The organism is Gammaproteobacteria bacterium, from assembly GCA_029884425.1.
GTDB lineage: Bacteria > Pseudomonadota > Gammaproteobacteria > S012-40 > S012-40 > JAOUHV01.
In genome coordinates this window covers 1-41,653 of record JAOUHV010000023.1, presented here as the reverse complement: position 1 = coordinate 41,653, position 41,653 = coordinate 1, and the positions used below count along the sequence as shown (strand labels likewise).

At 53.5% G+C, this 41,653-nt stretch carries 37 protein-coding genes; 11 read left to right on the top strand and 26 right to left on the bottom strand.

Annotation, left to right across the window (positions count from 1 at the left end; all coding sequences use genetic code 11):
- The 4 genes from OEW58_07985 to OEW58_07970 all read right to left on the bottom strand — a co-directional run.
- Positions 1–181 (bottom strand): hypothetical protein (locus tag OEW58_07985; protein MDH5301284.1); only part of this gene is annotated, 181 nt, incomplete at its 3' end.
- 298 nt (positions 182–479) lie between these two features.
- The gene (locus OEW58_07980) at positions 480–1,445 is read right to left on the bottom strand and encodes a hypothetical protein (GenBank protein MDH5301283.1); all 966 of its coding nucleotides are present in this window, start codon (positions 1,443–1,445) and stop codon (positions 480–482) included.
- Positions 1,421–2,620, bottom strand: a complete 1,200-nt coding sequence (locus OEW58_07975) for an Ig-like domain-containing protein (protein MDH5301282.1) — start codon at positions 2,618–2,620, stop codon at positions 1,421–1,423. Before OEW58_07975 ends, OEW58_07980 begins: the two co-directional genes overlap by 25 nt.
- 2 nt (positions 2,621–2,622) lie before the next feature.
- Positions 2,623–3,972 carry an outer membrane protein transport protein gene (locus tag OEW58_07970; protein MDH5301281.1) on the bottom strand — a complete coding sequence of 450 codons (1,350 nt, stop codon included), beginning with the start codon at positions 3,970–3,972 and terminating at the stop codon, positions 2,623–2,625.
- Between the two features lie 164 nt (positions 3,973–4,136).
- On the opposite strand from OEW58_07970, the gene OEW58_07965 reads away from it, so the two are divergent.
- On the top strand, positions 4,137–5,396 hold the full coding sequence (locus OEW58_07965; protein MDH5301280.1) for a hypothetical protein: 1,260 nt from the start codon (positions 4,137–4,139) through the stop codon (positions 5,394–5,396).
- A gap of 2 nt (positions 5,397–5,398) precedes the next feature.
- Here OEW58_07965 and OEW58_07960 read toward each other — a convergent pair whose 3' ends face one another.
- From OEW58_07960 to gspG, 11 genes are all read right to left on the bottom strand, one after another.
- The gene (locus OEW58_07960) at positions 5,399–8,248 is read right to left on the bottom strand and encodes a response regulator (GenBank protein MDH5301279.1); all 2,850 of its coding nucleotides are present in this window, start codon (positions 8,246–8,248) and stop codon (positions 5,399–5,401) included.
- A 105-nt stretch (positions 8,249–8,353) separates the two neighbouring features.
- Positions 8,354–11,455, bottom strand: coding sequence for an efflux RND transporter permease subunit (locus OEW58_07955; protein MDH5301278.1), 3,102 nt, complete (start codon positions 11,453–11,455; stop codon positions 8,354–8,356).
- A 6-nt stretch (positions 11,456–11,461) separates the two neighbouring features.
- Positions 11,462–12,469 (bottom strand): efflux RND transporter periplasmic adaptor subunit, encoded by a 1,008-nt coding sequence (locus OEW58_07950; protein ID MDH5301277.1) that lies wholly within the window; start codon positions 12,467–12,469, stop codon positions 11,462–11,464.
- 19 nt (positions 12,470–12,488) lie between these two features.
- The gene (locus OEW58_07945) at positions 12,489–13,301 is read right to left on the bottom strand and encodes a type II secretion system protein N (GenBank protein MDH5301276.1); all 813 of its coding nucleotides are present in this window, start codon (positions 13,299–13,301) and stop codon (positions 12,489–12,491) included.
- A complete protein-coding gene (locus OEW58_07940; GenBank protein MDH5301275.1) occupies positions 13,298–13,804 on the bottom strand; it encodes a type II secretion system protein M in 507 nt (168 codons plus the stop codon). Before OEW58_07940 ends, OEW58_07945 begins: the two co-directional genes overlap by 4 nt.
- Positions 13,801–15,006 carry a type II secretion system protein GspL gene (gspL, locus tag OEW58_07935; GenBank protein ID MDH5301274.1) on the bottom strand — a complete coding sequence of 402 codons (1,206 nt, stop codon included), beginning with the start codon at positions 15,004–15,006 and terminating at the stop codon, positions 13,801–13,803. Before gspL ends, OEW58_07940 begins: the two co-directional genes overlap by 4 nt.
- Before the next feature lies 1 nt (position 15,007).
- Positions 15,008–16,090 carry a type II secretion system minor pseudopilin GspK gene (gene gspK, locus OEW58_07930; protein MDH5301273.1) on the bottom strand — a complete coding sequence of 361 codons (1,083 nt, stop codon included), beginning with the start codon at positions 16,088–16,090 and terminating at the stop codon, positions 15,008–15,010.
- Positions 16,087–16,713 carry a type II secretion system minor pseudopilin GspJ gene (gene gspJ / locus OEW58_07925; protein MDH5301272.1) on the bottom strand — a complete coding sequence of 209 codons (627 nt, stop codon included), beginning with the start codon at positions 16,711–16,713 and terminating at the stop codon, positions 16,087–16,089. The genes gspK and gspJ overlap by 4 nt, the downstream gene beginning before the upstream one ends.
- The gene (gspI, locus tag OEW58_07920) at positions 16,713–17,084 is read right to left on the bottom strand and encodes a type II secretion system minor pseudopilin GspI (protein MDH5301271.1); all 372 of its coding nucleotides are present in this window, start codon (positions 17,082–17,084) and stop codon (positions 16,713–16,715) included. Before gspI ends, gspJ begins: the two co-directional genes overlap by 1 nt.
- Entirely contained in the window at positions 17,081–17,623 is a 543-nt protein-coding gene (gene gspH / locus OEW58_07915; protein ID MDH5301270.1) for a type II secretion system minor pseudopilin GspH, read from the bottom strand. Before gspH ends, gspI begins: the two co-directional genes overlap by 4 nt.
- Positions 17,624–17,640: 17 nt before the next feature.
- The gene (gene gspG, locus OEW58_07910) at positions 17,641–18,087 is read right to left on the bottom strand and encodes a type II secretion system major pseudopilin GspG (protein ID MDH5301269.1); all 447 of its coding nucleotides are present in this window, start codon (positions 18,085–18,087) and stop codon (positions 17,641–17,643) included.
- A gap of 170 nt (positions 18,088–18,257) precedes the next feature.
- On the opposite strand from gspG, the gene OEW58_07905 reads away from it, so the two are divergent.
- Positions 18,258–19,010 (top strand): pentapeptide repeat-containing protein, encoded by a 753-nt coding sequence (locus OEW58_07905; GenBank protein MDH5301268.1) that lies wholly within the window; start codon positions 18,258–18,260, stop codon positions 19,008–19,010.
- On the opposite strand, the gene OEW58_07900 is transcribed toward OEW58_07905, so the two are convergent.
- The 9 genes from OEW58_07900 to OEW58_07860 form a co-directional block, all read right to left on the bottom strand.
- The gene (locus OEW58_07900; protein ID MDH5301267.1) at positions 19,007–19,945 is read right to left on the bottom strand and encodes a PDC sensor domain-containing protein; all 939 of its coding nucleotides are present in this window, start codon (positions 19,943–19,945) and stop codon (positions 19,007–19,009) included. The two genes, OEW58_07905 and OEW58_07900, sit on opposite strands and share 4 nt — an antisense overlap.
- Before the next feature lie 178 nt (positions 19,946–20,123).
- Entirely contained in the window at positions 20,124–20,453 is a 330-nt protein-coding gene (locus OEW58_07895; GenBank protein ID MDH5301266.1) for a hypothetical protein, read from the bottom strand.
- A 188-nt stretch (positions 20,454–20,641) separates the two neighbouring features.
- Positions 20,642–21,856: a type II secretion system inner membrane protein GspF gene (gene gspF, locus OEW58_07890; GenBank protein ID MDH5301265.1), complete on the bottom strand. Its 1,215-nt coding sequence runs from the start codon at positions 21,854–21,856 to the stop codon at positions 20,642–20,644.
- A gap of 9 nt (positions 21,857–21,865) precedes the next feature.
- Positions 21,866–23,383 carry a type II secretion system ATPase GspE gene (gene gspE / locus OEW58_07885; protein MDH5301264.1) on the bottom strand — a complete coding sequence of 506 codons (1,518 nt, stop codon included), beginning with the start codon at positions 23,381–23,383 and terminating at the stop codon, positions 21,866–21,868.
- A gap of 11 nt (positions 23,384–23,394) precedes the next feature.
- Positions 23,395–25,458 carry a type II secretion system secretin GspD gene (gene gspD, locus OEW58_07880; protein ID MDH5301263.1) on the bottom strand — a complete coding sequence of 688 codons (2,064 nt, stop codon included), beginning with the start codon at positions 25,456–25,458 and terminating at the stop codon, positions 23,395–23,397.
- A 19-nt stretch (positions 25,459–25,477) separates the two neighbouring features.
- The gene (gspC, locus tag OEW58_07875; GenBank protein ID MDH5301262.1) at positions 25,478–26,419 is read right to left on the bottom strand and encodes a type II secretion system protein GspC; all 942 of its coding nucleotides are present in this window, start codon (positions 26,417–26,419) and stop codon (positions 25,478–25,480) included.
- A 170-nt stretch (positions 26,420–26,589) separates the two neighbouring features.
- A complete protein-coding gene (locus tag OEW58_07870; protein ID MDH5301261.1) occupies positions 26,590–28,452 on the bottom strand; it encodes a pre-peptidase C-terminal domain-containing protein in 1,863 nt (620 codons plus the stop codon).
- A gap of 50 nt (positions 28,453–28,502) precedes the next feature.
- Complete coding sequence (locus OEW58_07865; protein ID MDH5301260.1) at positions 28,503–30,353, bottom strand: pre-peptidase C-terminal domain-containing protein; 1,851 nt, start codon at positions 30,351–30,353, stop codon at positions 28,503–28,505.
- A complete protein-coding gene (locus OEW58_07860) occupies positions 30,353–30,814 on the bottom strand; it encodes a hypothetical protein (protein ID MDH5301259.1) in 462 nt (153 codons plus the stop codon). Before OEW58_07860 ends, OEW58_07865 begins: the two co-directional genes overlap by 1 nt.
- 161 nt (positions 30,815–30,975) lie before the next feature.
- On the opposite strand from OEW58_07860, the gene OEW58_07855 reads away from it, so the two are divergent.
- Positions 30,976–31,875, top strand: coding sequence for an ROK family protein (locus OEW58_07855; protein MDH5301258.1), 900 nt, complete (start codon positions 30,976–30,978; stop codon positions 31,873–31,875).
- Here OEW58_07855 and OEW58_07850 read toward each other — a convergent pair.
- Positions 31,872–32,291, bottom strand: coding sequence for a response regulator (locus OEW58_07850; protein ID MDH5301257.1), 420 nt, complete (start codon positions 32,289–32,291; stop codon positions 31,872–31,874). The two genes, OEW58_07855 and OEW58_07850, sit on opposite strands and share 4 nt — an antisense overlap.
- Positions 32,292–32,482: 191 nt before the next feature.
- Between OEW58_07850 and OEW58_07845 the strand changes: the two genes are divergently transcribed.
- From OEW58_07845 to OEW58_07810, 8 genes are all read left to right on the top strand, one after another.
- Positions 32,483–33,952 carry an FAD-binding protein gene (locus OEW58_07845; protein MDH5301256.1) on the top strand — a complete coding sequence of 490 codons (1,470 nt, stop codon included), beginning with the start codon at positions 32,483–32,485 and terminating at the stop codon, positions 33,950–33,952.
- Complete coding sequence (gene glcE, locus OEW58_07840) at positions 33,952–35,019, top strand: glycolate oxidase subunit GlcE (protein MDH5301255.1); 1,068 nt, start codon at positions 33,952–33,954, stop codon at positions 35,017–35,019. Before OEW58_07845 ends, glcE begins: the two co-directional genes overlap by 1 nt.
- On the top strand, positions 35,019–36,236 hold the full coding sequence (glcF, locus tag OEW58_07835; GenBank protein MDH5301254.1) for a glycolate oxidase subunit GlcF: 1,218 nt from the start codon (positions 35,019–35,021) through the stop codon (positions 36,234–36,236). Before glcE ends, glcF begins: the two co-directional genes overlap by 1 nt.
- Before the next feature lie 196 nt (positions 36,237–36,432).
- Positions 36,433–37,467 (top strand): hypothetical protein, encoded by a 1,035-nt coding sequence (locus OEW58_07830; protein MDH5301253.1) that lies wholly within the window; start codon positions 36,433–36,435, stop codon positions 37,465–37,467.
- A gap of 54 nt (positions 37,468–37,521) precedes the next feature.
- Positions 37,522–37,884, top strand: coding sequence for a hypothetical protein (locus OEW58_07825; protein MDH5301252.1), 363 nt, complete (start codon positions 37,522–37,524; stop codon positions 37,882–37,884).
- A gap of 394 nt (positions 37,885–38,278) precedes the next feature.
- A complete protein-coding gene (locus OEW58_07820) occupies positions 38,279–40,045 on the top strand; it encodes an SLC13 family permease (GenBank protein MDH5301251.1) in 1,767 nt (588 codons plus the stop codon).
- Between the two features lie 78 nt (positions 40,046–40,123).
- Positions 40,124–40,525, top strand: a complete 402-nt coding sequence (locus OEW58_07815) for a hypothetical protein (protein MDH5301250.1) — start codon at positions 40,124–40,126, stop codon at positions 40,523–40,525.
- 344 nt (positions 40,526–40,869) lie between these two features.
- Positions 40,870–41,382, top strand: coding sequence for a hypothetical protein (locus OEW58_07810; GenBank protein MDH5301249.1), 513 nt, complete (start codon positions 40,870–40,872; stop codon positions 41,380–41,382).
- 51 nt (positions 41,383–41,433) lie between these two features.
- Here the strand turns inward: OEW58_07810 and OEW58_07805 are convergent.
- Positions 41,434–41,653, bottom strand: a 220-nt coding sequence (locus tag OEW58_07805) for a hypothetical protein (GenBank protein ID MDH5301248.1), incomplete at its 5' end; no start/stop codon positions are given.

Here is a 41,653-nt window from a genome sequence, read left to right as displayed (position 1 = left end):
TATCCACACCCAACATAAATACATTTTGCAGCCTAACCAAGTCTTCTGACAGATCACTGATTGATTCTCGCTTTATTTTTTCTGTTTCTATATTCAATGAAAAAATGAATGTAACCCAACTGGCAAGCAGGGTAACAATGATCAATGCCAGCGGGATTAGAATGGAAATTCGCTGACGCATTACCCCTCCCCTCGACACATACGACCGAGCTGATTATCACCAAACATCAGGAGAATCAAAAAATTCATCACCCAAGCTCCACTCACCTAATCTCTGCCAACAAAAAAAACACACTTCTACTAATCATTTTTTGCACGGAATGGATGTATCCAGAATTTTATAGCGGCAGATACCACCACCCGGCTTCGACACAAATTTTATTTTGTACATTTATTTACAAAAATTTGACCTGATAAAATTTGGCCACAAAAAAAGGGCGCACACTGTGCGCCCTCGAAATTGCAATAAGCCTTTTTAACTAAGGATTAAGATCCATCAGTGCTGTATTATTCAGCGTGACTGCTTTACCATCTTTGCTGATGAATTCAGCCATTAACGATTGCATTTCCGCATACACCGCCGCAGAATCTGCATTGGCTTGATCATTCGCATCCGTTGGCGTTAACACCGAACCATGATGACCCTTGCCGAACTTCACCAGTTTTGTCAAATTCACGCCCGTATCTGTCACCGACGCTGTTGTCGCACTTAACCCCATCAATCCGGCCAACGGTTTGGTACCTGACAGCGGCGCATCTGCCACTTCATTGGGAATTACCGCATCGCCCAGCACTTCAAACATCAACACGCCACGTCCGGCGCTAACATCTGCGGCGACATTAATCGGATCAGAGCTATCCAGCACCGTTTGCGCTGCAATCATAAATGCGTCGTATTCTGCAGTTCCGGATTTCAAACCCGCCACACTCTCCAGACCAGCGCGAATTTCTGGACCAAATCGTGGCGATCCATCCAGCATTTTCAGAATACCGCCACCGGGCATAGCCAGCACGGCATCGCGTACCCGACTGTCATAGCGCAGGAACATTGAGCCAACAATGCCGCCCAGTGAGTGCCCCACAAAATAAATTTTGCTGGTATCAAAGTCACCGCCGACCACATTGTCATAGCTCATGTCAGTCAACGACGATGTCAGCGCAAACAAGTCCGCCACCGCCTGACGAGTATTGTCACGTGCGGTCAACAGCGAGGTAAAGTTGATATAGTGCCGGCCGGAACTGTCAACCACACCATCCGCCCCCGACGCAGCAATGCTGCCATCGGCATTTTGACTCACTAGATCCAACGCAAAATTTCGCTCAGCCGCCCCCTTGGTCAACAGCAGACCAACACCCGCATCCGTGCTCAAAATACCGTGCAACGGCAAATCAATCGCCACCACTGCAAAACCATCCAGTGCTAATTTATTGGCCACCGCCAGCATGTCAGCATGTCAGCACGTGAACGAGTAATGCCGTGCTGGAATATCACCACCGGCCAACCAGCCCCAGGTTTGGCGGTTTTGGGTACCGACAACAACAGCGGAATGGTTTGCGTAGTGGACTTGGGCACCACCGGATTCGCCCAATAAACTTCGCGTCCATCTGCGCTCTGCCAATGACCTGTGAGTGGTCCAATATGTGTTGGGGTAATTTCAGCATCCAGGTAATACGGAATGCTCAACGTCCCTTCATACACATTGGCTCCAGGAACCATGTCCGCCAACTCAGCAATCGCCGTTGAGGTAACCGAACTCACCGGTGTTGCGCTCACCGCCGCACTGTACACCGCATTCATCACGTCGGTAATGGATTGAGTGGTGAACGACCAGCTAAGCACAATGTCTGCCGCCAACAAGTCGGGAGTGCTCGTCACATCATTGGTCACGGTATATCCCTCAACCGCCGACTCTGCGAAATTGGTCAACTGCCGAACCGCTTCAAATTTTTGCGCGCTGATATCATCCAGTGCGGCCACCGTACTGTGGGTGCCATCAAACAGCGGCGAGGTACGCTTGGCCAATGCATAAGCAATCGAAGGTTTGGCCGCATCACCATTGCGTCCCATTAAGCCCTTGCTCACCGTCACCAGATACGACGTTTTGGGTTTCAACGGTTTCATCGGCACAATCGCCAGCGTTTTGTCTTTGGCTACCGTGGCAAATTCATCGTCCAGGAGCAGCTCACGATTTATTGCCACCACCGCACCACCGACGCCACTGAGCGTGACTTCAAACACGCGCACACTGCCAATCACACTCGCCGCATCAATGGTCGAATTGAACGTCGTTGTGATCGGCGCGGTGGTGGAAAATCCGTCCAGCGCGCTCAATGCTGCCTTTACGCTGGCATCATCATCCGTCGCTTTGTACGGCACGTTGACCGTGCCATCGGCCGCTTGCGCTACACTGCCATCGCTGCCACTTACTGCGGCAAACAACAAATTATTGGGAAACGGAATCACGCTATTGGCAGGATCAAACTCGGCAATAAACATCGAATCCGGATTCGAATCAGTGGCCAAGCGATCCTGCAAATGAGTACTACGAGAATCATCCCAACAGCCGCTGACCAGCAGCGTCAACAATGATACAGATAAAATAAGAAATTTGTTTTTCATCGTTAGAAGTTCCATGTGGCCTGGGCACTGACAATGTGTACATCGGTTTCAAAACTACCGCGAGCACGATGCGGCGTTGCCTGACTGACGAGCGCGTTATCCACCTTGCCGGTTGGCGCGGTGATATAGCCGTAGGCGAAATCCAGCCAGAAATCCGGCGAGAGATTGTAACGTCCACCGGCACTTAGCCAGTAAAAATCATTGGTTGGAATCCGCACCGTCCGATACTGATCCTGCTTCAGCGGAGTTTTGTCATACGCCGCCCCCACGCGCAATTGCAGATCATCCGCCAATCGGTAGCGTGCACCCAATGCATAACGCCAACTGTCGGCCCATTGGTGATATGTCACCGTATCTTCTTGCTCACTGTCATAGCTGATGCGTAGCTCCTGAAATGACGACCAGCGTGTGACGGTCACATCCGCCATCACCGCCAGACTCGGATTTACCGGTACAAACCACGATGCCGACAAACTGGCCGGCATGGTCACCTCGGAATGCGCGCCGGTATCCACCAGTTGCGTGCCACCAGCAGTCATAAATTGCGCATTGGCGGGAATGCTGAAATCGGCCTTGCCATCCACCGACTGTTTCACCGAGGAACGATATGCCAGCGAAAAACGCCGCCCTTCATGCTCCATCAACACGCCGGCATTCCAGCCATAGCCCCAGTTGTCTCCGGTGACTACGGCATAACCATCGTCTTGCATGGGCTGCAGACCGGCGCTATTACAGGTGGTTAAATCAAACGCGGCCACACACAAACTGCCCAAATCGATAGCGCTGGTTAATTTCACGTCAACGTACTGCATATTCACGCCAGCCCCCACGGACACCGAGGGACTTAGCTGAAATGAAAACGCGGGATTGACGTTTACCGCACGCATGGACGAATGCACGCCATGATAACGTCCGACCCAGTCATCATCGTATTCGGATGTCGAACCAAACGGCACGTTCACTCCCAGACCGGCGCGCATCCGTTCGCCCAGAGGCAACAGCAGATAGGCATTAGGCACCAGGGAATTGATGCCAGCGTCGCCATCGTTGCCGCCAATCGGACCAATGGCATTGGGGCCGATGTAGGCCGTCGAATTGTCATTACTGAAATCACTGCTCGGCACAATCAAATGCCCCGCCGCCACCAACTGTTTTTTCTGCAACACGGTCATGCTGGCGGGATTAAAAAACATCGTACTGGCATCCTCCGCCGCCGCACCGCCACTGGCAAACGAGCTACCCATGCCAGAGGCGGATTGCTCGCTCAAACCAAAGCCCCCCGCCAGCACCGGTAAACTGCATGTCTGCAGACAGATCCCCAACCACCAATAGCCCCGTTTATCAATGACCACTCTTTCCTCCTTAAACACAGTGATGACGCCAATTCATAGAAACAAGACTAGCGCTACTGAATGAACAACACCAGCGCCTTTCAGTTGAGAAAAACACCGGGCAAGGTATGATTAGCAACTCACGCCTTGTGGGCACGACATTTTCTCAAGCAAAGGTTGAAACAATGCAGAATCAAGACTGGGCCCTAGTTTGCCATTCCAACTACGGTTCCAAGGGAACCATCGCCGTAGTCCGCCCCGACAAAAACGGTTTTAGTGTTGCACAACTGCCCATGACGCAAGCCACTGGCAAAACGCCCGCTGCCCGTCCCTATTTTTTCGGCATCAACGGTGACGGTCAAGCCATCAGCATGGACCCGCAGAGCAAAACCGTCGTCCAAAGCAACGAATTACCTGCCGATGTATTTCCTGCCTACGCCTACCTTGACCCTGCGCACAATCGCATCTGGTTTGTCTATGACGGCGACGAAGACACCGGCAATGACCCGGTAAACTGTCCGAACGGTGGCTCCAGCGTTACTGTCGTCAATCGCAAAACCGGCAAAGTTCTGAAAACCCTGTGCGTTGGTCGCGGTCATCACATGACGGCGTTTAGCGCACCCAGCGCACAACATCCAGATGTTCCCAAGCTCGCTTTCGTTTCCGATCTGTTAGACGGCACCATGTGCATCGTTGGCAACGATGAAAGCAATCCAGATCAATTCCTGAAAATTCTGAAAGTCATCAACCTGTGCGAACCAGAAAAAGAAAACGGTGGCCAGGATTGCGTTCCCAACAATGCTTTCCCGCACGGCATTTTATACGCCACATCGCAAGGTAAAATTTTCAGTCTCAATAACGGCTACGGCACCATCGTCGTCATTGATCCACGTACGCTGGAAATTGAAAATCGTTACCAACTCAAACACTGCAGCAATTTGCTGGGCTCCGCTGAAGGCCGGTTTTTGGTCGGCAAGGGCGCTGATCGCAAATCCAACCCCGATCACGTGATTGGCAAACTGACTGTACTGGATGCCAGCAGCGGTGACACCGTCGCCCATTTGGATCTGCAGGATTTTTATCCCAGCGTCTATCGTTTCAGCCTTGATGGTAAAAAACTGTATTTAACCTCGGCCAGCACCGGCAAAGGTACGCAATTTAACAACCTGCAAAACACCAGCGTCCAGGTTTACGACACCAGCAAACTGCCGGCGATTCAATTACAAAAAACACTGCAAGTCGGCAAAGCCAGTTGTGGTCGTCGCCCTATCGCCTTTGCCCACCAGGGAACGCAAATCAGCCATGTTTTCATTCCCAACCCAACAGACGGCACGCTAAGCATTTTTGACGGCAACGATGTTCTGTTAGACACCGTCACCATTGGTGAACCCAACTGCGAAGAAGTGCTATTTTCATTCTGGGGTGACAACATCTACGGTGCCTGATATCACGCCGCATTTTGTTTTTGCGGCAACCAGTGCGCCAGTTTATCCTGCAAGTTTTTTTCGCGCAGCGGCTTGGTGAGATAATCATCCATGCCGGCTGCGCGACATTTTTCCTCGTCACCCTGCATCGCATTGGCAGTTAATGCGACGATAGGCACATGCCCACCTTTCGCCTGCTCCAGCTCACGAATTTTTCCGGTGGCCGTATAGCCGTCCATTTCGGGCATTTGGCAATCCATAAAAATCAGATCAACACCGCCATTCTCCCAGGCTTTGACCGCTTCCACACCATTGCCAACCATCTGCGCTTCAAACCCCGATTTTTTCAGCATGGCCGAAATAACCTTTTGGTTAATGCTATTGTCTTCAGCGACCAAAATTCGCTCGACTCGCACAACCTGTTTTGCCGAGCCTGCGGCCAGATCAAATATTTTGTCTGCCACATCTTGACTCGAGGTTTGCCCCCGCACCATTGAACACAATAATTCATACAACTGACGCTTGCGAACCGGTTTATTCAGACAATGGACAATATTGAGCGCATGGTACTCATCATCCTTGCGGCCAAAAAACATCGAACTGAGCAAAGCGAGCTGCGGTTGCACGATGGGCAAATCCCGAATCTTTTGCGCCAACTGCATGCCATTACATTCAGGCATTGCCATGTCCAGCAGCACAACCTGGAAATCCTGTTTGCCATCATGTGCCTGAGAAAGCTGTTGCAGCGCCTGCGCATGACCTTCAACGGGAACAACCTCCATCGACCATGCCGCCAGGGTTCGCTTAAATATCTCGCGATTGGTTTGATTGTCATCCACCACCAACACCCGCACGCCACGCAACGAAGCCACATCATATTCAGAACTGCGTGTACTCTCGACACTGCTTTCGCCCAACTCCAGCGTAAACCAGAAAACACTTCCTTTGTTCACTTCCGAGTCAACTCCAATCTCGCCATCCATTAGCTGGACCAACTGACGACTGATGGTCAATCCCAAGCCAGTGCCTCCAAAATTTCTCGTCGTGCTACCATCGGCCTGCGAAAATGATTCAAATATTTTTTGCCTAGCATTTTCAGGAATGCCAATTCCAGTATCACGAACTTCGACACGCAATCGATGACCGCCAGGTAGTTGTTCAAGATAATTAATTTGCAATGTCACCTCGCCAACCGATGTGAATTTGATGGCGTTACCAATCAGATTGGTCAGCACCTGACGAAGACGGGTAGGATCACCCACCACCATAGTCGGGACATTCTCGACAACAAAACTGCTGATTTCTATACCCTTGCTATGCGCCCGCTCCGCCAGCAACTCAACAACATCCTCAGCCACAGAACGAATGTCAAAATCAATTTTTTCCAGCGTCATTTTGCCGGCTTCAATTTTTGAAAAATCGAGAATATCATTCAGCAGCGTCAGCAATGTTTCAGCCGAGTTATACGCTGTACTGGCAAAGTCCGCCTGCTCGGCACTTAGTCCGCTGTCACGCAACAAACCGAGCATGCCCAGTACGCCGTTCATCGGCGTTCGAATTTCATGACTCATATTGGCCAAAAATTCCGACTTGGAACGCGTTGCATCCTGAGCCTGGGACAGCGCAGCATCAAGCTCGGTATTTTTCGCTTCCAGTTTTGCTGTTCGATCTTCGATGATTTGTTCGAGGTTTTCGTTGAGCTTGCGCAACTGCTCCTCGGCACTAAACTGCTCGGTAATATCATGAACAACCAGGGTAATGTAATAGGGTTTCTGGTTGACGCCGATTTCAACTTCGCCCTGCTGCAATACCACCCGAATTTCACCGTCTTTCCGCACAATGCGATGCACAATTTCACAGGTACGGCCAAACACCAACGCCGCAGTGATACCATCCACCACTTGATCTCTATCCTGGGGATGAACAAATCTGACAAACTGATCCATGTCGGGCGGAAAGGCGTCTGGCGTCAATCCAAAAATGCGATACATCTCATCTGTCCAGGAGTTTTCACCCGTCACCACATTCCAGCTCCAACTGCCAATGTGGGCAATACGTTGGGCGAAACTGAGCAATTTTTCCCGGCTGCGAAGTATACGCTCCGCTGCCTTTTGTTCGCTCACATCTCGAAATGCACCAACAAATACTTCCCTTCCACCAATATTGGCGACATTCACCCCCAGACTGATATCAATCGAACGCCCATCCTTGTGCTTGGCTACCAGTTCGCGCAACCCCTGACCAACAATGCTGCCGCCACCACCGCCTTGATATCTCTGCATATATTCATCGTGGCAAACAGCAATTTCATCACCCATCAGCATGGAAATATTTTTCCCCAACAACTCATCAGGCGTGTAGCCCAATAGATACTGGATGGATTCGTTGGCCGATTCAATGATGCCTTGTGAAGAAACAGTAATAATGCCATCTACAACATTATCAATCAGCGCATTGGTCGAACTACTCGAGACATTTTGCATCAGTGGCGCTGCCACTGTCAGTACACGATAAGCCTGACCATCGACATTGCGTTGCGCTATCCCACATTCACAAATCCAGCGATATCGACCATCGTCCGCACGCATTCGGTGGATACTGCGATACACAGGCGAGCCAGCGCTCAACAACAAATCCAATTGCGATTCCACTTCCGCCCGGTCATCAGGATGAATGCGTTGCAACCAGTTTTCGTGTAAAAATTCCAAAGAAAATATATCTGCGCCAATTAATTTCAGGTAGCCCTGATTAAAGCGCTGCGTCTTTGATCCAACCCCCCAATCCCAGCCACAAGCTTGTCCATGACTTCCGAATCGGCGAGCTAGATACTCCAGATAATTTTCAGTTCCAATAATTGGAAACGGCTGTGTCATTTCCTGCCTGCAATTGTGTTAATTAGGCCGGGCAACAGCTACCCACTCCCGCTCTCACAACGTCGTCAGCAGTGACATCAGTTTGAAGTAACTTTGTGTAAATAATTACGCTGCGGCTTTTTTCCTAAAAAAACCGCGCGATTTATGTCGCGGAGTCATAAAGAATCGATACAGCAAGGGAATGACAAACAAGGTTAAAATTGTGGAAAAAGTTAAACCCCACACAATTGCAGACGCCACCGGCCCCCATACCAAAGACTCGCCACCCAAGCCCAAGGCAAGCGACATCAAACCCGCCACCGTCGTCAGCGATGTAATCAAAATCGGCACGACCCGACGACGCGCAGCATACACAATCGCATGCAATGAACTCATACCCGCCGTCATTCGTGCATTGGCCGCATCAATCATCACAATTGCGGTATTCACTGCAATCCCTGTCAGAGCCACCACACCATACAACGTGAACAAGCTCAGCGGATTTCCTGATAACGCTAAACCATAGACCACGCCGATAAACGCCAGTGGCACCGTCGCCAAAATCATAAACGGTTGCCAATAGCTGCGGAATTGCGTGCCCAAAATCAGATAAATCAAACCAATCCCAAACAGGAACAGCATCAGCATGGCATCCAGACTTTCCTGAATATCATCAAGCTCGCCGGTGGTATCCAAATTTACACCAGGATAATTCAAACGAATGGTTTCCCAGGCAGCAAACAATTGCGCATTGGCTTCTGGCGTGTCCATTTGCTCTTTGTCCAAATCTGCCTGCAAGGTGATCGCGCGGCGGAAATCATGATGGCGAATCACTTCTTTGCTCAACGAAGTTTTTGCTTCCACCAATTGTCCAAGCGAGACATAGCCACCACCGGACAACGGCAGGGTTTGACGCAACAAGTCATCGACACTATCCAGTTGCGCTTCGCTACCCTGCACCCGCACTTCCAGTTTTTCACCACGATCCTGCATGCTGGTGACCACTTCACCATCAAACATCAATCGCACATTGCGCGCCACATCCGCTGCGTGCAATCCTGCGCGTTTGATCGCATTGGTATCCAGGCGCAACACCAGCTCCGGTGAACCTTCACTGTCATCATCGCTGATATCGCGCACTGCCGGCATGGACTCCAAAACCTTGCGCAGTGCCGCCGTGGCCGATCGCAGTTGGGTGTAATCATCGCCACGCACCTTAACGTTAATCGGCTTGGATGCCGGCGGCCCACCACTGAGAATCAGGAATGAAATTCTAGCTGCACCCACGGTATTGATCACATCCGCGCGCATGGCTTCCACCATTTGCTCAACGCTGCGCATGCCAGGCTGATCTGGCTGCAGGCTAATGGTCACTTGACCAAACTGATCGCCAAAAAATGGCGCAGTTTCGGTAAACATCTGTCCAGCCACCGCGACAGATTCACGCAACTCACCTTGGTGTAAATGCGCTCTGGCTTTTGATTCGACTTCCGCCACCACGCGCAAGGTTTCGGACAATGGCGTGCCTGAAGGCATTTCGACATTGACATAAAATACCCGCAGCGGATCAAATGCAAAGAATTTGGTTTTTACCCAGCCAGCCGCCAACATCGCAACAGCCCCCAGCACAACCAACACAAATATCACCGCAAATTTTCGCGGATTGCGAAATACCCAAATCAACCCACGACTGTAATTCAGCCGAACGCGATGAGTGAAATATTCGCGACGCTGCTGCATTCTGCTCTTGTTGTCAAAATTCACGTTCGCCGCTGCAATGTGTACCGGCAACATCCAGTAGGCTTCCAGCAAACTCACCAACAGCGCCACCGTTACCACAAACGGAATGACAAACATGAAATCGCCGACAATGCCTGGCAACAGCATCAGCGGCAAAAAAGCCGCAATCGTTGTCAGCACCGATGCAGTTACTGGTTTGAACACTTCAGCCAAGGATTCAATCGCCGCCTGCATCGCACGCGTTCCTCGCTGCAGACGATAGTAAATGGCCTCGACCACCACCACCGCGTCATCCACCAGCATCCCCAGCACAATCACCACGCCCAGCAGAACCGATTGATTCAGCGTCTGACCACTGACCGACAACAGCCAAAACGTTCCTGCCAACGTAAACGGAATGCCTATGCCAACAAAAAACGCGATGCGTGTCCCCAAAAACACCCATGTCACAAGCGCAACCAACAACAAACCCACAATCGCGTTATTTTGCATGACGCTGATCGCATTGCGTGTTGAGTAGGTCTGATCATCCAGCAGTAAAATTTCAATACCAAGTTTTCCCAGCACCTGATTTTGGCTGGCGATGTATTGGTTGACGCGCTCCATCAACTGCAGCGTGTTGTTATACGGTTTTTTGGTAACGGCCAATAGCACTGAAGGTTGGCCATGGTTATATACCAGTTGCTCTGCCTGCTTGCGCGCACGCGTCACATCCGCCACATGACGAATCGGCACTTCGCCACGCGCCGTCATAATATTCAAACTTTCCAAATAACCCGGAGCGGCATCCGTTCCCACCATGCGCACCAGCCAATCCTGACTACCCAGTTGTACTTTACCGGCGGACACATCGCGGAAATAGGCGCTGACCGTATCGGCCAACTGCGAAGGCGATACGCCGTAAGCCTGAAGTTTTTGTGGATCGTATTCGATGCGCAGCTCAGGACCGTGCAAACCCGCAGGCGTGACGCCGTCCACGCCCTTGATGCGTTCCAAATCTTCTTTTACCGCCAACGCAGTCTGACGCAGCACTTCATCATCGGCATGGCCGCGCACCACCAGCATCGCCGTTGGAAACGAATTGGCGGAGGTAATTTCCAGCACCATCGGATCATTGGCTGCCTGGGGCAACTCGGCATTGGCCTTGGATTGCACTTCGCGACGCAAATCATTCATGCGCTTGTCGAATTTTTCTGCCGAAATATCTTCAAAGCGCGCAGAAATATTGGAAATTCCCTGACGGGTAAAACTGGAGACGAACTTGACATCATCCACCTGGGCGATGGCGTCTTCGAGCGGATTAGTGACCAGTTTTTCCACGTCTTCAGCGGAGGCACCGGGCAAGGTAGTGATTACGCTAATCCAGTTAAAATTAATTTCCGGATCTTGCGCACGCGGCAACTGCATAAAACTCAACGTACCGACCAGCAACACCACCACAAAGGTGACGTTGGCCAACACATGATTTTCTAAAAATCGCTGCAGCATGATGAATTACTGCACGCTGACGGCAGAGCCATGCTGCAACAACAGCCTTCCCTGCGTAACAATCCGCGCATCGGCTGGCAAGGAGGATTTCACCGGACGCCCTTCGCGCGCACCGGGATGTTCGACAAACACGGCACGATTTTGCTGAATCACAAACACGCCCAGCTTGCCGTCACGACGCACCAGCATATCCGCCGGCAAATGCACCTGGGAAACACGCCAAATCAAATTCCCCGCCACACCGGGCAAAGCACGTTCGCCGCTAAACACAAACCGCGCTTCGCGGCTGCGCTCGACCGGATCAAATGCCTGGGTTAATGCGCGCAAACGCAGTGGGTAGCGTTTGCCTTGGGCAGAAAAATAAAATTGATCGGCGGATGATATTTGTTCAGCATCAGCGGCCTGCAACTTGGCAGAGACTTCAATCCGCGCACTATCCACCAGTTCAAACAATGGATTGCCGGGCATCGCCAACTCACCCAGTTTGGCAGCACGAGAGGTGATGACAGCTTTGAAGGGGGCTTTGATAACGCAGCGCTGCAAATCCAGCTTGGCCAGTTCGACTGCGGCCTGGGCACCGAGACGATCTGCGCGCAGCGCCTTTAACTCGCTCTGCCGCTGTCGCAAATTTTGCTGCGACACCGCATCGCTTTGCGAAAGAATGTGGGTACGTTCCAAATCTGATTCGGCCAATTCGATGCGCGCATCCAGCGAGGCCAAAACGGCTTCTGCGCGCTGCAGGGCAAACCGATAATTGGCATCATCGAACCGCAACAACACATCACCGACCTGCACCGAATCACCAACATCGGCTTCGAGCTTGTTGACCACCGCGCCCACCTGGGCGCTGATGACAGAGCGGTTTAGACTGAGACTATTGGCTGCAACCGAAATTTCGGGGTAAACCCCCAGAGTAGAAATATTGCTGACGTTAACCGGCTGAGGGGCCGCCGCAAAGGACGTCGCCGTAAAAAATAGCAGCGCACAACATGCCAACCGAACTCCTTTTGGCATAGGAAAAGCCTCTCATCGATTATCCACCCAGGCCCAATTCTGCCAGTTTTCCGTTGGATTTAACATCGACTTTTCCCTGAGAATTATACGACCCCAACATGCCAATGGTTCGTCCCAGCGACGATCCCACACCCTCACGGGCCGACAATTGAGCATCAAAACTGTACGCGCCATCGGGCTGTATCAACAACTGACCGCGCAACTCCAATGGACCACCTTTGTCACCCAGTGAAGCGCGCACACCGGCATCAACGGTTTCCACATCAATGGACAATTCACCCAAGTCCAGCTTCAGTGGGAACTGCATCCCGGCATGTGACCAAACCAATGTGCCCTCGGCACTCTGCAAACGCCCGTCACTCAGATCCAGGTGATCCATGTCCAACTTAAATTGGCCGTCGAGTTTTACCGCGGGCACTTGCGCCAGGGTCATCACTTCATTCGCACTTATCCGACCGCTGATATCATCCAGACTGATGCTACCGGTCAAACTGCGGTTGACGGTGGCGTGAATGCGCATGTTGTCGTTACCAACACTGACCGTCGCGCTGAGCTGGCCAATCAACAACGCCAGCGGATGCACATCCCATTCGACATTTTCGAACGCACGCCCCTGGTATTCCACCCGCTGCGCTGAGCCATCCCACAGCCCGCCTTCCAAACCGTAAATGCGAATGTTTTGCTGCTCAATCACATCTTTTGCCAGTGGATAAATCAGACTGATCGGTGTTTGTTGCAGCAGAAAAAAGCCATAGGCAAGTCCACCCAGCAACACATAACGACGCCAGGGACGCCAATTCAACTTCAGCGAAGACTTGAGTGCAATCATCATGAAGATGCTCCGCTAAACTCAAAGCGCGCATTCACAAAGCCGGTACCGCCTTCCATGCGATCAATCACCACCGAGGTTATTTGCACGCCATAGTTTCGCTGCAATTGATTCAGCCAGTGAATCAGTTCATCAAACGACGCCTGTTCCATCCACACCCGCACCCGATCGGAACCATCCGGTTCAACCCGCTTCATCGAATTGCCCAGACTGCTATTTTTAGCCGTGCTATCGATCAGGCCCAACAGTGAACCATTAAAACGTTGCGGGCCACTGCCGCGCAGAGCCTTCGCCTCTGCGGCACTCTGCCGCATCCAGCCAACCAGTTCCTGCTGTTGTTCGATGGAGTGTTTTAGCCGATTGGACTCGTTGAATACCGGCTCCCACAACAACAGATAAATCATCGTCAGCAACACCAACACGGCAGCGGCGATCAGACCCAAGCGCTCGCGAGGACGCAGCTGCGCCCAATACGCCACGAATTGTTGCATGTAGGTATTGATCATGACGTCGCCCCCTGTTTGATCTGAATACGTCCCTGGACCTTGTTGTCCTTGGCGGCGGCCGATTGAATCTCGACTTCCAGATGGGCGTTAGCTACCAGCGATTGCTTGAGTTGATCCAACGACTGCAGGCTAGGTGCTTCCAGTTCAATGTCCAGCACGCCACTCTTGTAGCGCAGGCTGCGCATGATGACGCCGGTATTGGCGGAAAACGAAGGACCGACAGCCAGCATCAAATCCAAAAATGATTGTCCGCCCCCTTGCCCGCCGGCACGCAGCTCTTTGAGCTTTTGCTCCATCTGCTGACGGGGATTGGGCACTTTGCGCGCATCAGGAAAGGCATCTTTGTAAATCGATACCACCTGCTCTTTAAGTTCGTCGTTCTGCGTGCTCAGTTCCGAGTTTTCAACCACGGTCACGCCCAGGTTCAGCAAAAACGCGATACCACCGACCACGGCAGCAAAACGCCAAGGCCGCCAGATTTTGCCCCATTGCTCGCGCCGGCTGTAATCACCCTGCTGCAGATTCAATAATTTTTCGGCCAAATCTCCCGATTTGAGCAGAGACAGCCAACCGTTTTCCAGCGACTGATGTTCAAACACCAAACCCGGCCATTCGATCACCTGCTCGGCCCAGACATCAATCGCTTCAATGCCGGCTTTTTCTGCTTCCGGCACCATCAGACCCAGGTAAAGATCGCGGTTGGCCGCATCAAACACATAGCCCTGCTGCTCGCCCGTGCGCAGCATAAACCGCTCGCCATCCTGCACCAGCACCCAACGATTTTCCCGCAGCGGCAGCGCCAGCACATCAGGCATCAGCACATCAGCCATCAAACCCGCGTCGCGCAGCCGCGCCTGCCACACGTCCATACAGCGACGCGAACACGCAGCCACATTGAGCATGCCGTCCGCGTCGCGCTCACCTGCGGCAAAATGCACGTCGTCCACATCGCCCACCACCTGCTCTTCCAGGGTGTAAGGCAATGCCTTGAGCATTTTTTGTCGATTGGTGGCCGGCAGACTGACCCGTGTCAGCACAACTTCCTCACCGGGCACCAACACAATCACCTGCGCACCCAAGGATTGGCGCACGGCTTCTTCCATACTGCCGCTTTGCAACAGCGGCTGCACTTTGTCCCCCAGCCTGATCCAGCGCACTGGCTGATCTGGACCTAACAGTTGAACGATAAACTGACTACGCATATTAGATTCCGTCTGTGCCCATAGACCGCGATAACGCCACCAGGCGATTGGCATTCGCCTTGGCGTCTCGATACAGCAAGCTGTTTAGTACCGTGGTGGTTTTGCCCAACTGCGCATGCGTGGTCACCAGATAATAGTGACTCTTCACATCCCACCCTGTGGCGTAATCTTTTTCAAACGCCTTTTGTCCCTTGTCATCGTTTTTCTTTTTCAGGTCTTCCAGTATATCGGTAATCGCCTGATGACCGGTAAATTCGCCCGTATCCTTGAAGGGAGCCACTGCCGGATCGCCGCGATGAGCCACCAGGGCATCAACCGCTGCATCAGTGAAGTAACTGGACATGGCCTTGATAACCTTTTTATCGGCGGTGTTTATGTTAATGGTTGTATCGGTCTGTGGCAAAGCTGCAACGTAACGCAACAACCCCGGCTCAAACTGGTCGTTGATGGTCTTGCCGTACAGCAGCTCGCGATCAAACCCCATCACCATGTTCAATTCACTGGCACTGGTCATCAACCGGTTAGCCGCGCGGTACTGGACGTCCGCCAACGACATGTAATCTCCGTCTTCCGCTCCGCCCATGGTGGCCTGCGAATCGGTATCCAGCCAATCCACCACCGCATTGGCCAAATCATCGGCAGAAACCCCGGAAAACTGCAGTTGTTGCATCACGTTGTCCAACAAACGCACAAAGCGCTCTCGCTGATCTGGATTAAGCACCCACTCACCGCTGCCGCCTGGCTTCACCAAACTATTGAGATTAAACCTGCCTTCCAGATCCGACAATTGTCCATTGACCATCGCGCCCTCCTGCTCAAACACGTAGGGCTTGTACATTTCGCCATCGGGATCGTCATAGGCATTGTTCTGGATGTACAACCCCAGCAGCTCCAGTGCGGTAGTTTCCACCGCCAAGCCGTACAGGTAGGTTTGATCGGCCGCCATCATGTTGCCGGTGCGCGCCACATCCACGTATTGGCGCGACATCAAACTGACCGCAATCACCGTCGCCATGGCAGTAATCAACAGCGCGGTGACCAACGCGACGCCTTGTTGCCGTTTTAACGAATGATGAGTCATCATGGCTTGCTCGCAGGGACACGGAACAGACGACGGATTTTGCCCAAATCCTTGAATTCCAGCTCGACCTCCACCGCCAGTGGCAAACGCGGCGCCGGCTGCAAAGTACCGGCAGAAGACACCGGCCAGCTATCCGTCCAACTGCCCACACCGGAAAGATAGCGAATGTTCACATTCTCCACGTTATCGACCAGTGGCCGGGCAATCGGGTCTGTTTCGTTCGCTCGGTCTAAGGTTACCCAACTGACCCGTGACAATACGCCCTCGTCAAACTGGTAGCCCACCCGCTGCATTTGGCTGCGCGGCCCGCCCAGGGGATTGCGCCAACCGGCACGGGTAAACTCCATCCGTCGCTGACCATAGGGCACGCCGACCAGTGCCTCTTGCGGCATGCCAAAGCCGTCGCGAATGCTGCGATCGATGATTTGTTCGATATCGCGTTCCATAAACATCATCGCAGTCTGCACACTGCTCAACCGCTTGGCCCGCTCTTCGGTGCCACCCTTGCTGTCGAGCACAATTTTCAAACCGCTGTAAGCCATCACTGACATGATGGAAAACACCGCCAAGGAGATGATCAATTCCAACAAGGTAAAGCCGCGCTGGCCAGCGGTCGAACGTCGCATCACGATTTACCCGCAATCGCCGTCAAACGCACCAGCGGCTGTTTGTCCTTGCGGTCACGGCGGACTTCAACCACGATCTGGTGCATGTTGGCCGACAGCGGCGATTCCGTGGTGATCATTTTCCACTGCCACTCGTGATTGCCCAGCTCTTGCTTGCCCTCGTCGGTGCCAGTGGACGGAAACTTGCGCAACACCTGCACTTCGGTAATCACGTTCATCGCCACCCAATGAGCAAAGGTTTTATCGCGCATGTAGCTGACGTTATCCGTGGCACGCGCCACGCTGGTGATAATCGCCCCCAGCGCAATGGCCAGAATTGCCACGGCGATCAGCACCTCAACCAGGGTAAAGCCCTGCTGACGACCGCTCACAACTCCACCTTCCCGACGTAATTCACCATCCCGCTGTATTCACCCTGCAGGCGATAACCAACTTTTTGTTCGTCCACCACGTCCAGCACAAACGGCGTCATCTCGCCACTGGACAACATGAACACCGCCGGCGGCTGTTGACCTTCCTGTGGCGCACCGGTCAACGCCACTTCGGTGCCATCAATTTCCAGGCGTAAATGAAACTGTTCAGGTAATTCGCGCGCCCGATAGGTGGTCTCTTCCTTGCCCACTGGCTGGCGCTGCCCCTTGGGATCGATTTCCATAAACCGGTAACCGCCCTTAAACACTTCCAGCACTAGTTCGCGGGAATTGAAAATGGCTTCCTCACCCCCCAGTCTCAACAGTGCCGTCAGCCGGCGCGCTTCTTCTTCCTGTTCCTGGCTGGCGCTTTGGCCCACCGACAATGACGCAAAGCTGATGATGATGCCGATAATCAGCACCACCACCATGACTTCAATCAGGGTAAAACCGCTCTGCTTGCGCCGAACACCGGCGGCAGAAAGACAGTTATTGGTCATGAACGGCCAAATAAGGGTTAGTGCTCATCCATGTTCCAGTTGCCAATATCCGCATCGGTGCCTTCGCCGCCATCTGCGCCATCCGCGCCCAGAGTATAAATATCAATCGCGCCATGCGACCCCGGATTCATGTACTGGTAGTCGTTACCCCAAGGATCCTTGGGCAAACGGTCAATGTAGCCGCCGTCTTTCCAATTGCGTGGCTCAGGGCTGCCGGAAGGCTTGCTCGCCAAAGCCTCCAGACCCTGATCGGTGCTGGGATATTGAAAGTTGTCCAATTTGTACAAATTCAGCGCGCCTTCCAGCGTGCGAATGTCTTGCTTGGCCTTGGTCGCACGCGCGGCATCGGGACGATCCATGATACGAGGCACCACCACGGCCGCCAAAATACCGAGAATCACGATGACCACCATTACTTCGATCAGGGTAAAACCTGCAGCACGAGAATATTTTTTTGAACTCATGGTATGGAAAACCTTCAAATGTAGATGCGTGGGAATAGTCAGGCAAAATGTGTTCCGCGAAACACCCGCCGACCCATGTGCCAATAATAACAAAGATCGCTTACCAAGAAATGTCGGCATCTGCCGAGCTTGTGTTAACATTCAACCAAAGTCGCAAAGGTTGTTGAATTATGCCCTCTATTTGTAAACCATTTCTGCTTGGCGCGTTGTTTTTTTTACCCTCTTTCGCCGCGTTCGCCGGTTGCGACTCGCCCGCCGAGGCCCGCGTTAACTGGTCTGGCTGCGATAAATCCAACGCCAACCTTAGCGGTGCAAAATTGACCGAAGCCGTATTGACCCGCACCAAGCTGCAAGGTGCCAATCTGGAAAAAGCCGACATCAACCACGCCGACCTTGCCTTCAGCAATCTGCAAAACGCCAATTTGAGTAAAATTCAGGGCCGTTCCTGCCGATTGATCGGCGCCAATCTGCAACAGGCTAATGGCCAGGGCGCGCACTTCAATGGCGCCCGACTGGAACGCGCCACCCTGGACAAAGCCAACTTCAGCCAGGCCCAGTTTGATAACGCAGTATTTTACAATGCGAGTCTGGTCGCCACGAATTTGTCCCAGGCCAGCATGATCCAGGCCCAACTGGAAGAAGTGAATTTGCGCGGTGCCAATTTACAGGGCGCGGATCTGAGTCAGGCCACGTTCAGCAAATCCAATTTGTCGGATTCCAATCTGCAGGGCACTAAATTGGTCAAAGCCAAACTGGCAGGCGCGGATCTGCGTAATGCAGATTTTCGTAATGCCAATCTGCAGGGCGCAGATTTGTCCAGCGCGTTGATTGAAGGTGCACAATGGGATGGCGCTGATCTGAGCAACGCCACCTGGAGTAATCGCAAACGCTGTCGCACCGGCTCGGTGGGCGCGTGTCTCTAGCGCTTTGCCGCTAGTAACACCGCCTCGGCCCGTGCACCCAGGTAAACGTAAATTCCCAAGCCCACCAGCAAGCCCACTGAGCATGCCAGCAGCCACGCGGCATGTATCAAATGCTCGCCGTCTCCCAGCACTGATTTGAACAACACCATCAATGCCTCGATAGAGACCGCAATCAAGATCGCGGCGATAAACCGGGTTATCGTCCGCCGGGTTGAACTGTGGCGGTAGATGTCTTTGTGCATGAGCACTTCTTCTTCAAAGATGGTTTTGCCCAAATCGAAAATCGCCAGCGCCAAGGTCGCAAAAATCACCACACTAAATGGCATCAAACTCGACGCATGTCCTGAGTCATCGTCACTGAGCAGCAACATCCAGAATTTTTCCACGCCGAAATACAGCAGCAATGCGGCAACAAAAAACAACACCACGGCAATCGTTGCGTACACCCATTTAAACAGCGGCTGAAATCGCCGCCGCGCGGTGTCGCCCATTAAAAATTCAACAATCTCGGCCAGATCGATATCAATCACCAGCACACGCTGCTCACTGCCCTCGCCGCGCCTTAACGCCGCCGAAATACACAAGGCACCGCTGGCTGATGACAAATAAGGTTCGGTCACCACCACGTCCGAGCTGTGAATGGCCAACTGATAATAACTACGCTGACTACGATCGCATCCCTTACCCGAGGGTGAATGCAAACGTTCACTGGCAATGTTCTCACTGATCTGTATGCCGTTGCCGTCCAGCACATAGAGCAAATCCACAAACGGATACTGCTGGCGAAGATTTTTTATCACTTGCCGCTGCCGCTCTACCTGCTGAAAAATTTGCGCCTCCAGCGCACCGGTAACAATAGACCCCATCAATTCATGGATTGCCGAACGGTATTCGTGATACCGCTCAATGACACTCAAATAGCTCATGCTGGACATAATCGTACTACCTAAAAAAAGGGCGCTTTACGCGCCCAAGAGGGGGAGGAACCACCTCTTTGTCCAGACATCTTTCATGCCAAAAAAATTATTGAAGAATATCAATGGATTAGAAAAATGAGTGAATGAAAAGCCTAGATCGATGCACCAATCATGGGCATAGCGCACAAAAATGCACTTAAAAGAAGATTCTGACCTGAGTCACGTGATGATGTTTTTTCAGACGAGCCACCAGCTTACTCATTTGCCCGTTTGGCAATGGTTTGGCCAGCTGTAACAGATGTTCGCCGCCAGAAGCAGGACGCATGTAGTGCAGCGGCGCTCCCACATAACTCGACAGTTCATCCATGAAATTACTGTCTTCTGGATTGACTACCTCACCGGAAAATTGCAGCTCCAACACCGGTCCCGGTGTTGATGCGATCAGCGGTGAAGATATCGCTAGAATCAGCAGCACTAACAACGCTGCGATCAAACGGATGGGGGATTTTTTGGAAGAGTTCTTCATCAACAACCATGTGCCTTTCGCGGAAAAAAGGCAGTCCCTTGCACTCGAACCCATGTTGTGAGCGATGAGTTACGCCCGTAATCTCGCCGCTCAGACAGGTTATCGTCCAGAAGTGTGACCGAGCCAGGATTCAAGTTGTGAACAGCTTCACACTACAAAAACCTGAAAAACAACGGAATATAGCGCGATTAATGCACCAAGGTATTCATATCCAGAATGGGGGTAATGATCGCCAGCACGATAATCAGCACAATCACGCCCATGGTCAGAATCATCAGCGGTTCAAAAATGCCCATCAATGCCGCGACAAATGTTTCGACTTCTTTTTCCTGGGTGTGCGCTGCACGCTCCAGCATTTGTTCCAGCTTGCCGCTGGATTCACCGCTACCAATCAGATGAATTGTCATCGGTGGAAAATAACCACCTGCCGCCAATGCAGTGGATATCGAAGTCCCTTCACGTACACGCCGAGCCGCATCCTGTACCGATTCACGCATGGGAATATTGATCATCACCTGAGCAGCAATGCGCATGGCTTCCAGCACGGGAACACCACTGGCAGTAAGAATGCTGAACGTACGCGCAAAACGTGCGGTGTTCATGCCACGTACCAACTTGCCTATCAGCGGCATTGTCAGCAAAAACGCATGCACTCGCCGACGAAAATGCTCAACCCGCATCATGTAACTGAACGCCAGCACACCCAGCAGAATCGCCAGCGCCACCAACAATCCATAGGAAGAGGTAAAAGCACTGACAGCGATCAGGCCGCGCGTCAGCAGTGGCAGCTCCTGGCCGATGTGATCAAACATCTGCACCACTTGCGGCACCACATACGTCACCAGCAACACCACAACCACCACCGCAACGATGGTAATCAGCACCGGATACAACAGCGCCAACATCAATTTATTGTTCATCGCCTGACGACTTTCGGTGTAATCCGCCAGACGTTCCAGCACCACGCTCAAATGACCGGAATGCTCACCGGCCTGAACCGTGCTGCGAAACAACTCGGAAAACACGTGCGGATAATCGCCCAGCGCAGTCGCCAGCGAATGACCTTCCAGCACGCGCGAGCGCACCCCCATCACCATGTTACGCAAACGGGGTTTGTGGGTCTGTTGTGAAACGGCCTGCAGCGATTCGGCCAGTGGCAAACCTGACTGTACCAAGGTCGCCAATTGGCGGGTGATCAATGCCAGATCCGCAGCGCTGATTCCTTGAAACAACGCGAATTGTTTTTGCTTGCGCACTTCGCGTTCGCGAACTTCTTCAACCGTCAGTGGCGTCAGCCCCTGCTCGCGCAGTGCAGCGCGCACCTGGCGTGCGGTATCAGCCTCTCTGACACCCTTGCGTTCCTTGCCCTGGGCATCCAACGCGGTATATTCAAACGCGCCCATGAGTTTTCGTTATCCTTCTCTGGTCACACGCAATACTTCTTCAAGCGACGTATCGCCACCCAGAACCCGGCGCATGCCATCGGCACGAATTCCCTGTGAACGGGTTCGCGCATAACTTTCCATCGAATGCTCGCTGTCACCATCGTGAATCATGCCGCGCAGGCGTTCGTCGATGGTCACAAATTCGTAAATACCGGTACGCCCCTGGTAACCCAAATGATTGCACTGTGCGCAACCTTCCGGATGATAAATGGTTGGAGCTTGTTCGGCAGACACGCCCAACAATTCACAATCGGCAGTGTTGGCAGTCACTGCCTTTTTGCAGTGTGGGCACAACAATCTCACCAGACGCTGCGCCATCACCGCGATCAAACTTGATGACAGCAAAAATGGTTCAACGCCCATGTCACGCAAACGAGTCACCGCGCCCACCGCAGTATTGGTGTGCAAAGTGGACAACACCAAGTGACCGGTCAAGCTCGCCTGAACCGCAATTTCTGCGGTTTCCAAATCACGAATCTCGCCCACCATCACCACGTCCGGGTCCTGACGCAAAATTGCGCGCAATCCACGGGCAAAAGTCATTTCAACTTTGGGATTGACGTTGGTCTGACCGATACCATCAAGGTAATATTCGATAGGATCTTCCACCGTCATGATGTTGCGGCGGCGGTCATTCAACTGGCTGAGCATGGCATACAGGCTGGTGGTTTTACCCGAACCAGTCGGACCGGTCACCAGAATAATGCCGTGCGGCTTGGCAATGGCTTTTTCCAAATCCTTGAGGCTGGCAGACTCCATCCCTAAATGCGTCATATCCAGACGCCCGGCCTGCTTGTCGAGCAGACGCATCACCACCCGCTCACCATGTCCAGACGGCAAGGTCGACACACGCACGTCAACCGCACGCCCTGCCAGACGCAGAGAAATACGACCATCCTGGGGAACGCGTTTTTCGGCAATGTCCAACTTGGCCATAACCTTGATCCGCGACACCACCAGCGGCGTGAGCACTTTTTTCTGTTCCAGCACCTGGCGCAACACGCCATCGACGCGCATGCGCACCACTAAACGGTTTTCAAACGGTTCGATGTGAATATCCGAGGCGTTGCTCTTGATGGCCTCGGTCAGCAGCGCATTGATCAGACGAATAATCGGCGCGTCATCCTGGGTTTCGAGCAAATCTTCCGGCTCACCCAGTTCTTGTGCAACCCGATTAAGATCCAGTTCCTCGCCGAGCTCATCGGCCATGGCCATGGCTTGGTTGGAGCCGCGCTCGTAAGTATCCCGCAGCAGCTTTTCAAACTGTTCCTGAGTCAGACTGCGCAAAACAATCGGCGCACCCAATGAGCGGCGCAGCTCGGTCAGCGTACGTCGCTGAACCCCGGGACCGTGATGAATCGTCACCCCGCTTTCCGCCGTTTCGCCCATCACCACGTGATTACGACGGGCAAACGCATAACTCAGCCTGGGTTCGTCACTCTTGGTCGCCTCTGTGGCGGGCAACTGTTCCGCTGACGTATTCATTTCTCACCGTCCTAGTTATTCAGAACATCCGACACATGCGGCGGTAGTTCTTTTTTCTCTGGCTCAGGCTCGGGCTGTCTGGCAGGTGCGGGCTTTTTCAAAATATCTTCCAGCGGCGGAGCCACGGGACGTTCATGACTGCGGAAGAAATTCCACTCGCGATCCTGCATCTGCTTTTCACGAATAAAGTTGTATTTGCCGTTGGAAACCAGCGAAGTGGTTGCCGTATCGCGCAAAATTTCTGGGCGCAAGAACACCAACAAATTGGTTTTGTCGTTGGATTCGTTTTTGTTGCGGAACAACCAGCCAATCAACGGCAAGTCACCGAAAAATGGCACCTTGGTCTCGCGGCGATTTTGATCGTCAGTAATCAAACCACCCAGCACAATGATCTGCCCATCATCCACCATGACGCTGGTTTTGATGGTCCGCTGCGAAGTCACCAGATTGGCGGTACCCGCATCACCCGAAGTAATCGCATCCACCGACTGATCGATATCGAGTTTGATCGCATCGCCTTCGTTAACCTGCGGCTTTACCTTCAGGCGAATACCCACCTGCTTGGATTTGAACGTAGTAAACGGACTGCTGATACCACTGGCCGAACCAGTACTGGACGACGTTGAACTGAACGAACCACTGGGGATGGAAACTTCCTTACCGACAAAGATCTCCGCTTCCTCATTGTCCAGCGTCAGAATATTCGGCGTGGACAACAAATTCGTTTCAACATCCGCCGCCAGAGCATTGATCAACGCACCAAAACTGTAATCACCCTTAATTATGCTGCCCACGCCCACGGTCAAGCCCTGACCAATCGGCACGCCGGTCACAGTCGCTGGCGCTTTGGTCGCGGCACGCGCCGCAGCAGCCACACCAACGATGGAGTTGCTGCCAAAACTGGTTACACCAATAGGCTTGTTGCCAGGATTTTCACTGCCAGCAAACCATTGCACACCCAATTCGGTAGTCTTGGTATTGGACACTTCGGCGATGATGGCTTCCACCAATACCTGCGCACGGCGCACGTCCAGCCGGCGAATCACGTTCTCCAGCGAGCGAAATACATCGGGTTCTGCGGTAATCACCAGTGCGTTGGAGCTGTCGTCGGCCTGGATATCAAAATTCTGGCCGCGATTACCACCACCAGCCGGGCCACCTTTTTTCGCATCCTCGGCGGCCATTTTACCCACGCCGGTCAGCACTTTGACCAAGTTCTCTGCCTTGGCATAACGCAGGTACACGACATTGGTATTTCCCGATGTCTGCGTCGGTGTATCCAGATGAACGATGATGGACTTGATCCGCAGCCGGTCATTCTTTTCACCACCAATCAACACACTGTTGGTGCGATCATCGGCCACCAAGGTAGGTGCATTCGCCTGCGCATCCCCCCCCTTACCGGCACCGGCTTTTTCCAAGGCACTGAGAATACGCACTACTTCGTTAGCAGAGGCGTTGCGCAACTGCACGATTTCAATGTCAGCCCCGCTGGGCTCATCCACTCGCTGCACAATTTGCATTAAACGATCGATATTGCCCGCCCGATCAGAAATGATCAGCGTATTGGTTTGTGCGTGCGCCGCCAGATGCCCCTGTGGTGGCACCAAGGGACGCAATATCGGCACTAGCTGCGCGGCGGAAACGTGTTTGACTTCAACCACCATGGTGATCATTTCCTCGCCCCTGCCAGACACGGGCGTGCCCGCACTTTTCGCATCGGCTTCAGGAATAATCTTGGTGACATTCGCTCCACCCGAGGGGATGGCGGCAAAGCCGTGCACATTCAGCACGGCGAGAAACACCTGATAGAGCTCGTCCTTGTTCAATTCCTTGGAAGAAATAATCGTAATCTTGCCTTTGACGCGCGGGTCAACAATGAAATTTCTTCCCGTCGCCTCGGACACTGTCTGAATTACCGCACCGATGTCCGCTTCTTTCAGGTTCAGCGTAATTCCGGCCGCCGACACCGACACGCTCGTGCACAGCAACACGCCTGCGATCGCCCCTTGAACTGCGCGTCCCCAATCCCGTTGCTTGAACATACTCAAAGGCTCGTTCCTGTTGTTTTTCATTCTCTGTCCAACCCTCGGTCTAATTCAGTGGCACCATGTAGGTCTGCGTTGCGCCATTGCGCAGAACATTCACGGACACCTGACCGCCACCGCCCTCAGTTACTGCTTTCATTATTTCCAGCCCCTTGGATGGACTGTCAAATTCAATTCCATTCACCGACGTTATAACATCCCCAGGCTGCAATCCGACGCGGTTAAGCAAGGTCCGGTCAGTACCAGGAAAAATTCGATACCCCGTCAGCTTTCCGCCTTGATGATAAGGTTCAGCTCTGACCACGTTTGCCAACGCCTGCGGATCAGACGCCAGTTTTTGCCGATAATCCTTCAATACTGCGGCAGCTTGTGGCGACACGGTCATAGCGCCTCCCGCATTCATCGGAGTGCCGAACGACCCTACCCGGCTCACTTGTCCCATGTCACTGGTCGGCAACGCATCCTCTGGCAGGCGCAACGTTTCGTGGCGATTATTTCGCCACAAAATAACCTTGTCCGCATGAATTTCTTTAATCTGCGCACCGCCGGGCACCTGGTCGCCAACGCGGTAGGTTTCCTCTGTCCCGGATGGATCACCAATAATCGCAAACGCTATGCGCAAATCCTTGGAGGCAATCACCCCACGCAAGGTCAACTGTAGGGTAGTATCAGGAACAACATCAGGCGTCTGGGCATCGCCCATGGCCGCCGCGTCCAACCGCACTTCACCAAACAGGTGCCAGTTGGAAATTTGATCATAATTCACATTTCGTTGCGGAACGGATATCGCCGCTTGCGGCATGCTCAACGGTGCCGGCGGCATTTCAGGCAGGGGGATCAACTTCCAGGTCAAAATAGCCACGACATTGGCCAATAGCAGCACCATCAGCACATTGGCTGCCGGTGGCAGGCGCATCAGCCAGCTTGCCCAGGGGAAGCGCTGCCCGCCTCGAACCAGCGGATCAAATCTGCTTAAAATTGAGTTCACTCAGTCCAACTTATTCGTGTTTTCCGACGGTTCTGAAGACTGCACAGGTAACGGTCAACGCACTGGCCAGCTTTAACCAGAGGGACCACTCGCCTGCGCGGGCTCATTATAACAGCCTTTACTGAGTGCAAAACCTATTCCGGTATAAACAAAAGGAAATTTGCGGGGAACTACTGCAGATCAATTTGATAGCTGCCATATTGGCCAGTGTAAAACTCGGCGAGTTGACTACTCGCCACTTTGACGTAATACGTACCCGTGGTGGGCGGAGTGTACTGCACTCGTGCAGCAAACCCGGTTAGCGTGTTGCCATACATCAGACCACACACATCCTGATTGTATGAGTGAGCATACACCGGTGGAATTCCAGCCGGTTCAGGATCATTGTTGTAGCCAACCTGATCCAGATTGCCCTGCGCATCCACTGCGTACAGCCACATTTCAGTGTCCGCGCCATTGCGCAGGTTGCTGGTGGTTACGGTAAATGGCACACCGGCCGTGGCGTTGATCGCATACCAGTCCTGATCGGCAACACCCGCCGCACCGTACAGCGTGTGGCTCTGGCTAACACCCGCCGTCAGCAGCATTGCTGCTTGCCGGCTGTCGTTGGGTTCGTAGGCGTCCTGCTGATAATCCACTCCTCGGGCGGAAAAAATGGGCAACAAACTGGCTTCGTTAATCGGCGCCACCCCGGCATCAGACATTCGACCAGTAGCAATATCCCAAAACAATTCAAGATTGGCGCGGCGTCCGGAATTACTCACCCAGGCCGACGAGCTCACCACCTGCCAGACAGTTGCAAAACCAAACTGCTGGGTCACATCCAACAGAATTTTTGCAATGGAGGTTTCATTGGTGGCAAAACGAAAATCGCCCAGCATCAAATCTGGGTCGGAAAAATCAACCCACATAGGTGCGCCGTTTTTCACGGTATCCACGTACATTCCCGGCAACGATTCCTGACTGGAGCGCAGCGCCAGCGGCAACGTGATTTTTACCGCCCCCTGAAAATAATTGCCCCAACCTTCGCTCCACGCCAATGGCATTTGCTGAAAGTTATCGCTAAAGGCATGACAGCCACCACTGCTGTCATCACGCGAAAACTGAAACGCGATGAAGTGACCATATTCATGCCACAGCACGTCATCGTCAAACTCATCGTTATCCTGCCAAGTGCTGGTTTGTTCGCTCAGCACATAGATACCGGGACCGTATTCACACTGCAATCCTGGCGTTGCCGGTTGATTATCGTTGCAGTAATAACTGGTTTCAAAATTACTGCCCGGCCGCCAGAACACATTCAGCGCTGGTAACGGTGTCGCCCCCAGGGAAGAGGACATAAACTGATGCGCGGTTAACATCACATCCAGAATATTAAACGCGCCGTAGTTGGCATTATTGGCTGACGCAACCACCACATCCTGCACATCAAAGCCCGCAACGATGGCCTGCACATGTTGATGCGGTTGCCCGCTCAAGTCTTTCACCTGAACTCTTTTACCGCTGTCATCCGCACTGGCAATCACTTGTAGCGAACCCTGCGACGGCAACCACTGCGCAAACGAATAACTACCGGTTTGCGTGTTTTGCGTCGCCATCAGTTTCCCTTGCTCATCCAGCAAGTTGATGGTGGCAAAACGAACGGGACGATTTACTGATTGCGGCAACAGTCCTTGCGTCGCATCGTATGGCCAGTCTTCATATTTCACCGATCCTGACAGCGGAACAATTCCGGTATCCACACGCAGTTGCGCCTGCGCCAGCAAGTGATCAACGCGCACAGTGATCATTGCAGTACCGGGCTGATGCGCCGTCACTACCCCGGTCGCGCTCACGTTCACAATCTGAGGTGCATCACTCTCCCAGCGAGGGACGCTCAATGGCGCAATAGGCGCGCCATACTGATCCAGCATCGACAGATTTAAACTGAGAGGCACCTCCAGCGCACGGATCACACTGTCAGCCGGTGATAGTTGTATTTTGGATAATGCCGGCGACTGGTCAGCCGGCGGCGAATCACAGCCAGAGAGCATCGCCAACAAGGCGATCACCAGGAGTATGATTGTTAGCCGACGCACCACGGTTAGGGCTGCGTAACAGTAATGCTATAGCTACCGTAACGCCCTGCGGATGGATGGGGCACCGGATCTTCAGTAGTACGCACTTTCGCGTAATACACGCCAGATTGACTGGGAGTGAAACTTATCTTCGACGCCAATGCATCGCCATTATTGGTAATGCGCGAGATGCGACAGCGTGAGTCATAAGCAACATAGGCAGGCGCATCCGCCGCATCATCGTTTTCTGCTAACACGGCACCGTCAGCATTCAGCAGACGCAAATGCGTATCTCCACCATTGCGGATTCCAAACGTTTTGATCTCGTAGGTTTTACCAGCCTGCAAATTCATCTTGACCACATCATTGTCCGTCTGCCCATCGCGACGATACAGATGATGCGTCTGAATCTTATTTAAATCAAGCAAGGATGAACTACCGATGCTGTCATCACTTTCATGTTCATCATGTTGATAATAAATTTTACGTGAACCTAGTATTGCCTCCAGGTTGTATAACTGATCCGAAGAAGGAGACTGATAAGCACGCCAACCATCCCAGAAGGCTTCAAGATTTGCCGGCGCCACGCTCGGCATGTAACCTTGCATCACCTCCCACACGGCCCTCATTCCATAGTTGGTCATAAACCGATACAACACATTGGCGGTAGCCACCTCACTGCCGGCATCCACATAGTGGGATGGAGCGGAAGCAATATCCAGAGAAATTAACGCAAAATTTCCAGACAAATCGATGTACGAGGTCGAGGCAGCATCCGTTGCCGACATGCGCTGTTTTAATTCAGGGCTGTTCTTCAGCCAATGCTTGACTGCAGCAGGAAAAAAGTCGCCCCAACCTTCACTCCAGGCTAAACGCAAATCCAGATTGGTGCTGCTCAACACATGGCAACCACCGGGAGAATCGTCGCGCGAATAATAGCGCGCCACGTAGTGACCAAATTCATGCCACAGCACATCATCATCAAACTCGTCGCTGTCGCCTGAAGCGCCACCCAAAACATAAACGCCTTCACCCAGCGTGCAATACACCGAATGGAAGCCACTGCAGAAATAAGTTGCCTGTCCCTTGCCGCTCTCCCAGTACACATCCAGCGACGGCAACGAACCTACATTCTGCTGCTGCATAAATTCGGATCCAACCATCATCACATCAAAAATATTGTAAACCGCAGAAAAACCTGACACATGTGAAATCACCAGCGTCGACGATGACGGATTGGTCAAATCCAGATTTTGGGTCACACCATACAGCAAACCCGAAAAGTCCCGCACCTCCAGCGCATAGGGCATTCCAATCGCGCTCTTGGCCAGCACTCGCACCACATATTTTTCCGAGGGCAACACCAGAATGGTGTACTGTCCTTCATCATCGGTTTGGGTGGACATCATCACGTTGCCGGTCAAATCCATCACATCCACAATCGCGTTACGAACCGGCTTGTAACTTTCATCGATCAATACACCTGATGTGGAATAACGCTTATCCTGGTACAAAACAGAACCCTGCACCTCAATCGCCCCAAAACTGACCACCACATCTGCCTTGCGCGAAATGCCATTGGCTGTCACCACAATTTGCGCCGCGCCTTCTCCTTGCGCCACGACCTTCCCGCTGTCATCTACCGTCACAATCGCTGGATTGCTGCTGCGCCAACTAAATACACCGTCAGACACCGACTCGCCATTATTGCGCAGGGTCGCATTTAACGAACTGCTGCTGCCGATCGCAGACAAAATCAACCGCCCGGGACTGACTTCCAGTTCGTATCCTTCGGTCGGTTCTTTGGGTTGCTCCGGATTGGTCGAAGGTAAACAGCCTGCCAGCAACACTGACAGCAGTAGCAGCAGAATCGGCATTACAGCGCCCTCTCCCGTACCATTTGCCCATGGCGTTCACGCACTGTATCCGGCTTACTGCGCTCCGCTTTTTTACTTGCACCTGGCATCACAAAGTATTCAGTTTGGACATATCGCTCGTTACCATCGATCAGACGCAACTGCGCCCCTACCGCCTGCGCCGGCCATGATGACAAATTCAGGATGAGTTCAAACCGCTGCGGCGCACCTGCGACCAGATCGACTGGCCACTCTGTCTGCGCGGAGGTGGTTACTCCAGGTGGAAGAATGAAGGCGAACGTCAGTCCTTTGAGATCCTGAAAAGACTGAATATTGGCAACAAAACGCACCGCAGCCGGCAGCACTGACTGCTCAACCGGCTCCAAATTAACGTCAAACGGAGGCAACGGCTTGGCCACCGCCATGGTTCCTGATAACAACAGCACTCCTGCCATGGCTAGTGCCAACGCCCACTTGGTCATGATTGATCTCCCATTCTTCGGGAGTTATCGACCGGACCGGGGACTTTTTTTAACTTGGACAGAGGCGAAGTACTTCACACGAAAACTTGGACATATTGCTGAAAATTCACCACAATGGATCAAATACTCAAAAAATTTCAACAGGATAGGCAATATTGACTATGCAGATAGGAATTGACCTGGGCGGCACAAAAATAGAGATAATTGCTCTGGACCATCATGGGCAAACTTTGCACCGTCAGCGCGTCCCCACGCCACAGGGCGACTATCAGGCGATTTTGCGCAGCATCACCCAGCTAGTCGAAGACGCCGAGGCTCAACTGGGCCTGCACGCCACCGTCGGCATTGGCACCCCGGGCAGTATTTCCCCCGCCACCGGACGACTGCAAAACTCCAATTCCACCTGCCTCAACGACCAGCCGCTGCTGCAGGACTTGCAGCACTGCCTGCAACGCCCGGTACAAATCGCCAACGATGCCAACTGCTTTGCCTTGTCCGAGGCCGCCGACGGCGCAGCCGCCGGAGCCAGCAACGTGTTTGGGGTCATTATCGGCACCGGCACTGGGGCAGGCATCGTCATCAACGGCAAGGTACTGCAAGGTGCCAACGGCATTGCCGGCGAATGGGGTCACAACCCCCTGCCCTGGCCACGCGAAGAAGAACTGCCCGGCCCCGCCTGCTACTGCGGCAAATCCGGCTGTCTGGAAACCTATTTGTCCGGGCCGGGCCTGGCCAAAAACCATCAACGCGCCTACGGGGAAAGCCTGACACCGGCAGAAATGGTGTTACGTGCCAGTGAGGGTGATCAACACTGCGAAGCTAGCCTGCGATATTTTGAGGATTGCCTGGCGCGCGGCCTGGCCCACGTGATCAATGTGCTGGATCCAGAGGTGATTGTGCTGGGAGGAGGACTGGGCAACATTGAGCGGATTTATCACAACGTTCCCAAAATCTGGTCAAAGTATATTTTTTCCAACAGCATTCAGACGCAACTGCGACGCCCGATGTTTGGCGATTCCAGTGGTGTTCGCGGTGCCGCCTGGTTGGGAAGCCGCGCCTAACCGACGCGTTTTTTCCGCGCGCTGTAGTCGCTATCCAGCCATTTACGCACCACCGGCTCCAGCGTCTCCAGCGTCACCGGCTTGGGTAGAAAGTCGTCCATGCCAGCATCCAGGCATTTTTCCCGGTCGCCTATCATCGCGTTAGCCGTCAGAGCAATAATCGGCAAGTCGGTAATTTTATTTTCGCCTGCCAAACGACGAATTTCAGCCGTGGCTTCATAGCCATCCATCACCGGCATCTGGCAATCCATAATGACGACCGCATACTGCTGGGCGCTCACCGCATTCACTGCGGCCTGACCGTCGCCCACCACGTCCACTTCCAGTTTAAGACGCGCCAACATCCCTTTGATTACTTTCTGATTTACCAGATTATCCTCGGCCACTAATACGCGAACTACGCTTTCCGACTGCATTGGTATGACTACTTCCCGTTGGCTTGATTGAAATGAATCGAAGACAGACCCTGCCCCAACCCAATAGCAAAATCGGATAATCAGCGGCTAACTTTAGTGCGCTGCGTAACTATGTCCACACGAAGCATGTTGTTGATATACGACGCGACAACAAGTAACGTCAGGATCAAAGCCAACGCAGTCATGCTGATATGCCCGATAATAAACATAATAAAAACTCGGTTGTTGCCGCGCTTTGCCGTTTTCTGCCCGCAGACGCCGTCCTGCACACGGAGGAAAGTTTGCGTCCATACGAATGCGACGGACTGTCCGCCTATCGCCGCCTGCCATGGATCGTGGTGTTACCCCAAACCACCGAACAGGTTCAGGCAGTGTTGCAACTGTGCCAGCAACAAAATATCCCCGTGGTCGCCCGTGGCGCCGGCACCGGTCTGTCCGGCGGCGCGCTGCCGCACGAGCAAGGTATTTTGCTCAGTCTGGCGCGATTTAACCGTATTCTCGACATTGATGCCGATGCCCGCGTCGCCCGTGTGCAACCGGGTGTCACCAACCTGGCCGTGTCCACGGCTGCCAAACCGTACGGTTTGTACTATGCCCCCGACCCGTCATCGCAAATCGCCTGCACCATTGGCGGCAACGTGGCGGAAAATTCCGGCGGCGTTCACTGCCTGAAATACGGCCTGACCGTGCACAACGTCCTCAAGCTCGAGATCATCACCATCGACGGTGAACGCCTCACTCTGGGCAGCGCCGCGCTGGACAGCCCCGGCTACGATCTGCTGGCGCTGATGTGCGGCTCCGAAGGCATGCTCGGTGTCATCGTCGAAGTCACCGTCAAATTGCTGCCCATTCCCGCCTCGGTGCGGGTGTTACTGGCCGCGTTTGACGATGTCAGCTGCGCCGGACAAGCCGTAGCCGACATCATTTCCGCCGGCATTGTTCCTTCCGGGCTAGAAATGATGGACCACCTGGCAATTGATGCGGTCGAAGATTTTGTTCACGCCGGTTACCCGCGCCAGGCGCAAGCCATCTTGTTGTGCGAACTCGATGGCATCCCGGAAGAAGTGGAGCAAGACAGCGAACGGGTCAGACAGGTGTTAACGCGCAACGCCGCTACCGAAATCCGTCAGGCCGATGACGAAGCCCAGCGACTGCTGATGTGGAAAGGCCGCAAGGCCGCCTTCCCCGCAGTCGGTCGGATTGCGCCAGACTACTACTGCATGGACGGCAGCATTCCGCGCCGCCACTTGCCAGCGGTACTGCGCGGTATCGCCGAGCTGGCGAGTGAATACCAACTGGCAGTTGCCAACGTGTTTCATGCCGGTGACGGCAATCTGCACCCGCTGATTTTGTACGATGCCAACGTCCCCGGCGAATTTGCAAAAGTCGAAGAGTTCGGTGGTCGGATTCTGGAACTCTGCGTTGCCATGGGCGGCAGCATCAGTGGCGAACACGGCGTTGGCACCGAAAAACTCAATCAGATGTGCGTGCAATTTGATGCGCCCACCCTGACACAGTTTCACGCCATCAAACAGGCCTTTGATCAACATCAGTTGCTCAACCCTGGCAAGGCCATTCCCACCCTGCACCGCTGCGCTGAATTTGGTGCCATGCACATTCATCACGGCCAATTGCCCCATCCGGAACTGGAGCGTTTTTAGTGCAGCAAAATCTGACGGAAATTTTTCGCGAACAAATCCGGCTCGCCGCTGAACAGCACCGTCCGCTGCGAATTGTCGGCAGTGACAGTAAACATTTTTTAGGAACGTGTGACGCCGAACGCCAGCTCAAAGCGGCCGGCCATCGCGGCATTACCGACTACGAACCCTCCGAGCTGGTCATTCGCGCCCGCGCCGGCACGCCCTTGGCGGAGATACAACAGGCCCTGCGCAAGCATCGCCAAAAACTGGCATTTGAACCGCCATCGTTTGGCCCGCAAGCCACCTTGGGCGGCACCATTGCCTGCAATCTTTCCGGCCCCGCCCGACCTTTCGCCGGTGCTGCCCGCGACCATGTTTTGGGTTGCCGCATCATCAACGGCAAAGGTGAGGTTTTGCGCTTTGGTGGCGAAGTCATCAAAAACGTCGCCGGCTATGATGCCTCGCGGCTGATGTGCGGCGCTTACGGCACCCTGGGATTGATGCTGGACATATCACTACGCGTCGTGCCGCTGGAAGAAGCGCAAATCACCCTGGTGCAATCCTGCGACAGCGACCTGGCCTTACAAAAAATGACCGAGCTAAGTCGTCGCTCCCTGCCCATCACCGGCCTGGTCCATCACCAGCAGCAGCTCTACATTCGCATTGCCGGCAACGAAAGCGGCGTCGTCAGCGCCCGTCAGCAACTCGGCGGCGACCGTCTGGCCGAAGGCGAACAATTCTGGCAACAATTGCGCGAACAGCAACTGGCGTTTTTCCACGCTGGAGAATCACCGCTGTGGCGTCTGTCGCTACCGTCCAACCGCCCTCCGCTGGAATTGCCGGGCGAGTGGCTGCTGGACTGGGGTGGTGCGCAGCGTTGGTTGCGCAGCGATGCAAGCGCGGATCAGATCCGCGCCTGCACAGCCCAACAGCTGGGCCACGCCACCCTGTGGCAAGGCTCACCATCGCCACAAACGCCCCGTTTCACACCGCTGCCGCCAGCGCTGCTGGCACTGCACCAGCGCTTGAAGCAGGCCTTTGACCCGAATGGAATTTTCAACCCTGGCAGGATGTACACGGAGCTGTAATGCAAACCAAACTCTCTCGCGGCCCTCTCCCCCAGCCCCTGCACGACGAGGCTGAAAGCATTTTGCGCAGTTGCGTCCACTGCGGCTTTTGCACCGCAACCTGTCCGACCTACCAACTGCTGGGCAACGAACTGGACAGCCCTCGTGGTCGCATTTACCTGATCAAACAAATGTTCGAAGGCCAGCCAGTCAGTCGCGAAACCCAAACCCATCTGGACCGCTGCCTGAGCTGCCGCAACTGCGAAACCACCTGTCCGTCGGGGGTGCAATACAGCCGTCTGCTGGACCTGGGCCGCGAACACATTGAGCACCACGTCCCCCGCCCTATGGGTCAGCGCCTGCAGCGTCATTTGTTGCGCCGCATTGTGCCGCACACTGAAAAATTCTCGCGGGCGCTGCGCATTGGCCGCCGCCTCGGGCCATTATTGCCTGCGCGGTTGCGGCAGAAACTTCCCGCCGAACAAAACAGCGGTGACTGGCCCAAGGCCACTCACCCGCGCCGCATGTTGTTGCTGTCTGGCTGCGTTCAACAAGCCACCCGCGACCAGACCAACCGGGCGATGGCGCGACTGCTCGATGCCCAGGGCATCTCCCTGCAAGCCCTGTCGAGCGGAGTCTGCTGTGGCGCGGTCAATCATCACGCCGGCGACACGGAACAGGCCAAAATCCAGGCCAAACACAACATCGATTTGATTTTCGCTCAACTGCAACAGGGTGCAGAGGCCGTCCTGGTCAGCGCCAGCGGCTGCGGCAGCATGATCAAGGAATATGGCCGCCTGCTGCAGTACGACAGCGACTACGTCGAAAAGGCCGCGATAGTCAGTGATCACTGCAAGGACTTGTGTCAGGTACTGGACATGACAAGCCTGGGCGACAAACTCGACCCCGGCGGGCAGCGCATCGCCTTCCAATCACCTTGCTCACTGCAACACGGCCAAAAGCTGGCCGGACGAGTGGAGCAACTGCTCAGCCAGGCTGGATTTATCTTGCTGCCGGTGGAAAATGGCCACACCTGCTGCGGTTCGGCCGGCAGTTACTCGCTGCTGCAACCCGAGCTTTCCCAGCAACTGCTGCACAACAAACTACAGTCACTGCAGCGCCCGCAACCCGAAGCCATCGTCACCGCCAACATCGGCTGTGAACTACACTTAGCCAGCCAGGCAACGATTCCGGTCATCCACTGGATCGACCTGCTGGCTAGGCAATTGCGGCCATAAACATTTCTAATGGGGCTCATTTGCCACTCCAGCTAACCAATTAATATTAATAACTAATTTTTAAAACCCAGGTCTCAATTCAGGCATAATCTGAGTCGGCAACCCCTAACCGATGGACGATAACCGAGATATACCCCCGGCTTCAGGCCGGGAATATGCTTGTGCAACATCGGTTAACATAGGCAAACAACGCTATATGACTCGACGACCACAGATATTATTTCCGTTACTGCTGCCTGGCCTGTTGTGGATCTGTCCGGCGTGCGCCGAAAAAGCCTATGCCGCCGGCTCGCAATACAGTCTGTTCAGTAAATCGCTGACGCTAGCCGACGAGACCCATTCGCTGCTGTCGAAAAAAGTCGTCGACATCTCCGACAGCATCGACTCTTTCCTGGGAAGTGAACGCTCCAGCGACGAACTGAACGGCTCATACATCAAGCTGCGCCAATCCAGCGTGTTTTTCGAAAACGGCTCGCGCGCCAACTATCTCACCACCCAGGGCAAACTGGACTTGCCGCGCACCAACCGCCGCTTGTCACTGGTTATCGAAAGCGAGCAAACCTCAACCAACGAAAGCGAACACGGCCATCCGCCACCGATCGCTGCGGAACAAACCGCCGAGCAGAAACCGGCGCTGATCACCCCCACCGTCCAGTACATCGTCAGTGCCACCCAAAAATGGCATATTCGCGCCAACCTGGGTGCGCAAATTACCAACATGGAACCCGACCCCACCGCCAACGTGCGTATCCGGCGTCTGTTCGAAGGTCAGAAATGGCTGTTTCGTGTCACCGAAAAACTGTTCTGGTACCAATCCATCGGCACCGGCGAATCAACCCAGTTCGACCTGGAGCGAGCCTTGTCGAACGTGCATTATTTTCGTATTACCAACTTGTCTACCTGGCTCAGGGAAACTGACAACATAGACATGGCCCAGACCTTCACCCTGTTTCACGATATTTCCTCGGGCAGACTGCTGTCCTACTACGCCGCCGCCTACGGTGCCAGTCGGCCCGAAAAGCAAATTACCGCCTACGCCCTGGGCATAGATTATCGACAAGACCTGCACCGCCACTGGTTGTTTCTGGATATTTCGCCGCAAGCGCTGTATCCGTTGCAAACCAACTTCAAGCTGGTTCCCAGCATCACTGTCAGCCTGGAAATGATCATCGGCAATACCGGTAAACCTGCAAACACATCCAGCCCCGAAGAAACCACGCCCAGCAACTAATGCTTGCCTCACCGCCTGCAGCGGGTAGAATGCTTTTCTTTTTTTGTCGTAACTATGTCGCACCAAGCCGAAGATATTCAGAATCTGCAGTTTCTCTGGAAGCAGCAGTTAATGCAGCGCAAGCGCTGGAAAATTGCCCTGTTGGTCATCGTTATCCTGTTCCCCATGGGCTATATTCCGTTCGCGCAAATTATTCCCAGCCCGTGGAATGTGATTGGACTGAGCATTGCCACACTGTGCGTGGGCGGTTTGGGCTTTCTTAATCGCATCAGCCTGATTCACATCAAAACGACGTTCGGCAAGCAACGCCATTTTGCTCGCCTGCTGGAGTTTGCTGAATCAGAGGATTACAAACTGCCGCCAGAAGAAGCGCTGGCGCAAATGGAATTTCGCCGCAAAGATGCCTGGCGCATGTAACCGCGCCACGGCAACCATCAAATCAACAATCCTGACAGCGATGCATTGTTGCGGAAGGGATTAGCAAAACTGCCATATTCAGCCCCGTCACATTCGCCATGCCGAGCAGGATTTTGCCGTGCGTTTCGTTGCTGCATTTCAAAAAACGACAGTTGCTGATTTGCGCGTCTGCACCATCACCCGGCTGGGTGAAAACAAAAATAATTACCCGCTGCCACCTCATCGTTATCGAGAAAGTGACATCCATTTACACGGCCAATATCTCAACTTGAATCAACGCAGCTTTTTAATTACGCGCACTTATACCGAAACCGTATATTGATCGCCGAATTTATTATTTATTCGTAACAAACGCTTCCTATACACTAACCGCTCCTGTTTTGTTGAGGTTGCTATGAGTTGGGAAGCCTGGGCCACGTTGTCGGTCATCGCCATTTGTTTTGCTGCGCTAAGTTTGACCCGCATCGCGACGGATGTCGTAATGCTCGGTGGACTGCTGCTGCTATTGCTCACGGGCATACTCACCCCCAGCGAAGCGCTGATCGGCATGTCCAACGAAGGCATGATCACCATCGGCATGTTGTACGTGGTTGCCAGTGGCTTGACCCAAACCGGCGCCATGACCTCGGTACTTCCCAAGTTGCTGGGACGCCCACAAAGCACGGGCATCGCCCAGTTGCGGCTGATGGCCCCCGTGGCCGCTGCCAGCGCGTTTCTCAACAACACGCCACTGGTCGCCATGCTGATTGGTTCGGTGAGTGACTGGGCCAAGAAAAATCAGGTCTCGCCGTCCAAATTGATGATTCCGCTCAGCTACGCAGCCATCATTGGCGGCACAACCACGCTGATCGGCACCAGCACCAATCTGGTCGTTAATGGTTTGCTGATCAAAGAAACCGGAAGCTCATTGGGCATGTTTGACATCGCGGTCGTCGGCGTGCCGCTGGCGATTGGCATTATCCTGTTCATTTTCCTCACCAGCCGCTGGCTGTTGCCGAATCGGGTTTCGGTATCGACCCAGCTTGAAAACTCTCGCTCCTACATCGTCGAAATGCTGGTTGATCCTAATGGTGCCCTGGTCGGCAAAACCATTGAACAAGCCGGCCTGCGTCATCTGCCGGGTTTGTATTTGATGGAAATCGAACGTGGCACCCACTCCTTGCCTGCCGTGTCGCCGCAGGAGCGCCTCGCTGCCAACGACCGATTAATCTTCACCGGCATTGTTGAGTCGGTCATCGATTTGCAAAAAATTCGCGGCCTGAGTCCGGCCACCAATCAGGTGTTCAAACTCGACACCCCGACCAATGACCGCTGCCTGATCGAGGCAGTGGTTTCCGACAGTTGCCCGCTGGTCGGCATGACGGTGCGTGAAGGCCGGTTTCGTACCACCTACAACGCTGCGGTTATTGCCGTGTCGCGCAATGGCGAACAACTGAAACAAAAAATTGGTGACATCGAACTGCGCGCCGGCGATGTGTTAATGCTGCTCGCCTCGCCCAGCTTTGCCGAGCAACGACGCAATTCGTCGGACTTTTATCTGGTCAGCGCCCTGGAAAATTCCCAGCCACCGCGCCACAAAAAAGCCGGCCTGGCATTGGCGATACTGTTTACCATGGTCGCGACCGTCACCTTTGAACTGACCAGCATGCTGATCGCCGCCATGGTTGCCGCTGCCGCCATGCTGGTGTTTCGCTGCACCTCGTCGCGCATTGCCCGCCAAAGCGTCGACTGGCAGGTTCTGATCACCATTGCCGCCTCATTTGGTGTTGGCTCGGCATTGGAAAAAACCGGCGCCGCCGAACACATTGCGCAGCAATTGACTGCGTTCAGTCCGGACAGCCCGCTGTTCAGCCTGATTGTGATTTATGTCGTCACCATGCTGTTCACCGAGCTGATCACCAACAACGCCGCCGCTGTGCTCATGTTCCCCATCGCCATGGCAACCGCCAATGCGCTGGGCGTCGATCACATGCCGTTTGTCATCGCCATATTGTTTGCGGCGTCGGCCAGCTTCTCCACGCCGATTGGCTATCAGACCAATTTGATGGTGATGGGCCCTGGCGGTTATCGCTTCAGCGACTATTTCCGCGCGGGCATACCGATGCAGATACTCGCCGCCGCAATTTCGTTGACACTTATTCCGCTGTTTTGGGACTTTTGACGACGGCGGACCGGGAACTTTTTCCGGTCCGCCGAATCCTATTGTCGATTTCGAGATTGGTCGCAATAGGACGTCGCCATGAACTCACGCACACGCAAACACATTTTCTCTTCTTTCGCCATTATCGGCGGATTGGCGCTGCTCATCTGGGCAGCATTTCCCGACAGCTTCAGCACCGATCTGGATCGCATCGGCAAGGGCAAACCTGCCATTGCGTTGATCTATGACATGGAAAACGAAGCCAGCGGCAAGCTGATGGAAGGCTATAACGCCATCCGTCACGAATACGAGCACGCGGTGGAGTTTTTGCTGGTCGACACCGCCAGCCCGCAGGGCCGGTCGTTCCTCAGGCAGCAACCGTCTGATGCGGGCACGGCGCTGTATTATTCCGCTGACGGCAAGCGGCTGATGGTATTGCACGGCCCACAGGAGCACCATGTGTTAGCCGATTCGATCAAGAGTACGTTTGGTTTAGATTAACCCCGCCCCTCGCAACAGCGTTCCAATTTTTCGGTGTATTTGTCGACAGACTTTACACCGAGTATTAATCTTTACTTCGCAAATTTTGCAAATCTTTCATTCTGCTATGAATATTTTTGTTGGCAAAAAATTTGCCTCGTTGCGCCATTAATAAATTTTCGAATAACCAACCATATCAGTTTGTAGACTGGATGAAGTGAAACGGAATCCGGGGAGGTCGCTCCCTGATTTCACTGTGTTGCATCAGGGCTACTTGCTTAATATCAAGATATGAAAGCGCATCTATCAGATTCACAATAAACGTTAGACTCAATCAGAAATTAATTACCACGTAGGAGTATTTAATGACCAAACTCAAAATCGCCAGAAGCACAGGCCTTTTCTTGGCATTCATCAGCCCTCTACTTGTATCCACGCCGACTACAGCTAATCCAACTACATATTCGATTTTACAGTCGGGTTGGTCAGGCGGCGGCAATATATCGGGTTTCTTCTCGGGCGAAGATTTGAACAGCGATGGCTACATTGATTTGGCGGGCGGCGAAGTAGGTGCCTATGAAATATCCTTCACCGGGGATATTTTTGTTCCCGACTTCACACATACTCTCGCTGACCTTGATTTCTTCACATACACCGTTGGATCGTCGGGATTTAGACCCAGCTTTCCCTTGTATAGCTTCGACTCAAGTTACTTCTACGATGCGGACGACCACTTGATTGGACTGCCAGACCTATCAGTCACCACTTTTACTACTCAAGACGCCTCAGTCAAGGCAGTTCCTGCGCCAACAACTGTTTCTATCATGGCAGCCGGCTTCTTTGCACTAGCATCAGTGTCGCGCCGTCGTCGTCTCTAGCCGGGCAATTGTCTTCAAAAATGCCGACCTCGTCCATCATATCGAACTAACTTACAGAGGCCGGCAATCTGGATGAGGTGATACGGAATCCGGGGAAATCAATGCTCCCGGATTTCTCTGCGTTGCATCCGGGCTACTTGCTGGGCAGCATTTCCCGACAGCTTCAGCACCGATCTGGATCGCATCGGCAAGGGCAAACCTGCCATTGCGTTGATCTATGACATGGAAAACGAAGCCAGCGGCAAGCTGATGAAGGCTATAACGCCATCCG

Excerpts from the sequence above, each read along its gene's own strand:
- OEW58_07980 (MDH5301283.1), bottom strand. The coding sequence starts at position 1,445 with ATGCTGGCGGTGGCCAATAAATTAGCACTGGATGGTTTTGCAGTGGTG.
- OEW58_07975 (MDH5301282.1), bottom strand. The coding sequence starts at position 2,620 with ATGAAAAACAAATTTCTTATTTTATCTGTATCATTGTTGACGCTGCTG.
- OEW58_07965 (MDH5301280.1), top strand. The coding sequence starts at position 4,137 with ATGCAGAATCAAGACTGGGCCCTAGTTTGCCATTCCAACTACGGTTCC.
- OEW58_07960 (MDH5301279.1), bottom strand. The coding sequence starts at position 8,248 with ATGACACAGCCGTTTCCAATTATTGGAACTGAAAATTATCTGGAGTAT.
- OEW58_07955 (MDH5301278.1), bottom strand. The coding sequence starts at position 11,455 with ATGCTGCAGCGATTTTTAGAAAATCATGTGTTGGCCAACGTCACCTTT.
- OEW58_07950 (MDH5301277.1), bottom strand. The coding sequence starts at position 12,469 with ATGCCAAAAGGAGTTCGGTTGGCATGTTGTGCGCTGCTATTTTTTACG.
- OEW58_07945 (MDH5301276.1), bottom strand. The coding sequence starts at position 13,301 with ATGATGATTGCACTCAAGTCTTCGCTGAAGTTGAATTGGCGTCCCTGG.
- OEW58_07940 (MDH5301275.1), bottom strand. The coding sequence starts at position 13,804 with ATGATCAATACCTACATGCAACAATTCGTGGCGTATTGGGCGCAGCTG.
- gspL (MDH5301274.1), bottom strand. The coding sequence starts at position 15,006 with ATGCGTAGTCAGTTTATCGTTCAACTGTTAGGTCCAGATCAGCCAGTG.
- gspK (MDH5301273.1), bottom strand. The coding sequence starts at position 16,090 with ATGATGACTCATCATTCGTTAAAACGGCAACAAGGCGTCGCGTTGGTC.
- gspJ (MDH5301272.1), bottom strand. The coding sequence starts at position 16,713 with ATGCGACGTTCGACCGCTGGCCAGCGCGGCTTTACCTTGTTGGAATTG.
- gspH (MDH5301270.1), bottom strand. The coding sequence starts at position 17,623 with ATGACCAATAACTGTCTTTCTGCCGCCGGTGTTCGGCGCAAGCAGAGC.
- gspG (MDH5301269.1), bottom strand. The coding sequence starts at position 18,087 with ATGAGTTCAAAAAAATATTCTCGTGCTGCAGGTTTTACCCTGATCGAA.
- OEW58_07905 (MDH5301268.1), top strand. The coding sequence starts at position 18,258 with ATGCCCTCTATTTGTAAACCATTTCTGCTTGGCGCGTTGTTTTTTTTA.
- OEW58_07900 (MDH5301267.1), bottom strand. The coding sequence starts at position 19,945 with ATGTCCAGCATGAGCTATTTGAGTGTCATTGAGCGGTATCACGAATAC.
- OEW58_07895 (MDH5301266.1), bottom strand. The coding sequence starts at position 20,453 with ATGAAGAACTCTTCCAAAAAATCCCCCATCCGTTTGATCGCAGCGTTG.
- gspF (MDH5301265.1), bottom strand. The coding sequence starts at position 21,856 with ATGGGCGCGTTTGAATATACCGCGTTGGATGCCCAGGGCAAGGAACGC.
- gspE (MDH5301264.1), bottom strand. The coding sequence starts at position 23,383 with ATGAATACGTCAGCGGAACAGTTGCCCGCCACAGAGGCGACCAAGAGT.
- gspD (MDH5301263.1), bottom strand. The coding sequence starts at position 25,458 with ATGAAAAACAACAGGAACGAGCCTTTGAGTATGTTCAAGCAACGGGAT.
- OEW58_07870 (MDH5301261.1), bottom strand. The coding sequence starts at position 28,452 with ATGCTCTCTGGCTGTGATTCGCCGCCGGCTGACCAGTCGCCGGCATTA.
- OEW58_07865 (MDH5301260.1), bottom strand. The coding sequence starts at position 30,353 with ATGCCGATTCTGCTGCTACTGCTGTCAGTGTTGCTGGCAGGCTGTTTA.
- OEW58_07860 (MDH5301259.1), bottom strand. The coding sequence starts at position 30,814 with ATGACCAAGTGGGCGTTGGCACTAGCCATGGCAGGAGTGCTGTTGTTA.
- OEW58_07855 (MDH5301258.1), top strand. The coding sequence starts at position 30,976 with ATGCAGATAGGAATTGACCTGGGCGGCACAAAAATAGAGATAATTGCT.
- OEW58_07850 (MDH5301257.1), bottom strand. The coding sequence starts at position 32,291 with ATGCAGTCGGAAAGCGTAGTTCGCGTATTAGTGGCCGAGGATAATCTG.
- OEW58_07845 (MDH5301256.1), top strand. The coding sequence starts at position 32,483 with ATGCCCGATAATAAACATAATAAAAACTCGGTTGTTGCCGCGCTTTGC.
- glcF (MDH5301254.1), top strand. The coding sequence starts at position 35,019 with ATGCAAACCAAACTCTCTCGCGGCCCTCTCCCCCAGCCCCTGCACGAC.
- OEW58_07830 (MDH5301253.1), top strand. The coding sequence starts at position 36,433 with ATGACTCGACGACCACAGATATTATTTCCGTTACTGCTGCCTGGCCTG.
- OEW58_07825 (MDH5301252.1), top strand. The coding sequence starts at position 37,522 with ATGTCGCACCAAGCCGAAGATATTCAGAATCTGCAGTTTCTCTGGAAG.
- OEW58_07820 (MDH5301251.1), top strand. The coding sequence starts at position 38,279 with ATGAGTTGGGAAGCCTGGGCCACGTTGTCGGTCATCGCCATTTGTTTT.
- OEW58_07815 (MDH5301250.1), top strand. The coding sequence starts at position 40,124 with ATGAACTCACGCACACGCAAACACATTTTCTCTTCTTTCGCCATTATC.
- OEW58_07810 (MDH5301249.1), top strand. The coding sequence starts at position 40,870 with ATGACCAAACTCAAAATCGCCAGAAGCACAGGCCTTTTCTTGGCATTC.